This is a genomic window from Brevundimonas sp., from assembly GCF_035627475.1.
GTDB lineage: Bacteria > Pseudomonadota > Alphaproteobacteria > Caulobacterales > Caulobacteraceae > Brevundimonas.
On the sequence record NZ_DASPLR010000032.1, the window covers coordinates 1 to 50,214 of the forward strand.

The following is a 50,214-nucleotide window of genomic DNA, read 5'->3' on the forward strand; positions in this document are numbered from 1 at the left end:
GCGCGCGGCGAGCAAGCGGAGGCCATCCATCGACCTCCTCGAGGACCCCCGGACTCTCCATCGTCCGGGCTTCATCGCTCGACCACAGCCCGCCGTCGTCGAGGAGCGTGGATCCGACGCCCTCCCCATCGACGGGATGGGAACAGTATGCGGGAGGTTTCCACCAGGGCGCGTTCGTGACGCTGGCGCGGGGAGGATGTTGAGGGAAAACAGTGATCTGGCTGCCCGAAGTATGGAGACAGAGGCGGGACTTGCAGCGCAGCAATTGCGTTGTCTCCTCCCCGTTCGCCGCTTGCGAATGGGGAGGCGGACCGCCAAGCGGTGGAGGGGTCCGACCGGGCAGAGGCGCGGTCATCGTCAGATCGTATGCGATCCTCACCCCTCCACCATTCCGGCTGAGCCGCCGGAATGGTCCCCCTCCCCATCGCTTCGCGACAGGGAGGAGACGGTGAGGCCCTTCCCCCCTTGCGGAACGCGGGCCGGGGCGCATCATCATCAGATGAAACCCCTGCCCTGGCTCCGTCTGCACTGGCCGCTGCTGCTGGTGCTGACCGTCGCGGCGTCGAGCCTCGTCTGGCCCATCTCCGGGGGGTGGCCGGCGCGGCTGGCCATGGGCTGGGATGTCGGGGTGGCGCTGTTCCTGATCGAGAGCCTGGTCAAGACGACCCGAACCCGGTCCACCCAGGACATCCGGGCGCGGGCCGCGGCCCTCGACGAGGCCGGGCGGGCCGTGCTGCCCCTGGCCCTGATCGCGGCGCTGGCCAGCGTGGCGGTGGTGATCGGCGAGGCAATCGGGGGAGCCGGCGACCGGACATCCGCCGCGCTGGCGCTGACGACGGTCGGCCTGTCGTGGGTCTTCGTCCACGTCATCTTCGCCTTTCACTACGCCCATGCGTGGTATGGGCCCGCGACCGGAGGAGACGCCGGGGGGCTGGTCTTTCCGGGCGACGCGGCGCCGGACTACTGGGACTTCCTGCATTTCTCGCTGATCATCGGCGTGGCGGCGCAGACCGCCGACGTGCAGATCGCCAGCAAGCCGATGCGGCGCATCTCGACCGTGCACAGCGTCACGGCCTTCCTGTTCAACACGGTGATCGTGGCGCTGTCGGTGAACATGGCGGTGGGCTTGCTGGGGGCGTTAACCTGAAGAGGCGTCGCCGGTCGTATACGACCGGGCTCCACGCCTTGACTTGGCCGCATTGGGAGCCCAGTTAGGTTGCATCGCACAATCGCGATGTCCGGCGCCTCCAGCGCGTGTGGGTCTTCCGAGATGAAGACCTGACTGTAGCAGGGGCCGGCCCCTCAAGATTTCATTCGCTGCCCGGACACGCGGGGCGGCGCCCGATCCACCCCGACGGCCTCATGCTGAGGCTCACCCGGGACTGGCGGTGCGCGGCCTTATCGGCGTTGAGCCATGGCTGTTGCGCGCCGCCGCACGCGAAAGAAGCCGCTCCGTGAGCAACAAGACCTTTGAATCGATGAACCTCAATCCGGCCCTGCTGCAGGCGCTGGCGTCCGAGGGCTACACCACCCCGACCCCGATCCAGCAGCAGGCCATCCCGGATGTGATGGCCGGCAAGGATCTGCTGGGCATCGCCCAGACCGGCACCGGCAAGACCGCTGCCTTCGCCCTGCCGATCCTGCATCGCCTGGCGGCCAACCGCACCCCGCCGGTGCCCCGCACCACGCGGGTGCTGATCCTGTCGCCGACCCGCGAACTGGCCAGCCAGATCGGCGAGAGCTTCAAGACCTATGGCAAACACCTCGGCTTCCGCGTCGCCGTCATCTTCGGCGGCGTCAAATACGGCCCGCAGGAACGCGCCCTGCAGCAGGGTCTCGACGTCCTGGTGGCCGCTCCGGGCCGTCTGCTGGATCACCTGCAGCAGAAGACGCTGGACCTGAGCCGCACCGAGATCTTCGTCCTCGACGAGGCCGACCAGATGCTGGACCTCGGCTTCATCAAGCCGATCCGCCAGATCGTCAGCCGCATCCCGGCCAAGCGCCAGAACCTGTTCTTCTCGGCCACCATGCCGACCGAAATCGGCAAGCTGGCCGGCGAACTGCTCAAGGACCCGGTCAAGGTCCAGGTGACGCCTCAGTCGACCACGGTGCAGCGCATCCAGCAGTCGGTCGTGCACATCGAACAGGGCCGCAAGCGCGCCCTGCTGACCGAGATGTTCTCCGATCCGGGCTATACGCGCTGCCTGGTCTTCACCAAGACCAAGCACGGCGCCGACAAGGTGGCCGCCTATCTGGAGGCCGGCGGCGTCGAGGCCGGGGCCATTCACGGCAACAAGAGCCAGCCGCAGCGCGAGCGCACGCTGGAGGCCTTCAAGAAGGGCAAGCTGCGGGTGCTGGTGGCGACCGACATCGCCGCGCGCGGCATCGACGTCGACGGCGTCTCGCACGTCGTGAACTTCGAGCTGCCGTTCGTGCCGGAAGCCTATGTCCACCGCATCGGCCGGACGGCCCGCGCCGGCGCCGACGGCACGGCGATCAGCTTCGTGGCCGGCGACGAGATGAAGCTGCTGCGCGACATCGAGAAGGTCACGCGCCAGAAGATCCCGGCTATCGACCGCCGCAACGACAAGCAGCTGGCCCAGCTGGACGCCTCGATCATGGCCTCCGGCGTCAAGTCCAAGGCCTCCATGCCGGACGACGGACGCGGCGACCGCCAGCAGCAGCGCGGCCCGCGCAACCCGCGCCGCGACGGGGTCAAGCTGGAAGGCGGCGGCCAGCCGCACCGCGTCCGCAAGGGCGGGGCGCGCGACGCCCGGCCGACGCCGGAACGGGCCTTCGATCCGCTGGCGCGCGAGCGGCCGCGTCACTCGAACAACGACCCGCGTCAGGGCGGGGGCGGCACGGCCGTGGCCGTCAAGCCTGAGGGCGAGATCAGGCGCCGCCCGCGCCGCCGGCGTCCGTCGAACGGCGGACAGGGCTACGTCGCCAAGGGCTGAGACCTCGGCGGTCAAACGCAAGGCGCCCGCCGGAGCGATCCGGCGGGTGTTTTCGTGACATCGCCCGCTCGACTCTCACGTTCGACAAGCGCAAGCTGACAGAACAGTGTTTGCCGGGGAGGGCGAGCCATGAAACGACTGCACAGGCGAGGGCTGATCGGCGGGCTGGGTGTGGGGCTGGTGGGGATCGCGGCCCCTGCGGTCCTTCGCGCGCAGGCGTTGCCGCGCCCCGCGCCCGCTACGGCTTTCCAGATGGAGGGCCCTTTCTATCCGTATGACGACATGCCTTCTGATCAGGACGCCGACCTGGTGCGCGTCACCGGCGTCGATGCGCAGGCTATCGGCGAGGTCACCCATATGACCGGCTCGGTGTGGGATCAGTTCGGCGCGCCGTGCGCCGGCGCCCTCATCGAGATATGGCAGTGCGACCACACCGGGCGGTACATCCACAGGGACGACCCCAATGCGGACAGGCCGCGGGACGCCGGCTTCCAGGGCTATGGCAAGACCATCACCGATGCCCAGGGCGCCTTCCGCTTCCGCACCATCAAACCGGTGGCTTACACGGCGATGATCGGCGGCGAGCAGATCTGGCGCGCACCGCACATTCACGCCGCGGTCTCGACGCGCGGTGTCAGACGCCTGACGACCCAGCTCTATGTCGCGGGCGCGCCGCAGAATGACGCCGACATCCTGCTGCAGCAGGTCACACCGATCGAGCGCGAGGGCCTCGTCCGGGCTTTCACGCCGGGAGCCGGCGCCGAGAGCGGAGCGCTGACGGCGCACTACGATCTGATCCTGGCCATCTGACAGCAGAACGCCCGCCGGAGCGATCCGGCGGGCTTTGTCGTGTCTGGTTCAGGTCGGGTCGCGGACGATCCAGCCGGTCATGCCGGCCAGGTTCTGCTCGCCTACCAGCGTCGCCGACCTGCCGTCCGCGGCGAGCGTCACGATCAGCGACGCGCCCGAGTTGAAGGCGAGAGTGGCGGACCGCCCACGACCGGGCCTGCATTCATTGACCTGCTGCAGGCTGGACGCGCCGTAGGCCGCGGACGGAGCCGCGCCGGGCAAGGGCGTGGCGCCCTCGTTGCCGAAGACCTTGCCGCCCACCACGCCGCGGCGAAAATCCCATGTGCCCGCGCCAGTACGGCCCGGATGGCCGCCCTCGATGAAGGACGCCCAGCGGTAGCCGGCGAGATCTTCGCAGGGTCCGGCGGAGGCGGTTCCCGCCACGCCTGTCATGGCGGCGGCGATCAATATAGCTGTTATCCTGGTCACGGTCTTGCCTCCCTTGCGAGCGTTCTCCGGACCTGCCCGAGATGATGCGGACGTTGTTCGCCCGGTCGCCGGAGCGGCGTGGACAAGAGCACATCTGGAGAGACGTTCGTCAATCATCGATCATCGATCATTGTTCTCCATTGTGGACAGCAAAACGCCCGCCGGAGCGGTCCGGCGGGCGTTTCGGTGTTCGGTTGGGGAGCCGATCAGGCGGCGGCGGTGACCGGGGCGCTGGATTCCGACGGGTCGCGCAGGACGTAGCCGCGGCCCCAGACGGTCTCGATATAGTGTTTGCCGCCGGCGGCCGTGGCCAGCTTCTTGCGCAGCTTGCAGATGAAGACGTCGATGATCTTCAGCTCGGGCTCGTCCATGCCGCCGTAGAGGTGGTTGAGGAACATTTCCTTGGTCAGGGTCGTGCCCTTGCGGAGCGAGAGCAGCTCCAGCATCTGGTATTCCTTGCCCGTCAGATGGACGCGGTGACCGTTCACCTCGACCGTCTTGCCGTCCAGGTTCACGGCGATCTCGCCGGTGTGGATGATGGCCTGGGCGTGGCCCTTGGAGCGGCGGACCACGGCGTGGGTGCGCGCGATCAGCTCGTCCTTGTGGAAGGGCTTGGTCATGTAGTCGTCGGCGCCGCCGCCGAAGGTCTTGACCTTGGTCTCGATCTCCGAGGTGCCGGACAGGATCATGACCGGGGTGTTGACCTTGCCGACGCGCAGCTGGCGCAGGACCTCGAGGCCGTTCATGTCGGGCAGGTTGAGGTCGAGCAGGATCAGATCGTAGTCGTAGATCTTGCCGAGATCGATGCCTTCCTCGCCGAGGTCGGTCGTGTAGACGTTGAAGCCTTCCGACTTCAGCATAAGCTCGATGCTCTGCGCGGTCGCGTGATCATCTTCGATTAGCAGGACGCGCATTGATGCCCCTCCAAGGCAGAGCTTAGCTATAAATGTAACTGCCCCGTTTCGGGGTAACCTTGTTCGAACGTTAACCGCCGAAAAACTTAAGAAGGGTTAACGCCTGTCCCAAAACGAATCGTAGGCTGATTTGCGAATCGGCGTCGAGAGTCCCGAGTCAACGCCCCGGCATTTTTTAACGATTTCCCGCCCGGCGAGACGGATGCGTCCGATTTCGACGGATTGTAGACATATATTCCTATCGACGGACGCCGGCCGGATCGGCGCGCCGCGACGATGGGAGAGATCAGGTGGAAGACGCGTATCAGGTGCCGGTGCGGCAGGAGGACAGGATCAAGGCGGGGCTGGCCCTGCAGCTGGTCGCCGCCTCGACGGGCGTGCCGAAGGAGATGATGGAGCTGCGCAGCCGGCTGGACAACCGGGCCTGCCGGGCGCGGTGGCTGGCCATGTACCTGGCCTATGTGACGTTCGGCTGGCCGATGGACCGGGTCGGCCACGCCTTCGGGCTGAACCGGGCGACGGCGGCGGCGGCGTGCCGCTGGGCCGAGGACGGGCGCGACCGGCCGGTGGTCGACGAACTGCTGGAGCGGCTGGAGCGCTGCGTCAGGGACGTGCTGGAGGCGCCGGCGTGCGAGCTGCGGGCATGAGCGGCGAGGGCGCGCGGGCCCGGCGGCTGCTGATGCGGCCGGGCGGGTGGATCGAGGCGACCGCGGACGGCGGCTACGCCCTGCGCGCGGGGCCGGACCGGCGCTCGCGGGTGCTGATGACCCTCGACGAGGCGGCATTCCGGCGGCTGGTCGACGACCCGGGGCTGCGGGCGCGGCCGGGCGGGGGCTGGGCGAGGCGGCCGGCGCGCGAGGCCCCGGGACCGGGCGGGACGGCGCCGGAGCCGGGCCGGCCGGGCGTCGTCGAGGGCGTGCGGACGGTGATGGACAGCGAGGGCCGGATGCGCGCCCACCGCGCCAATCTGGCCCCCTCGCCTATCGCCTGGCTGTCGGGGCGGCGCGACGCGGCGGGGCGGCCGTGGATCGAGCGGGCCGAGCGCGCCGCCGCGGAGCGGCTCTCCGCGGACGCCGAGATCGCGCTGTCGGGACCGTCGCTGACCATGCGCTGGGACGCCCTGCCCCGCTCGGGCGGCGGCTCGGCGGCGCGGGTCGAGCCGGGCGACCGGGCCCTGGCGGCGGCGCGGCGGGTCGAGGCGGCGCTGGCGGCCTGCGGCCCCGCGCGGCGGATGGTCGAGGCGGTCTGCATCCAGGCCAGCGCCCTGCAGGCGGCCGAGCAGGGGCTGGGCCTGCGCCGGCGGCAGGGCAAGGCGGTGCTGAAAGCGGGCCTGAGAGCGCTGGCGGCGCACTATCGCATCGGCTGAGCGACGGAAGGCGAGCGACCTTACGTTACATCGTCGTAACTTTGTCGCCCGGGGCTTCGGCCCTAGGGTTGGTTCAGGCCGCGTCTCCGCCCGGAGGCGCGGCTCCGTCGTGGGAAGAGCCGTCAACCGGCCGCCCGGGGAATGGGGTTTGGTAGTGGTGAAGTCTGTTGCGTCGGCCATTCTGGCCGTGGTTCTGATGGTCGCGGCGGCGCCGGCTCCGGCGCGCGCGCAGGACCTTTTCCCGGGTTTCGTGGTGTCGCGCGTCTGCCTGCCCTACGCCAGCCGGGCCAAGACCTTCGAGAGCGCGATCCGCGCCGCCCGCGACATGCATTTCCGCCGTCCCTCCGAGAGCGCCCCGCCCGTCGATGAATGGGCGACCGAGATCGAACTGGTTTCCCAGGACGGCCGCTGGCGGCTGCGCATCGAGGAAGGCTCGGTCATGGAGGGCGAGAAGGACGTATACCGGGTGACCTGCGGCCTTTCGGCGAACCACGCCAGCGCCCGCGAACTGGGGCAGATCGTCCAGCTGATGCTGCGCGGCAACGCACAGTGGGCCCCGCCCGCCGCCACGCCCTGGCGCTGGGACCGGATCACGAAGAACCCGACCCAGTACGCCCTGCGTATCGATGTGACCGAGGAGCCGGGGCAGAATCCGGTGCTGGCGGCGCGGGGCTTCTACTACTGAGCCGGGAGCGGGTCAGGCGGCGGCCAGCGCGGCCTCGCGGATGCGGCCGACCATCGAGTTCAGGCCGTTGGCGCGCTGACGCGTGAGGGCCGACGGCAGGCCGAGCCGGTCGAGCGCGGCCCGGGCGTCGAAGGCGAGGATTTCAGCGGGCGTCCGGCCGGAATAGAGTCGCAGCAGCAGGGCGATATTGCCCTTGGACAGGGCGCTGTCGCTGTCGGCGAGGAAGCGCAGGCGATCGCCGTCGCGCCGGACGGCCAGCCAGACCTGGGCGGCGCAGCCCGGCACCTTGTTGGCCTCGGTCCGGTCCGGCTCGGGCAAGGGCTCAAGATCCTTGCCGAGCTCGATCACGTATTCGATCCGGCCTTCCCAGTCGCCCAGCAGGTCGAACTCCTCGACCAGTTCGGCGAGGGCGGCGTCGATGGAGGGCGGGGCGGCGGCGTCGGAACTCATCGGGGCCAGATAGGCCGCCCGGGCGTTAACGACAACCACGGCGACGGTCCCCAGAAATCGGCTCCCCGGCCGCCTGCGCCGCTCTCCTCAGAAGGGTGTGCGCTTTGGACGACTCGCCCGGGCCGGTAGGCTCTACGGCCGGGCGTCCCCTGTCGGGCCGCCCTCCAGCCCCGGTTCACACCCGCCCTTGCCCCCGTCCGACGACATCACCGCCAGGGAAACGCCGGCCGGCCGCGGGCCGGCGAGCGACCGGCCGTCGCTGGCCGCCTGGCACGCGGGCTGGGCCGTGGCGGCGGCGCTGCTGGCGCTGGGGGGGCGCTGGCTGGGCGGGATCGAAGGGCCGGTGTTCTACGGCGTGCTGGCCATGGTGGTCCCCGGCGTCACCGGCCTGGCCCTGCTGCAGCGGGACGGCGGGCGCGAACGGATGACGCTGCTGGGCGTCTGGGGTCTGGCGGCGATGACGGCGGCCAGCCTGTCCGGCGGACTGACAGGGCCGCTGGCCGGGTTCGTCTTCCTGCCCCTGACGGCCGGACTGGCGCTGGGCGGCGTGCGGCTGGTGCAGGCCGGCGCCCTCGGGGTCGGCGCCGCGGCGATGGCCGGGCTGCTGTCGGCCTGGCTGGTGGGGCCGGGACCGCACCTGCCGGCCCTGGCGGCGATCGCGGCCGTGCTGACGGCCGGGGCGGCCGCCCTGGCGGTGCGGCTGTCCTGGCGGCAGAACGAACTGCGCATGACGATGGCCGAAAGCGAAGCCGGCAAGGTCGAGCGCCTGCTGGCGGCGCAGCCGGGGCTGACGCTGGTGCTCGAGCGCTCGGGCCGGGTGCTGGCGGCCTATGGGGCCCCACCGCCCGCCCTGCCCGTGGATCCGCTGTTCGAACAGGGGCTGGTGGCGGCGGTGCACGCCCCCGACCGGCCGCGGCTGCTGGCCGCCATCGACCGGGCGCTTCAGGGCCATGACGCCGCCACCGCCTTCGCGCCGAGGCTGGCGCTGGACCGGCGGGTGCAGCTGATCCTGCGGCGGCTCGACGGGCCGGGGCACGAGGCGCCGCGCCTGATCGCCCAGGCCTTCGACGGCACCAGCCAGTACGCCCGCGAACTGGGGCTGGAGACGGCGCGGATCGAGGCCGAGGCGCGCGAGGCCGGCAAGAGCCGGTTCCTGGCCAATATGAGCCACGAACTGCGCACGCCGCTGAACGCGGTGCTGGGCTTTTCGGACATCATGCGCCAGCGCCTGTTCGGCCCCATGCCGGAACGCTACGCGGCCTATGTCGACAACATCCACGAGGCCGGCGAACACCTGCTGGAGCTGATCAACGACGTGCTGGACGTGTCGAAGATCGAGGCCGAACGGTATGTGCTGACGCTGGAGCGGTTCGACTCCCGCGAACTGATCTCGGCGGCCGTCGCCCTGGTCCGGGTCACGGCCGAGGAGAAGGGCGTGATCCTGAGCAGCGTGCTGCCGGCCGAACCGGTCGACGTGTCGGCGGACAAGCGGGCGCTGAAGCAGATCGCGCTGAACCTGCTGTCGAACGCGGTGAAGTTCACGCCGCCCGGCGGGACGGTCACCATCTCGGTCGAGGCGATCGGCCCCTATCTGGAGCTGGTGGTGGCGGACACCGGGGTGGGCATCGCGCCGGAGGACGTGCGCCGCCTGGGCCGCCCCTTCGAACAGGCCGGGGCGATGGAGCAACGGCGGCAGGGCACGGGCCTGGGCCTTTCGCTGGTGCGGGCCTTCGCCGAACTGCACGGCGGGCGGATGAGCATCGACAGCACCCTCGGCGAAGGCACGGCCGTGACCGTGCGCCTGCCGGTGGCGCAGGTGGCGCGCGCGCCCGCGCCGGAGGGCGGGGCGGAGATCATCCCCATGCCGGTGGCGGGCGGGAAGTAGCGGCGGACACGCACACCATTCGGCCCGGCGCCCGGGATCAGGAAGGCGATCTCCAGCGCCGGGCCGCGACCCCTTTCGAGAGGTGCGGTGCGGCGTCACCGGGGATTGGGCCCCTCCGCCGCACATCTGGAACGGGCATGGCGGCGAAATCCGGCGCGGCCGGATTCAGCCGTCGATGTCGAGCCCGAGCGCCAGCCGGCCTGTGTAGCGGAGCTGGGCCTTCTGCTGCAGGGGATGGAAGCGGGCGCCCTGCACGTCGCGGAAGGCGCGCTCGATGCCCATCGAGCGATGGAAGGCGCCGCCGCCGGCCACCTCGAGCGCCAGTTCCGTGGTCCGGATTGCGGCCTCGCCGACGAGGGTGCGGCCGATCATGACCTCGCTGGTCGTTTCGGCTCCCGGCATGGCGGTTTCGGCCAGACGGATCATGCGGTCGTGGCTCGCCACGGCGGCGGCGAAGGCGTTCTGCATCTCGCCGACCAGCTGGAACAGGCCCTCGTCGGCCGGACGGCGGCGGGCGACCTCGAGCGCCTTGTCCCGCGCCGACTCCGCCACGCCGACATAGGCGGCGTAGATCAGGGGGAAGGCGATCAGGCTGATGATGTGGAACAGCGGGTGCCATTTGCCCTGCGGCCGGCGGCCGGAAACGGCGGCGTCGGGGATGAAGACGGCGTTCAGCTCGACGTCGTGCGAGCCCGTGCCGCGCATTCCCATGACCCGCCAGGTCTCGTGAATGGCGACGCCTTCGGCGGCGAACGGCACGCCGAAGTGGAGCACCGTCGGGCCTGCCTCGGGATCATCGTAGACGGCGCTGGTCATCAGCAGGTCGCCGGCGAGGCAGCCGCTGGAGAAGATCTTGCGCGCCGTGACGCGGAAGCCCCCGTCGACCTTCACGGCGGTCCCGGCGCTCTTCAGCCAGTCCGAACCGCCGCTGGAGATCAGCACCAGATCCTCGGCGGCGACCCGCCTCAGCAATCCGTCTGTCGGGGCGTTCTGATGCTTCCACCGCCAGAGGGCGACGGCGACGAGGTGCGAATGCATGGAGTAGGTCAGGGCCGTCGAGCCGCAGGCGGCGCCCAGCCGGCGGATGACCGCGGCGAGTTCGGCGTAGCCCGCGCCGCCTCCGCCGAGCTCGGCGGGCACGTGGGCGCTGAAGAATCCCCCGGCCTTCAGCCGGGCGTAGTTTTCGGCGACGAAGCTGTCGTCGACGTCGTGGCGGGCGGCATTGTCGGCCAGCTGACCGCACACGGCGTCGGCGCGCGTCAGCCAGTCGATCTGCGCCGGCCCGGGCGCCGCCAGTGTGGAAGCGGACATCGAACACTCTCCTGTGATCCGTTCGTGGTCAGCGGTGTGGCGGGACCGCCCCGCCCCCTCCAGTTCAACAACTGAATCCAGACGCTACAGATACTGAACTGTATGGCGTCCCCGATCAGCGTTATCCTGCGCCTCTTCAAGGGAGGATGCGATGGCGCAGGGAAGCTATCGACAGTTCTGTCCGGTCGCCATGGCGGCCGAGGTGCTGTGCACGCGATGGACCATCGTGCTGCTGCGCGAGCTGCTGGCCGGCTCGACCCGCTTCAACGACCTGAGGCGCGGCGTGCCGAGGATGTCGCCGGCCCTGCTGGCGCAGCGGCTGAGGGATCTGCAGGCGGCGGGAGTGGTGGCGCGGGTGACCACCACCTCTGGCCCGGCCGAGTACCACCTGACCGAGGCGGGCAAGGAGCTTCAGCCCATCGTCGACGCCTTCGGCATCTGGGGCCAGCGGCGGGTCAAGGCGGAGGTGTCGCTGGAATATCTCGATGTCCAGCTGCTGATGTGGGACATGCACCGCAACCTGAACACCACGCCGATGCCGAAGCGGCGGGTGGTGATCCAGTTCATCTATCCTGACCTGCCGGCCAGCCAGAGGCACGCCTGGCTGCTGGTCGATCCGGAAACCGGCGTGGACCTGTGCGCCGCCGATCCGGGCTTCGACGTCGACCTGTACGTCAGCGTCGATCTGCGCACGATGACCGCGATCTGGATGGGCCATGAGTCCGTCCGGGGCGCGCTGGGAGGACAGAGGATGACCCTGACCGGCGACGACGATCTGGCCAGGGACATGCAGGCCTGGCTCGGCCTGAGCCCCTTTGCGCCCTATGCGCCGGGGTTCAGCGCCCCTTCCGCCGCTGCATGACGAAGCCGATGACCTTGGCGGCCGCCTCGAAATGCTCGCGCGGGATGGTCTCGTCGATGTCGACGGCGGCGTAGAGGGCGCGGGCCAGGGGGACGTTCTCGACGATCGGCACCGCATGCTCGCGCGCCACCTCGCGGATGCGCAGGGCGAGGGCGTCGACGCCCTTGGCGACGCAGACGGGGGCGGCGTCGCCCGTCTCGTAGCGCAGGGCCACCGAATAGTGGGTCGGGTTGGTGACGATGACCGTGGCCTTGGGCACGTTCTGCATCATCCGCTGGCGGCTGCGCTGGGCGCGGATCTGCTTCAACTTCGCCTTCACGTGGGGATCGCCCTCGGACTGCTTGTAGTCCTCCTTGAGCTCTTCCTTGGACATCTTCATCCGCTCGGCGAAGCGGAAGCGCTGCCAGATGTAGTCGGCCCCGGCGGTGAAGCCGAGGAACACCAGGGCCGACACCATCAGGGCGATGGCGAGGTCGCGGGCGAAGGGCAGGATCAGGGCCGGCGGCATGGCGGCGAGGTTCTCGAGCTCGCGCACATGCGGCTTGAGCACCAGCCAGCAGATCACGCCGACGGCGACCAGCTTGAGAAAGGTCTTGATGAACTGGACCAGGCCGTCGGGGCCGAAGATGCGCTGGAAGCCCTTCAGGGGGCTGACCTTTGACCAGTCGGGCTTGATCTTCTCGCCGGTGAAGATCAGGCCGGACTGGGCGATGTTGCCGCCAGCTCCGCCGAAGATGGTGGCCAGCATCACGGCGCCGAGGAAGGGGGCGACAGCCCACAGGGCCCGGGTCCCGATCTCGATCCCCGCCCCGGTCTCGAGGCCGCCGATCATGGCGTGGGGCTCGGCGATGAAGGGCAGCAGCTGGCCCGCGATCGAGCTGGCGAACCAGCCGCCGGACATCAGGATCACGGCCGCGGCGCCCATCAGCGACAGGGCCGCGGCGACGTCGGGCGACTTGGCGACGTCGCCCCTTTTTCTGGCGTCCGCGAGTTTTCGCGGGGTGGCCTCTTCTGTCTTCGACTCGGGATCGGCGCCTTCAGCCACCGGCGCCTCCCGCGAAGACATTGGCCAGGGCGCGGTAGCGGTCGATGAAGACCGTTCCCATCACGCCGAGGCTGAGGGCGAAGATCGACAGGCCCAGGATGATGCTGAGCGGAGCGGCGGCGAAATAGACCTGGAAGGCGGGCATGACCCGGCCGACCAGGCCGGACGCCAGGTTGAAGATGATGGCGAAGACCAGAACCGGCGCCGACAGCTGGATGCCCAGCATGAAGGCGTCGCCCAGGGTGCGGATGGCCAGGGTGGCGAAGTCGCCGGTGACCAGGGGCCGTACGGGGGCGATCAGCTCATAGGAGCCGACGAGGCCGGCGATGAAAAGGTGATGGGTGTTGGTGGCGAAGATCAGGGTCGTGCCGAGCAGCATCAGGAAGGCCGAGATGGTGCTGCCCGGCGAGGCCTGCATCGGGTTGGCGGTCTGGGCGAAGGCCAGGGTGGTCTGCAGGGCCACCACCTCCCCCGCCGTGGCGAGCACGGTCAGGAAGCTGCGCAGCAGGGCGCCGATGGCGAGGCCGACGATGACCTCGCGGATGATCCAGCCGGCCATGCCGCCCAGCGTCTCCGGCAAGGCGGGCAGGCTGCCCGAGACCACCGGCCACAGGGCCAGCGACACGACCAGGGCCAGCGACAGTCGGATGCGCGGCGGAACATAGCTCTCGCCCACGCCGGGCAGCATCAGCAGCACCGAGCCGATGCGGGCGAAGATCATGGCCCCCTGCCAGACCTGGTCGGCTGTGGCCCAGGGTTCCACCGGGGCTACATGCCGGCGATGCGCGCGGCGATGGTCCGCATGAAGCCGCCCAGCAGGGCGCCCATCAGCGGCAGGAACAGCAGCAGGGAGATGAAGATGGCGATGATCTTGGGGGCGTAGATCAGGGTCTGTTCCTGGATCTGGGTCAGGGCCTGGAACAGGCCGATGACCACGCCGACGACGAGGCCGACGATCAGGATGGGCGCGCAGAGCTGGATGGTCAGCCACAGGGCGTCGCGGCCCACATCCAGAACTTCCGCGCCGTTCATTCCACGCCCCGAGACCACGCTGGCCCGCGCGGGGCCGTACTGGGCAGAAAATGCCGGGAGTGTGGTTAACGGGGCGTTAGCGATACGGCGCTGGATCAATTCCCCGCCCCCGGCGTAAAGCGGGGGCATGACCGATGAGACCGTCTCCCAGGCCGAAGCCGAGGCCGCCGTCCGCACCCTGATCCGCTGGGCCGGCGACGACCCCGACCGCGAGGGCGTGCTGGACACGCCGGCGCGGGTTGCGCGCAGCTATCGCGAGCTGTTCGCCGGCTATGACACCGACCCGCGGGAATATCTGGAGCGGACCTTCGAGGAGGTCGGCGGCTATGACGAGCTGGTGGTTCTGAAGGACATCCGCTTCGTCAGCTTCTGCGAGCACCACATGCTGCCGGTGGTGGGCCGGGCGCACGTCGGCTACCTGCCGACCGACCGGGTGGTGGGGATCTCCAAGCTGGCGCGGGTGGTGCACGGCTTCGCCCGCCGGCTGCAGATCCAGGAGAAGATGACCTCGGAGATCGCGCGCGCCATCCAGGAGGTGCTGCGGCCGCAGGGCGTCGGGGTCGTGGTCGAGGCCGAGCACAGCTGCATGACCCTGCGCGGCGTGAACACCGCCGGATCGAGCCTGACCACCAGCCATCTGAGCGGGGTGATCCGCGACGACGCCCGGACGCGGGAGGAGTTCCTGCGTCTGGTCCGGGGCTAGGTGCGCCGCCGGCTCTTGCCGATGATGGCGACGATGATGATCAGGAAGGCCAGCAGCCGCAGCAGGTAGAAGGGGCTTTGCTCCTCGCGCGGCACCTCGAGCAGGGCGGTGAGCAGCGGGGTCGCCGCCATCAGCAGGAAGGCGGCCGCGAAGGCGAGGAACAGGCTGTCGGAGGTGCGGCGCCAGAATTTGAGGAAGAAGACGGCCGCCAGGGCATAGCCCATGATGATGGCGCCGCTGGCCACGAGCGAGAGGTTCACCGGTCCACCTCCCAGATGAAGCCGTAGAGCAGCACCCCGACGGCGGCCAGGGAGGTCAGCTGCCGCGCCGCCGACAGGTCGGTCCCATGCAGGACCACCATGTCGAGCACGACCAGCAGATTGTTGATCGCCAGCAGCGAGAAACAGGCGGCGCTCCACAGCAGGAGCGGCTGCCGCGACCGGCTGTAGGACCGGATGAGCAATCCCGCACACACGGCGCTCGTCAGCAGACACAGGCCGTAGACGGCCTCCGGTCCCCATCCGCTCACGACTTCCACCCCCCAAAGCGGAACGAATCCGCGAAGCCCCTCAGCGCATCCGAGCGGCGCCGCGTAATGGTGTTCACAACGGCCACCGGCCGTTCACGGTAGGCGGCTTCGAGGTCGTCGCAAAGGGCCGCCAGCGTCGGAGACGCCGGCGCATAGCGGAAGCCCTCGTCCTCGCCGAGGATCAGGCCGGCCCGCTGGAGACCCGCGAGGCAGTCGTTCACCAGCGGCTCGCTGGCGCGCAATTCGGCGACCAGCCGGTCGGCGGCCCAGGCCGCGCCGGGGCTGCGGCGAAGCACCAGGAGGGTCTCCAGCGCCCACACCGAAGGCACGGCGCTTTCGATAAAGGCCGACAGGTCGGGGCTCAGCGGGTCCGACGAAGGCGCGCTCACGCCGACGGAACGGGTTTTGGCCGGTTCGACATGGCGCCGGACCCTAGCGCCACATCGGCAAATGGCAACGCAAGAGATTTCCCGGGGAAGAGGGAACCAAGCGGAGCCTTTGATGTTTTTCGCAATTGGTTCGGGGGAAGCAGCGCCATGCGATGACGTGAGCCACGGGAGACGGTCGGCGCCTGTCGAACCGTCGCGCTCGCGCGATCGCAGGGGCCTGCACCTCCGGCTGAAGGGCTTCGTCCCGCTCCGGAAGGTGAAGAATGTCGATTGCCGCCCTGGCTCCTGAACCCGCTCTCGATACCCGCCAACTCCTCGCCGCCTTCAGGGCGTTCCGCCGCGGGGATTTCTCGGTCCGGCTGCCCGGCGACCTGACCGGCATCGACGGCGAACTGGCCGAGGCCTTCAACGATGTCGTCGAGCTGAACGACCGGATGAGCCGCGAGTTCAGCCGCCTGGGCGAGGCGGTCGGCCGCCAGGGCAAGATCAACAATCGCGCCCGCGTGCCGGCGGCGACCGGCGCCTGGGCCGCCAGCGTCGACGCCGTCAACACCCTGATCGCCGACATGGTGCACCCGACCGCCGAAATGGCGCGGGTGATCGGAGCCGTGGCCAAGGGCGACCTGAGCCAGACCATGGATCTGGAGAACGAGGAGCGGCCGCTGCGCGGCGAGTTCCTGCGCATCGGCCGGGTGGTGAACACCATGGTGGGCCAGCTGGGCTCGTTCGCCTCGGAGGTGACCCGGGTGGCGCGCGAAGTCGGCACCGAAGGCAAGCTGGGCGGCCAGGCCAATGTGAAGGGCGTCGCCGGCGCCTGGAAGGACCTGACCGACAATGTGAACTTCATGGCCGCGAACCTGACGGGTCAGGTCCGCAACATCGCCGAGGTCACCACCGCCGTGGCCAAGGGCGACCTGTCGAAGAAGATCACCGTCGACGTGAAGGGCGAGATCCTCGAGCTGAAATCGACCATCAACACCATGGTGGACCAGCTCAACGCCTTCGCCTCGGAAGTGACCCGGGTGGCCAAGGAAGTCTGCACCGAAGGCAAGCTGGGCGGTCAGGCGCGCGTGGAAGGCGTCGGCGGCACCTGGAAGGACCTGACCGACAACGTGAACTCCATGGCCGCCAACCTGACCGGCCAGGTGCGTGGCATCGCCGACATCGTGACCGCGGTGGCCAACGGCGATCTGAAGCGCAAGCTGACGCTGGACGCCAAGGGCGAGATCGCCTCGCTGGCCGACACCATCAACGGCATGATCGAGACCCTGGCCACCTTCGCCGACCAGGTCACCAACGTGGCCCGCGAGGTGGGCATCGAGGGCAAGCTGGGCGGACAGGCGCGGGTGCCCGGCGCGGCCGGCCTGTGGCGCGACCTGACCGACAACGTCAACCAGCTGGCCGGCAACCTGACCACCCAGGTGCGCGCCATCGCCGAGGTGTCGACCGCGGTGACCAAGGGCGAGCTGACCCGCTCCATCACCGTCGAGGCCTCGGGCGAGGTCGCGGCGCTGAAGGACAATATCAACGAGATGATCCGCAATCTGAAGGATCAGACGCTGAAGAACACCGAGCAGGACTGGCTGAAGACCAACCTGGCCCGGTTCACCCGCATGCTGCAGGGCGAGCGCGACCTGGCCACCGTGTCGAACATGGTGCTGTCCGAACTGGCTCCGCTGATCAACGCCCAGCACGCCGTCTTCTACGTCGCCGACAAGGACAACGACGACGAGACGGTGCTGGTGCTGGCCGCGGCCTACGCCTCGACCGAGCGCGAGCAGCTGTCGCCGACCTTCCGCCTGGGCCAGAGCCTGATCGGCCAGTGCGCCAAGGAGAAGGAGCGCATCCTCCTGACCAATGTGCCGCGCGACTACGTCCAGATCGGTTCGGGGCTGGGCGGGGCGGCGCCGCTGAACATCATCATCCTGCCGGCGCTGTTCGAGGGCGAGGTCAAGGCGGTGATCGAACTGGCCACGTTCGGCGAGTTCTCGGAGACCCACCAGTCGTTCCTGAGCCAGCTGATGGAGTCGGTCGGCATCGTGCTGAGCACCATCGCCGCCAATATGCGGACCGAGGGGCTGCTGAGCCAGTCGCAGCTGCTGACCGCCGAACTCCAGGCGCAGCAGGAGGAGCTGAAGACGACCAACGACCGGCTGGAGCAGCAGGCCGCCAGCCTGCGCCAGTCGGAGGAATTGCTGCGCGCCAAGCAGGAGGAGCTGCAGCAGTCCAACGCCGAGCTCGAGGAGAAGGCGGTTCTCCTTTCGGCCCAGAACAAGCAGGTGGAGGCCAAGAACATCGAGGTCGAACAGGCCCGCTTCGCGCTCGAGGAAAAGGCCGAGCAGCTGGCCCTGACGTCGAAATACAAGTCGGAATTCCTGGCCAATATGAGCCACGAGCTGCGCACGCCGCTGAACAGCCTGCTGATCCTGTCCAAGATGCTCAGCGAGAACACCCAGGGGAACCTGACCGGCAAGCAGGTGGAGTTCGCCAAGAACATCCACGCCGCCGGCTCGGACCTGCTGGGCCTGATCAACGACATCCTCGACCTGTCCAAGATCGAGTCCGGCACGGTCACCCTCGACATCGGCGAGACCCGGTTCGACTCGCTGCGCGACCAGATGGAGCGGACCTTCGCCCAGATCGCCCAGGACAAGCGGCTGGACTTCAAGATCGATCTGGACCCGGCCCTGCCGCAGGCCATGTACACGGACGACAAGCGGCTGCAGCAGATCATCAAGAACCTGCTGTCCAACGCCTTCAAATTCACCGCCGCCGGCGAGGTGCGCCTGAGCGTGAAGCGGGTCGACGGCGGCTGGAGCCCGGGCAACGAACACCTGAACACGGCCGGACAGGTGCTGGCCTTCTCGGTGTGCGACAGCGGCATCGGCATCCCCGAAGACAAGCAGCGGATCATCTTCGAAGCCTTCCAGCAGGCCGACGGCACCACCAGCCGTAAGTACGGCGGCACCGGCCTGGGCCTGTCGATCAGCCGCGAGATCACCCGCACCCTCGGCGGCGAGCTGAAGGTCGAGAGCGAGCCCGACAAGGGGTCGACCTTCACCCTCTACCTGCCGCTGAACTTCAGCCCGACGGCCGCCGTCGCCGGGCCGGCCGGCCGCGATCCTGGTCAGGCCGTCACCGTGCGCACCCTGCCGGTCGAGGAGGAGACGGAAACGGTCGAGACCGTCAGCGACGACCGCGACAGCCTGTCGGCCGGGGAGCCGGTGATCCTGATCGTCGAGGACGACCCCCGCTTCGCCTCGATCCTGCTGGCGCTGGTCCACGACTGCGGCTTCAAGGGCGTGATCACCCAGCAGGGCGCCGCCGTCGCCTCGCTGGCGCGGCGCTACGCTCCGGAAGCCATCATGCTGGACGTGGGCCTGCCGGACATGGACGGGCTGGCGCTGCTGGACCTGCTGAAGCGGACGCCGGAGACCCGCCACATTCCGGTGCACGTCATCTCGGCCGACGACCAGGCGGCGCTGGGGCTGTCGATCGGAGCCTTCGGCTATACGTCCAAGCCGGTCGACCGCGAGGGCGTGGTGGCCAGCCTGGACGGCGTGCGGCGCTTCATCACCGCGCCGGACCGCCGGCTGATCTTCGTCGGCCCCTCGGGACCGGCGGCGGCGAGCCTGAAGACGGCGTTCAAGTCCGTGACCCGCGTCGATAGCCTGAAGGCGCTCGCGAAGGCGAAGGTGAAGCCGGCGGACAGCCTGATCGTCGACACCTCGGGCACGCCCGTGCCGGCGCTGGTCGACTTCATGAAGAAGGCGGACCGGACCCTGCTGGTCTATGCGGCGGACCGGCTGAACGCGGCCGACGAGCGGCGGCTGCGGCTGGCGGTGTTCGCCGGGCAGGCGCGGATGGCGCGGACGCCCGAGCAGTTGCTGGAGCAGGCGACGCTGCTGCTGCACGAGCCGACCGAGCGGCTGTCCGAGGCGGCGCGCACGACGCTCGCCCTGACCCGCAAGGAGGACGCCATCCTGACCGGGCGGACGGCGCTGGTGATCGACGACGACATCCGCAACATCTTCTCGATGGCCAGTGCGCTGGAGGAGTTCGGGGTCGACCTGCACTATGCCGAGAGCGGCCGCGCCGGACTGGACCTGCTGCGCCAGCACCCCGAGATCGACATCGTCCTTGTCGACATCATGATGCCGGACATGGACGGCTATGAGACGATCCGGGAGATCCGCTCGATCGCCCAGTTCGCCGACCTGCCGATCATCGCCGTCACCGCCAAGGCGATGAAGGGCGACCGGTCGAAATGCATCCAGGCGGGGGCGTCGGACTACGTCTCCAAGCCGGTCGACATCGACTATCTGATCTCGGTGATGCGGGTCTCCATCCAGCGGACGGACGCGCATCGGCTGGCCGACGAACCCGGCCCGCGCGAGTCGGCGGACGCCTGATGGCCAGCTCCCGCCGGACCAGGACTTCCACCGCCGAGCCGCTGACCGCGCGGGTGCTGATCGTCGACGACGACGAGCGCAACGCCTTCGCGGCGTCCGAGGCGCTGGAGGTGCTGGGCCACGAACTGGTGGTGGCGCGCTCGGGCGAGGAGGCGCTGCGGCTGCTGCTGGCGCAGGAGTTCGCCGTCATCCTGCTGGACCTCCACATGCCGGGGATGGACGGCTACGAGACGGCGCGGCTGATCCGCGAGCATCCGCGCACGCGGGACACGCCGATCGTCTTCGTCACCGCCGTGTTCCGCGACGAGGCGCACATCTTCCAGGCCTATTCGGTCGGCGCGGTCGACGTGGTGTTCAAGCCGGTCGATCCGTTCATCCTGCGCTCCAAGGTGGCCATCCTCGCCGACCTGCACCTGAAGACGATCGAGGTCCGGCGCCAGGGCGAGGAGCGCTCCGCCCTGCTGGAGGAGAACGCCCGCATCAGCGAGGAGAAGCTGGCCGCGGAACTGGCCCTGAGGACGGCGCGGGAGCGGCAGGACGCCATACTGAAGTCGCTGCCGGTGGTGTTCACCGCGCGCGCCAGCGCCCACCCGTTCGGGGCGCGGTTCGTCAGCGACAGCATCACGCCCCTGACCGGGTTCGAACCGAACCGCTTCGTCGACGAGCCCGAGATCGGGCTGGGGCGCATCCACCCCGACGACGTCGAGGGCGTGGTCAACTGCCTGATGAAGGCGGCCGAGACCGGGGCTTATGCGTGCGAATACCGCTGGATGTGCGCCGACGGCGACTACCGCACCTTCCTCGACCAGGGCGTCTGGATCGTCGACGAGGACGGCGAGAGCCAGATTCTCGGCACACTGCTGGACGTCACCGAGCGGCGGCACCTGGAGGAGCAGCTGACCCAGGCCCGCAAGATGGAGGCGGTCGGCCAGCTGACCGGCGGCGTGGCCCATGACTTCAACAACCTGCTGACCGTGGTGCTGGGCAACGCCGACATCCTGCTGCGGCGGATCGAGGATCAGCCCAATGTGGTCAAGCACCTGGCGGCGATCCGCGCCGCGGCCGACAAGGGCCAGACCCTGACCCGGCAGCTGCTGGCCTTCTCGCGCCGGCAGCAGCTGAACCCGAGCGTGGTCGACCTGAACACCCTGATCCGCAACTTCCTGCCCCTGATGAAGCAGGCGGTCGGCGAGGGGGTGGCGATCGAGCTGGAGCTGGGCGCCGAGCCGCTGCACGCCTTCGTCGATCCGACCCATCTGGAGACCGCCCTGCTCAACCTGGCGGTCAACGCCCGCGACGCCATGGACAGCGACGGCGTGCTGATGATCAGCGCCCGGCGCGCGGCGGGGGACGACGGCGCCGGCTGCGCCTCGATCCGCGTCTCCGACACCGGCTCGGGCATGAGCGCCGAGGTCGCCGACCGGGTGTTCGAGCCGTTCTACACCACCAAGGACATCGGGCGCGGATCGGGCCTGGGCCTGTCGCAGGTCTACGGCTTCGTGGCCCAGTCGGGCGGCGCCGTCGAGGTGTCCAGCACGCCCGGCGAGGGCGCGGTCTTCACCCTGACCCTGCCCCTGACGGCCGACCTGCCGGCCGAGGTCGCCGCGCCGGGCGAGGCCGTGGAGGCGGAGACCGGTTCGGAGCGGGTGCTGATCGTCGAGGACGATCCGGCGGTGCTGAGCGTCTGCCTCGATATGCTCAACGGCCTCGGCTACCAGTGCGAGGTGGCGGCCGACGCGGCCGGGGCCCTGCACAGGCTGGGCGGCGACCAGGCGTACGACCTGCTGTTCTCGGACGTGGTCATGCCGGGAGGGCTGAACGGCATCGAACTGGCGCGCCGGGCCCAGGCCATGCGCCCCGGGCTGAGGGTGCTGCTGACGTCCGGCTATCTCGGCGACGCGGTGCAGGGGCTGTCGCACGAGTTCGCCCTGATCGAGAAGCCGTACGAGCGGGCCGCCCTGGCGACGCAGATCCGCAGGGTGCTGGCGGAGACCCCGACGGCGGCCCCGCCACGCGCCGCCATGGAGGCGTCGTCCCACTGAGCCCCGGCGCGGCCCGTTCCTTGCGGAATTCGCCTCAGAGGAGGCATTTCCGATGGCCTGGACAGCGATTTCGACCCGGAATGAGACACTTCCCATCGTCAGGGGAGGATGGCTCGACGCGCTGCGTTTCATCGTGGCCGGGCTGATCATCCTGCATCACTTCCAGGGCGCGGGGCCCGTGGCGCTGGCCGAGGGCCTGCATCCGGTGTTCGAGCGGGGCGGCTTCCTGCTGACCAACTTCTTCCTGATCGACAGCGGCTATGTGCTGATGCGGGTCTATGGCGCGTCGGTGGCCGGCGGCCGGATGTCGGCGGGGGAATTCTTCCTCAAGCGCTATCTGCGCGTGCTGCCGGCGCATCTCATGATGGGTCTGGGGCTGGTGGCCCTGGTCCTCGTCAGCGGGGCGCTGGGCTTTTCGCCGCGGTCGCCGGAGTGGTTCCGCTGGGACCAGCTGTGGGCCCAGCTGACGCTGACCCAGGCCTATGGCGTACCCGGGGGCTATGGCTGGAACGCCCCGAGCTGGTCGATCTCGGCTCTGATCGGCTGCTATCTCGCCTTCCCGTGGCTGCTCAGGGGCGTGATGCGGCTGGGGCCGTGGAGCGTGCTGGCGCTGGGCGTCGGCGGTTATTTGCTGGTCAACCAGCTGACCTGGAGCCTGCTGGGCTATCCGGTCTACCAGATGCCGATGGGCTATGGCTTCATCCGGGCCCTGCCCCTGTTCGCGCTCGGCGTGGCCCTGGCCTGGTTCGCGCAGAAGGTCTGGATCAGCCCGAGGCTGGCCGCGCGGGCCGGGATCGGCGCCGCCCTGATGCTGGCCTTCGTCCAGTATTTCGACAAGCACGCCCTGATCTCGCTGGCCTGCATCTCGGTGATCATCCTGGCGGCCGGGGCGACCCCGACCCCCCGCCCGTCGAAGTGGGTCGAGAAGGCCGCGCAGGTGTCGTTCTCGATGTTCATCACCAACGAGGTGGTGCGGATCGCCTGGTTCGGCGTCGCCAACGTCGCCATCGCCCGCTTCGGCCTGCCGGTCGGGGTTCAGTGGCTCCTGTGGATCGGCGGCGTTGCCGCGGCCTTCGCCTTCGCCTTCGCCTTCCATTTCGCGATCGACAATCCGATCCAGAACCGCATCCGCGGCTGGCTCAAGGGACGCTCGCGGCGGCCGTCGGGGGTCAGCCAGCCGGTGGTGTCGCTGGAGGGCTGAGCCTCTCGACACAAAGACAATCCGGCCTAGGTTGGAGAAGCCCTGTGAAACTCCACCGGCAGGGAACCAGGGTTTGCGTAGGAGGCCTCATCAACGGAGTGACTCCAGAGCGGGCCTTCTGACAGAGCGCCTTTGAGGCACGAGGCTGCGACGATCAGGAGCGCTGTCCGGTCCGCATAGATGTCGACCCACTTGGCATTCGTTCCGAGCTCTACGTGCAGATCGACGCCGTCGTCAGACGCTCGCTTCCAAGCCAATTCGTTCAGGCGCAGGGCTACGTCCTCGAGCCAGACCTCATCATCTTGCGAGGGTTGGTCCATCAGATCGGCATCCGCATGATCTCCTGATAGGCGGAGATGACCTGGTCGCGGACGGCCATGACCGTTTCGAGCGAGGCTTCGGCCGAGGAGACGGCGGTGACGACGTCGATCAGGCTGCCCTGACCCTGGACCATGGCGGTCATCTGGGTCTCCGCGGCCCTGGAAGTCTGGGTCATGTCGCCCATGACGTTGCTCAGCAGGTCCGCGAACCCGGGCTGGGCCGGAGCGGCCGCGGGCGAGGCGGGCATGGCCCCGCCCTGGACCGACGCATAGGCCTTGGCCGCCATCAAGGGATTCATCGTTCAGCCTCTATCGCTTGAGCAGGTCGAGGGTGCGGCTGTCCATCGACCGCGCCGTCTCGATGACGTTCAGATTGGCCTCGTAGGCGCGCTGGGCCTCGCGCATGTCCATGGCCTCGACGAGGGTGTCGACGTTGGGGCGCAGGACGTAGCCCTCGGCGTTGGCGGCCGGGTGGGACGGGTCGTACTCCGAGCGGAAATCGCCCATGTCCGGCCGGACCTCGGCCAGGCTGACGCCGGTGGCGCCGTCGATCTCGCGCGCCTGGAAGACCGGGATCTGGCGACGGTAGGGCTCGCCGCCGGCCACCTGGGCCGTGGACTGGGCGTTGGCGATGTTCTCGGCGATGACGCGCATGCGCGACTGCTGGGCCTTGAGCGCGCTGGCGGCGACGGACATGGCGCTGTTGCGGGGCGGTACGGGATCGGTCATCGGCTATTCCTCAGGACGTCAGCGGCCCGGCGCCCTGGCGGCCAGGCGCAGCATCTGCATGGACTTCTGGTAGAGGCCGATGGCGGCGTCATAGGCCATGCGGCTCTCGGCCATCTTCAGCATCTGTTCCTCGACCACGACCGAATTGCCGTCGAGCGTGGTTTCGGAATCCGGGGCCGACCGCGCCTCGAAGCGGGCCGTCGGGCCGGCCGGGGCGATGTGCATCGCGCTGGTGCGGACCATCTGCACGCCGGCGCCGCCGCGCAGGGCCGCGGCGAAATCGGCCGGCTGGTTCAGGTCGCGGCCGACATAGCCGGGCGTGTCGGCGTTGGCGACGTTCTCGGCGATGACGCGCTGGCGCTCGTCCAGCCAGTTCAGGCGGCCCTTGATCTGGCTGAGCAGCGGCAGGTCGGTGATGGCCAAGGGCGTCTCCTCCCCCTCGCGGGCGCGATTCGCCCACGGTTCGATGGGCAGAAACTGCCGCCCGCATGGTTAATGGGAGGTTATCTCAACGCCCCGTTAACCATGATCGCGGAAGGCTGGCCGCGCCGGACATGCTGCGCCGGCGGGGCTGTCGCATGAATTTCCTCGATCTGCTGCGGGCGGTGTTCGCCCTGGCCTTCACCCTCGGCATCATCGGCCTCGCCGCATGGGCCGCGCGCCGCTATGCGCCCCAGTTGCTGGCCAAACTCAGCGCCGAGCGCGGCGAGCGGCGCATGAAGGTGGTCGAGACCCTGGTGCTGGACCCGGCCCGGCGACTGGTGCTGGTCAGGATCGACGACGAGGAGCGGCTGCTGATCCTCGGCGAAGGCCGCGAACTGATCGAGCCGCGCGGCCCCGGAGCGGACGCGGGAGCGGGAACGTGAGCCGCAGGAGCGCCTTCGGAGGCGTCTTCGTCCTGCCGACCCGCGACGAGCTGAAGCGGGCGGCCCTGCTGTCGCTGATGACCACCGCCCTGTGCCTGCTGTGGCCGCTGGCCGCGCTGGCGCAGGACGTCGCCGCGGCGGGCGGGCCCGGCGCGGCGATCAATGTCGACCTGGGCACCGGCGCCGGCCTGACCGAGCGGGTGGTGCAGCTGGTCGGGCTGATGACGGTGCTGTCGCTGGCGCCGTCGATCGTGATCATGACCACCAGCTTCGTCCGCATCGTGGTGGTGCTGTCGCTGCTGCGCACGGCGCTGGGCATGCAGCAGGCTCCGCCCAACGCCGTGCTGGTGTCGCTGGCCCTGTTTCTGAGCGCCATCGTCATGGCTCCGACGTGGCAGGACGCCTATGATTCGGGCATCCGACCCCTGCTGGACCAGCAGATGGAGCTGCCCCAGGCCTTCGATGCGGCGTCGGAACCTGTGAAGACTTTCATGCTGGCGCAGGTGGACCGGGACGACCTCTCGCTGTTCACCCGCCTGTCCCAGGTGGAGGCCGCCACGCCGGTCGCCGACCTGCCCCTGAGGGTGGTCACTCCCGCCTTCATGATCAGCGAGTTGAAGCGCGCCTTTGAAATCGGATTTCTCCTTTTCGTTCCGTTCCTTGTGATCGATCTTGTGGTCGCCAGCGTGCTCATGTCGATGGGTATGATGATGCTGCCTCCGGTAGTGATTTCCCTGCCGTTCAAGCTGATCTTTTTCGTGCTCGTCGACGGGTGGAGACTGGTCGCCGGAAGCCTCGTCGAGAGCTTCCAGCGCGCGTCCGGAACAGGGTAAATCCCCAGCCCGTGGGCGTTTGAACGGCAAAGTCGCTTGCCAAGGGAAGAAAAAGCGGCGTCAATCCGTCCGTCATCGCCCTTGAATCGGGGGGCGAGCTTCAATCGGGAAACGACCCACAATGACCACTCAAGCCGAACTCATCGCCGCCGCCGCCAAGGATGCGGGCGTCTCGCAAGCCGACGCCGGCCGTGTCCTCGACGCGCTGGTGAAGAACATCCACAAATCGCTGACCGCCGGCGGAGACGTTCGCATCTCGAACCTGGGCGTGTTCGACACCGCCGCCCGCGCCGCCCGCGAAGGCCGCAACCCGGCCACCGGCGCGACGATCAAGATCGCCGCCTCCAAGGCCGTGCGCTTCCGCGTGTCGAAGCCGCTCAAGGACGCGGTCAACAAGTAAGCTTCAGGCGGCGGGCCTCGCAGGCGCCGCCGCCGCAGCAGACTGGGGACGGGCGGGGGCCGCGGGTCGGTTCCCGCCCGTTTTCTGTCTGAGCTCGGCCTTCATGGCCGCGACCCAGCCGGCGAAGGTGTCGGCCGAGGCGGTCAGGGCGGCGAAGTCGCCGGCGGAAGGGCCGTCGCCCTCCCCCGCGTCCAGGGCGATCGCCAAGGCCGATTTGGCCCGGGCTCCGGCGACGAAGGGGCGGTAGTTGCGTGACAGCCGCGTGAGGGACGCGGAGTCCCGGCCCAGCGAATAGCCGACGCCGGCGCGGATCAGCCGGGCCTCCTCGTCGGCGGTCAGGGCCGTCGGATCCCTGAAGCGGTCGCCGAGGCGGGCTTCGTAGAGGGCGGCGGCTGCAGCCCATTTCTCCTGCTTCCACAGCACCTCGGCACGGACGTCGCGGCTTTCGGGGCTGGCGTCGGACCCGAGCACTTCCAGCGCATGATCGTAGCGGCCGAGGGCGGCCAGGGCCCGGGCCTCAAGCGCGCGCCGCTCGGCGTTGAGGGCGGAGGGCAACAGGGTGGTGCGCGACCCCCAGATGGCCTGCAGCGCGGCCTCGGGCTGCCGGTCCATCAGATAGACCGTGGCCAGGTCGGTGGCGACCTGGGCCTTGGCGACGCCGTCCAGGCGGTTGTCGACCTGGTATTTCAGCAGTTCGGCGGCCTGGTCGAGCAGATCGACGTCGACGAGCCGTCGAGCCAGGCGGCGGACCATCTCGTCGCCGTCGGCGCCGATCGGGGTCAGTTCGCGGAAGTCGTAGAACAGGCCCAGCGCCTGCACCGGCTGCAGCCCGTCGGCGCCGCCCTCGAGGAACAGCATGCGGAAGGCGGCGCCGAGATCGGCCTGGATGTCCGCCGCCTCGTCGAGGCGTTGCAGGCCGGGGCCGGCGCCCTTGAGGGCGGTCAGGGCCTCGCGGTACAGGCCCTGCGACAGGTAGAGCTGGCCCAGCTGGCGGATCACGGCCAGTTCGGTGGCGTCGCCGCGCCAGCGCCAGCGCAGGCTCTCCAGGGCGGCGGCGGCGGCGTCGGGCTTGAGCGCGCCCCTGGCCAGCGACAACCGCACCACGGCCAGTTTGGCGGGAACGGCGACGGCGTCGAGCGGCGCACGCCCGACCGCAGTGTAGACCGCCAGCGCGCGGTCGGACTGGCCGTCGAGCTCGAACAGCCGGGCCTGGACGAGGCGGGCCGCCAGTTGGTCGGCGGCGGGGGCGTTCTGGCTGAAGCTGTAGGCCAGCAGCGCCCGGGCGGCTTCGAGGTCGCCGGTCTCCAGGGCGGACAGGGCGTGGGCGGCGCCGAAGCGGGCCCGCCAGGCGGCGGGGAAGGCGTCGACCACCTTGGCGCCGGCTGCGAAGGCGTGGCGGGCCGCGACGTGGTCGCCCGCGGCCGAGGCCATGTAGCCGCGCCAGACGGCGGAGGCCGGATCGCCGGCCACGGCGGCGGAGGCGAAATCGCCCTGGGCCTCCTCGAAGCGGCCGATCGAGGCCCTGGCGGCGCCGCGCAGGCCGCGCACCTCGGGCTCGCCGGCCATGTTCGGGGCCTTGGTCACGATGGCGTTGAGCACGCCGATCGCCTCGTAGCCGAGGCTGGAGCCGACGAGGAAGCGGGCGAAGGCGAGCCGGGCCTCGACGGGCGCGCGGGGATCGTCGGCGGCGGCGTTGGCCTCGGCGGCGGCGGCGTCCTGCAGCTGGCGATAGCGGGCGGAGAAGCCGGCGTGGCCCACATCGGCCCATTCGGCGAGGATCAGGCCGGGATAGCGGGCCCGCACCGGCGCGCCGCCCTCGGCGGGCGCGGCGGCCAGCCCGGCGGACGGCGGCGACAGGGTCAGGCCGCCGGGTCGGCTGAGGGTGACCAGGTCGCCGTCGGCGTGGACGGTCAGGTCGGTCGCCGCAGTTTCGACGGCCAGGCCGTGGGCGGTCGGCAGCAGTGCCAGGTCGATCGTCCGGCGGCGGTCGCCGAAGCCCTTGCCGGGCGCCAGGGCGGTGACGGCGGCGAAGCGGTCGCCGACCAGCGGATCGGTCAGCCAGACCGCCCTGGTGGCCCCGGCCATGCGCGCCACGAGGGCCGGCTTGCCGGTGTCGTCCCGGTCGATCTGGACCCCCTCGACCGCCACCGGCGAGCCGCCGATGGTGATCGTCCAGGTCGAGCCGTCGGCGGCCGCCGAGACCGGCGCGTTCGCGGGGGCGGCGACGCGGACGGCGACGTGGTCGGGCCCGGCGGTCCAGTGGGCGTCGGAGGCGGGGCCCAGCTGTCGGGCGCCGGACATGTCGAGCCGGGCCGGGGTGTCGAAGACGATCCACACCGCCTCGCCGCGGCGGAAGACGGCGGCGCCGACCGGCGCGGGCCAGCGGAAGGCGAGGCTGACCTTGCCGGCCGAGGCCTGGGCGACGACCGGCACGGTGCTGGCGGGCGAACCCGCCCGCGCGGGCGGGGCCTCGGCGTAGAGGTTCAGATAGACGGCGCCGTCGGCGCTGCCCGACCGGGCGTCGGCGCCGGCGGCGAGGGTCAGGACCAGTTCGGTGGCGCCCTGGACGGCGCGGGTCTCTACCTTCGCGACGCCCTTGGGCGGGTCGACCTTGAGGCGCGAGACGTCGGGGGCGGCGGTGGAGCCGATGCGGACGATGACCTGGTCGCCCTCGCGGCGCACGCGCGAACGGGATCCGACCACCCCGGCGAACTCGATGCGGGTGAACTCGGCGTTTGCGCCGATGCGGATGGTGACCGGGTCGAGGGCGGCGGAGGCTTCCTGGGCCAGCGGGGCCAAGGGCGCGAACGCGACCGCGCCGGCCGCGGCGGCGGCGACGGTGGTTCGCAGGATACGCCTGGAGGATGCCACGGACATGCGCGCGCACCCTCGCGCGAGCCGCCTTTCAACGCGGTTAACGGTTGGTGACCGCCCGCTCAAGCAGGCGAAGGGCCGCGCGCAGGCACTCCAGCCTGACCGGGCCGCGCCCGCGGTCGCCGAAATGATGCTCCTCGTGCACCGTCGGGACGCCCCCGGCGGCAAGGGCGAAATGGACCAGGCCCGGCTCGTCGTCGGGACCGCCGGCCCCGGCGAAGCCCGTTATGGCGATGGCCGCGCCGGCGCCGGAGGCCCGCAGCGCCCCCTCGGCCATGGCCCGCGCGACCGGTTCGGACACGGCCCCGTTCTGCTCGATCAGGCGCAGCGGAACCGCCAGTTCGTCGGCCTTGGCCTCGTTGGTGTAGACGACGTAGCCGCGCTCGAAGACGTGCGACCGCCCCTCCACGTCGGTCAGGACCGAGGCGACCAGCCCGCCGGTGCAGCTCTCGGCGGTGGCGAGGGTGACGCCACGGTCGTCGGCGGCCTTCAGCACCCGCTCGATCAAGGCCTCGATATCGTCCGGCAAGGCCGGGCTGAGGGTTTCTGTCATGGAGCCGGAACGGTCGCGCTCGCCGCCGTGTTCCCGCGACAATGACGCCGCTTGCGAGGCCGGTCCGAAGGGCCGACATCCGGCTCCTTCCCGCCGAGGACATCCCGTGACCCCGCCCGACCAGCCCCGCCCCAACACCCTTTCGACCGGCCTTCGCTGCCGTTGCCCGCGCTGCGGCAAGGGACCTCTGCTGAAGGGCTATCTGACCATCCGCGAGTCCTGCCCCGAATGCGGCCTCGACTACGGCTTCGCAGAGCCGGCCGATGGCCCGGCCTTCTTCGGCATGAGCCTGGTGGGCGTGATCGGCATGGCCCTGTTCATGTGGTTCGAGTTCGGCGTCCACCCGCCGATCTGGGTGCATATGGTGGTGACCATGCCCCTGCTGGTCATCGGTTGCCTGGCGGTGCTGCGGCCCCTGAAGGGGTGGCTGGTGGCCGAACAGTACGTCCACAAGGCCGCGCCGCCGGAATTCGAAAGCGTCGGCAAGCACGGCGATGGGTCGAAGTGGCGCTGACCGCCCGGGGTCAGTAGGCGGCCGTCCCGCCGTCGCGTTCCATATACCAGCGGGCGGTGCGTTCGATGCCTTCGTCCATGTCGATGCGAGTGCGGCCGTGCACCTGGTTGGCCGAGGCGGTCGCGAGGGTGACCAGCTGTTCGGCGACGTTCTCGATACAGGAGTACGATTTCATCAGCGGACGGCAGGAAATTGCTCAGGCGGCCGGTGTCGCTCCGGCGAGCGGCAGGCCGAGTTCGAACACGGCTCCGCGGCTGGAAGGCCTCAGGTCAAGCGTGGCCTGGTTGGCGGCGAGCAGGGCTCGTGCGATCGACAGGCCCAGACCGGCTCCGCCCTCGCCGCGACGGGTGGTGAAAAACGGCTCGAAAACACGGCGCGCGTCGGCGGACGCGACCCCGGGACCGTCGTCGCCCACGGTCAGAATGACCAGTTCACCCGCTTCGCGAGCTTCGATCCGCACCCTGGAAGCGCCGGCCTGGCGGCTGTTCTCGAGCAGGGTCGAGACCACCATCTCGATCGTCGCGGCGGGGGCGGCGACTGGCGGGAGGCCTTCGGGCAGGATCAATTCAATGTCGAGATCCGGCGCACGGGCGTCGACGGCCTTGCGCAGGGCGGGGCGGAGATCGACCGCCAGTCCGGCCTCGGGACGGGCCATGTCCGCCCGCGCCAGGTCCAGCAGCCGGGTGACGAGGGCCGAGAGGCGGCGGCCGTCGGCGGCGATGTTGTCGAGGAAACGGCGGCGCTGGTCGGGCTTCATGCCGTCGCCGTGGTCCTGAAGCAGTTCGACCGCCCCCTGGATGCCCGCCAGCGGCGTCTTGAATTCGTGGCTGACGGCGGCGGCGAAGTCGCGCAGGTAGCGGGAGCGCCGCTCGACGGCTTCGGCCATGCGTCCGAAATCCTCGTACAGGGTGCGTATCTCGACCGCCGCCGTGGCCGGGGGCGGCGGCAGGGAGCCGGCGCCGGAGGTGACCTCGCGGGCGGCGCGGCTGAGCGCCTCGATAGGCCGGGCGATGCCGCGCGAGACCAGCACCGCCAGCAGGGCGATCAGCCCCAGCGTCCCGACCACGCCGAGCCCGATCTTGATGCGGTCCTGGTAGATGCCCCTGAACAGGGCCCGGGGCGAGCGGGAGGCGAGGATGACGCCCTTCACCTCCCCGCCGACCACCACCGGGCGGGCGTGGTGGATGCGCAGGGCCGAGGCGCGGCTGAGCCACTCCAGCGAATAGCGCGGATGGTAGGAATCGTTGCGCCGCAGCACCGTCTCCGGGCGGCCGGCGAGGGCGGCGCGGATTTCCGGCAGGTCGCGCCAGCTGCCCCCCTCGCCGTAGCCCTCGACCACCACGCCGGAGCGGTCGAGGAAGACGATCGAGGCAAGGGTGGTCTGGCTGGTCCGCTCCATCACCCCCGCCAGCCGCCCGGCCACGGCTACGGCCGCGGGATCGGCGGGCTGGCCCGGGACCTGGGGCGAGGGGCGGGCCGGCAGCACGGGCGTCGATCCGAGATCGATGGTGGCGGGCTCGGGCCGGTAGTAGCCGGGGACGTCCCGCCGCACGGCGTCGGGATCGAACATCGGCGCGCCCGGCCAGACCATTTCGGCGGTGGCGGCGAGGGTCGCGGCCTGGGCGACCAGTTCGGCCTCGGTCTGGCGCACCAGGGTGTTCTCATAGACCCTGAGGAAGATGGCGCTGATCCCCGGCAGAATGGCTGCGAACAGCAGCACCGACAGCAGGATGGTGCGCAGCCTGAGCGCCGGCCAGTGCGCCCTGACCCAGGCCCGCAGCGGGCTGGTCACGTCGGGCCGCCGAGGCAGGGTCCGAGCTGGTAGCCGACGCCGGCCCGGGTCTCGACCACATCCGTCCCGCCCGCCGCGGCGAATTTGATGCGCAGGTTCCTCACATGGCTGTCGATGGTGCGGTCAGTCATGGCGAAGCCGGGGCCGTGCACGCGGTCGATGATGGCGTCGCGGCTGAACACCCGGCGCGGACCGTCGGCCAGGACGCGGACGATGCTGAACTCGGTGACGGTCAGCGGCACCTCCGTTCCGTTCCAGCGCGCCCGCCAGCCGTCGGCGTCGAGCGTCAGGCGGCCGTGCGTCAGCATCCCGGAAGGCTCGGCCGGCGGGGTGCGGGCGGTGCGGCGCAGGATGGCGGCGACGCGGGCGACGACCTCGCGCGGGCTGAACGGCTTGACCACATAGTCGTCTGCGCCGAGCTCGATGCCCAGCACCCGGTCGATCTCGTCGTCGCGTGACGACAGGAACAGCACCGGCAGATCGCCCTGCGCCCGGATGCGGCGGCAGGCCTCGATCCCGTCCATTTTCGGCATGTTGATGTCCAGCACCACCAGGTCGGGCGCGTGGGCGGCGATGTCCGCCAGGGCCGCCTCGCCATCCGCCGCCTCGCGCGTGGCGAGGCCGGCCTTCTGCAGCGCGAAGGTCAAGAGGTCGCGGATGTGCGGGTCGTCGTCGACCACCAGGACGGTGCGCTGCATGGCGGCCATGTTCAGGCTCCCGGCGTCCAGGTCAACGGCCCGGCCGCATAGGCGGGCGGCGGGGTGGAAGCGGGCTCGCCGGGCGACGGCGCGGACAGCACGGGCGGCAGGGGCGCCGGCGGGATGAGGCCGCCGTCGTACTCCCGGAGGCCGGGCCTGGGCCGCGCCAGCGGATGTCCCCCGGTCAGCCCCTCGATCCGATCGAGCCTGCGCGCATCGCGCCATGTCCAGCCGCGCCAGTGGGACTGCTGACGGCGGACCTGCGCGTGCAGTTCGGCCCGCACGGCGGCGGCCCGGTCGCGCAATTCAGGATCGGATGTCGTCTGTTCCAGCTCGACCAGCGACACCAGGGCCGGCGCGCCGAGGAAGCGGAGGTAGCCGAGATCCAGCGTCGCGCCCGTGCCGTCGATCTCGCGGGCGTGGCGGACGTTCCAGGCCGCGGCGACGGCGCCGAGGTCGACGGTGCTGACCAGCGCCAGCACGACCAGGGTCAGGCGCACATTCGCGTCGATCAGCCAGTGCCCGTCCTTGCCACGCAGCATCCGCCACAGGATCAGCAGCAGGCCGGCGGCGACCAGCACCATCCAGATCATCGCCGCGATGCGGAAGCGGGTCAGGGCGTAGGCCTCGATATAGTCGGCCGTGCGCAGCAGGCTTGAGGCGACCAGCAGCATGTTCTGCCCGACCCAGAGCACCACCAGCGCGCGGACCAGCGGCTGCTTCGCCGTCTCCGAACCGGGGCGCAGCGCCACCAGCACGAACAGGCCCGCGAGCAGGGCGGTGGCGATCAGCGGATACGCCCCGCGATGGGCGTAGTCGGCCAGACTCATATCGTCCGGCAGCGGCGCGCCGCTCCACAGGAAGGCGATGTCGAGCCCGTTTTGCAGGGCGAAGAGGGCGTTGAACACCACCAGCGACAGGATGATGGAGGCCCCGGTCACGCCCGGCATCCGCGCGTCGCCCAGAGACGGCAGGGCGATCAGCCTGCGCCGCCAGCGCGGACGCAGACTGGCGCCGACGGTCAGCACGACGAGGCCCCAGAACCAGGCGCGCAGGATCGTCTCGCCGGACAGCGACGGCGCGCGAACCTGGTCGAGGGCGTTGGAGATCAACGGATTGGCGCTGGCGAACAGGGCGAGGAAGATCGCGCCCCCGACCAAGGGCAGGACCAGCATCTTCGCCAGCCTCCACAGCGACAGGCCGCCCCGGCGGCTGCGCCGTCGCGGGCGGGTCAGTCGCACGAGATCGATCACCGGCCCGACGGCCGAGACGACGGCGTGCACGACCAGCCTCTGGATCCAGCGCCAGACGGGATCGCCCGCCCGCACCCGCGCCGACAGCACGGCGACGCTCAGCATCAGGCCGAACAGCCCCCATGCCAGCATGCCTGGCCGATCGATGAGCACGAGCGCCAGCAGCACGGCGGCCGCCAGGGCGAAGACGGCCCGCCGGTCATGCCTCAGCCCCGGCCGGGCGAAGGCGACGCCGACCACCCAGGCCAGGGCGAAGGCGCCCAGGGTGGCGCCGGGCTGATGGACGAAGAACAGGGCGTCGGCCAGGGCGGCCAGCAGGAGCGCGATCCCGGACTTGAGCCAGAAGCCGCCGCGGGTGAATGGATGGTTCCTGAGCATGACCGCCTCCCCTTCGAGGCGGCCGTTGTCGCCCGGCGAGGTTCAGGCCTGCGTGGGGCGGCGAGGAGGTTTCTCGCACACTGGATGCAGAAGCGGTGCAGTGCGATGGCGACCCCGGCAGGAGAGCACTAGCTGAGCGTTTTCCACCACTTGGCGACTGCCCAACCTCCCGGGACACGGCCCCGCCAACACTGGACTGTGCGCTCTGTGTCAACCGGGCAAGCGGTTCCCAGGGACCGGACCTTCCCAAGGTCAACTTTCGACCTATTGCGGACGTCAGGTTCCGCCCCTCTGGCGTTCACACGGCTCGACCCCCAAACTTCCGAGGACAGTTTGGGAGTGGCGGTGATGACGACCAAGGCCCATTGGGAAGACGTCTATCAGACCAAGGCGGTGGACGGGGTAAGCTGGTATCGCCCCCATTTGGAGGTTTCGCTGACGCTCATCGAACGCGCGACACCGGACACCGGCAGCGCGGTGATCGACGTTGGTGGCGGGGAAGCGACCTTAGTCGATGACCTTGTTGGGCGCGGCTACAGCGACCTGACGGTCCTCGATATCTCCAAGGCGGCGATTGAGGTGGCCAAGGGCCGACTGGGCCCTGCTGGCGCCTCGGTGCATTGGATCACCGGCGACATCACGGCCGTGGAGTTAGAAGCTGCTCGCTATGACGTCTGGCACGACCGAGCGGTGTTCCACTTCCTGACGAGCGCAGGTGAAAGAGCCGCATACGTACGTCAGGTCGCCCGCTCAGTCCGGGTTGGGGGTCACGTCATTATCGCCACCTTCGGACTAGATGGGCCCGAGAAGTGCAGCGGATTGGATGTCGTCCGCTATGACGCAGAAAGCCTTCATGGGGAGTTCGGGCCGAAGTACCGTCTGTTGGACAGCGTCGCCGAGTTGCATGAGACGCCTTGGGGCACGCCTCAGCAATTCATGTATTGCTTCTGCCGGATGGAGTGACTGCTGGCAGCCGGATCGTGGGTCTGCAATCCACCCGTTGCAGGCCTTCACGGTGTCCGCTTCCGGGGCCGCGCCTCCCAAGCTCACTCCGTCGTCATCCCCGGAGCTGATCCGTAGATCAGGGACAGGAGGCGGGCTGTGCGGCGGTGACGGCCATGCGAGCGCGACCGTGGGGCGCTCGAACCGGCGCCCGACGGTCTGATCCTTCGGTCGAGCCCGAGGATGACGGGTAAGAAGGGTGGCGCGTAAGGCGGCGCTTTCCGGACCCCGCCTAACGGCCCGCCAGCGCCGGACCCACCTCGCCTGCCCCTGACGGCAGCGGCCCCTCCGGGTCGCGCAGCCAGGCCTCTACGTCGCGGAAGACGGTCTCCGCCTGGAGGTCGCGGTTCAGGATGTGCCAGCCGTCGGGGTAGAAGGCGGTGCGAAGGCCGGGGCGGTCGCCGGCCCGTTGCAGCGCGAGGCGCATCGACGGCCTCGGGACCAGGTTGTCGTGGGCGCCGTACATCAGCAGGGTCGGGGCGCGGACCTCGCCGAGGCCGGCGGACGCCGACTCCATCAGATCGACAAGGCCGTAGAGGACGTCGAAACGGGTGGTCAGCAGGCTGTTGGGATCGCGGCCGGTGCGGAACAGTTCGATCCAGTTGTCAGAGGCGGCGTATTCGCGCACGGCCCAGTCGGGGGGCTCGACGGCGCGGTCGGGAATGGTGCGGGCGGCCAGCCACAGGGCGGCCGAGTTGAGCGGCCCCTGCGCCGACCAGCCCCAGACCGCCGGCGCCAGCAGGATCACCCGGTCGGCCTCGGGCGGCGGGTCCGAGGCGAAGGCGGCGATGGCGACGGAGCCGCCCATGCTTTCGCCGGCCACGGCGATGACGGCGTCGGGGTAACGGGCGCGGGCCAGGGCGACGGCGGTCCGCAGGTCGGCGACCATCCGGTCCTCGCCGGGCCAGACGCCCCGCCCCGGCGCCTGGCCGAAGCCGCGCTGGTCGAAGGCCCAGGTCTCGATGCCGTGCTCGGCCCACCAAGGCCCGGCGAGGTGGAAGGCGGCCCGGCTGTCGTTGATTCCGTGCAGGGCGACGATGACGGCCCAGGGCTGGCCGTCCGGCGTCCAGCGGGCCAGCGGCAGGCGGGCGCCGTCGTCCATGATCAGGGCGTCGGCGGCGAGCTGCGGCCCCTGAAAGTCGGGCGGCGGGGTCAGCGGCGGCTGGACGGCGGGGGTGGCGCAGGCGGCGAGGAGGAGGGTCGCCGCGATCGCGACAAACGTGGTCCCTCTCCCGATGGGAGAGGGCTTGAGCGCCCGGGAGCGCAGCGAGCGGCCTTGCGCGAAAGGGTGAGGGTCGGGCGCCGGCGCTCGGCGAAGCCGTATCCGCGAGCCGAGCAGCGGCTCACGCCGACTGGACCAGACGACCCTCATCCGGCGCTGCGCGCCACCTTCTCCCACCGGGAGAAGGAATGCTGATGCGTGACCTTCATGATCCCAGAATGCCCCGAACCCTCTGGCGAAGATACGGCAGGACCTCGGCCTCGAACCACGGGTTGCGCTTCAGCCAGGCGGTGTTGCGCCACGAAGGGTGCGGCAGGGGCAGGATGGCGGGGGCGTAGTCGCGCCAGGCGCGCACCGTGTCGGTCATGTTGGCCTTGGCGCGGTCGCCCAGCGCCCACGTCTGGGCGTAGCCGCCGACCAGCAGGGTCAGTTCGACCCGCGGCAGTTCGGCCAGCAGCTGCGGCCGCCACAGCTCGGCGCAGCGCCGCGGCGGGGGATGGTCGCCGCCTTTCGGAGCGGTTCCGGGATAGCAGAAGGCCTGGGCGGCGACGCCGAGGCGGCGGTCGGCGTAGAAGGTCTGGTAGTCGACGCCGAGCCATTCGCGCAGGCGGTCGCCGGACGGGTCGGTGAACGGCAGGCCGCTCTCGTGGACGCGGCGGCCGGGGGCCTGGCCGCAGATCAGCAGCCGGGTCTCGGGGAAGACGCGGACCACCGGGCGCGGCGTGTGCGGCAGCTGCCCGAGGCAGGCCCGGCAGGCGCGGATGTCGGCGAGAACCGCGTCCAGTCCGGTGGGATCAGTCCTCATCGCTTTCGGCGGCCGGCGGCCGGGCCGCGAGTGCGGCGGCGGTCTCGGCTTCGGTCGGCAGGCGCAGGCGGATGACGCCCTTGAAGGCGTTCGGGTCGACCGGCTTGCCCTTCTTGGTGATGGTCAGGCGGCCCTGGCGCATCAGGCCGAGGGCGCAGGCGCGGACCTTGGGCAGCATGCGCTGCCACTGTTCCGGCTGGAGTTCCTTGGCCACATCGGCGGGCTCTATGCTCTTGCCACCGACGCCTTTCGGGTCGGCATTGGCCAGTTTTTCGAAGATGGCGGTTTCGATGGGGTCGCTCATCGCGCCTGTATGGTGCATTGCGGGATCAGAAAGAAGGCGGAGTTTTTCGATGGTCGCGAAAGTCACGGTTTCCGAGGGCGAGTTCGCCGGCTGGCAGATGTACGACCTGCACGGCACCTTCGACCAGGTGGTCGGGCCGTTCTACTTCAAGCCGGACCCGGACGGGCGGATGCGCTGCGCCTTCCGGGCCGAGCCCAAGCACATGAACGCCGGGAACCGGATGCACGGCGGCTGCCTGATGACCTTCGCCGACATCGCCCTGTTCCAGACCGCCTACCAGGAGATGGAGGGGGCGTCGGGGGTGACGGTGTCGCTGGATTCCACCTTCATCGACGGAGCCTATGTCGGCGAACTGGTCGAGGCGACCGGCGAGGTGATCCGGGCCGGCAAGAGCCTGATCTTCGTGCGCGGCCAGATCAACGCCGGAGAGCGGGTGCTGATGACCTTCTCCGGCGTGATCCGCAAATTCCAGCCGCGCGGCTGATCAGCCGTCGATGATGTCCTGCAGAATGGCCGCCATCCGGTCGCGCATCGTCTCGCACTGGGCGGGGTCCAGGCCAAAGCCGCCGGTGATCTCGCGGCTGACCGCCATGCCCATGACGAATGCGGCCGCCAGCCGGGCGCGGACCGCGGCGTCGGGCCCGCCGACCCACTCGGCGAAAGGATTGAAGAAGCGCTCGTTCCCCGTGCGCTGGACCAGTTCCATGGCCTTGGTCGAGCCGACAGAGCGCAGCAGGACGAGCAGGCCCTTGAGCTTGCTCTCGCTCTTGCCTTCGTAGATGGCCTCGTGCGCGATGCGCTGGCCGAAGGTGGAGCGGTCGCCTTCCATCAGCTCGGCGCCATTCTCGCAGCTGTCGAGGACGGCGGTGAACAGATCTTCCTTGGAGCCGAAATAGCGGGACACCAGGGCGGCGTCGACGCCGACGTCGCGGGCGATGTCGCGCATGCCGACGTCATCGTAACTCTCGCGCGCGAACCGTTCGCGCGCGGCGTCCAGAATGGCGGCACGGGTCGCCTCGGCATTTCTTGGCCGCGGCGCGACATGACAAAACAACAGGATAGCTCCCGAACAAAGCCCCACCGCGTATATGGCTTTGTCATCGCCCGTTGACAAGCGTCGATGCGATCACCATTAAGTCACCGGGCGTTGACTACCGGCTTCCTCCCCGATCGCCGCAGTCGACTGAGACAGGGATTGCTCCCTCACGGAGACTGGTATTCATGCGCACGGTGAAGATCGTGGCCGCGTCCGCCTTGATGGCGGCCGCGCTCTATGGCTGTTCCTCAAAGAGCGAGGCGCAGGCCCCGCCGGCGCCGTCGGTGACGGTGGCCACGCCGCTGGTGCAGGCGGTGCAGGACTGGGACGAGTTCACGGGCCGTTTCGAGGCGACCCAATCGGTCGAGGTGCGCGCCCGCGTCGGCGGCTACATCTCGGGCGTCCACTTCCGCGACGGCGACTATGTGCGCCGCGGCCAGGTGCTGTTCACCCTTGATCCGCGCCCGGCCCAGGCCGCCCTGGCTGCGGCCCGCGCGCAGCTGGCGCAGGCGCAGGCCCAGCTGGCGCTGGCGCAGAGCGAACTGGCGCGGTCCGAGAGCCTGCTGGAAGCGCAGGCGGTCTCGCAGTCCGAGGTCGACACCCGCCGCGGCGCCCTGCAGACCGCCCAGGCGGCCATCGCGGCCGCCAACGCCAACGTCCGGGCGCGTCAGCTCGACCTCGAATTCACGCGCGTCACCGCCCCGATCTCGGGCCGGGTGTCGGACCGCAGGGTCGATGCGGGCAACCTGGTGGCCGGCGGATCGTCCGCCGCCGACGTCCTGACCACGGTGGTCTCCAGCGCCCCGATCCATTTCGTCTTCGACGGCTCCGAGGCGGTGCTGCTCAAATATCAGCGGCAGGCCCGGCAAGGCGCGGCGCCGATCCAGGTGCGGTTGCAGGATGAGGCGACCTTTACGCGGTCGGGCACGCTCGATTTCACCGACAACGCGGTGGACACGGCCTCGGGCGTGATCCGTCTGCGGGCCCTGATCCCCAACGCCGACGGCTTCCTGAAGCCTGGCATGTTCGGCCAGGCGCGTCTGGCCGGGGCCGGAACCTACAACGCCATGCTGGTGCCTGACGCCGCCATCGCCACCGACCAGGCGCGGCGCATCGTCTATGTGGTGGCCGCCGACGGCTCGGTCGCGCCGAAGCCGGTGCAACTGGGACCGCTGGTCGACGGGCTGCGCGTCATCCGCTCGGGCCTCGCCCCGACCGATCGCGTCATCATCAACGGCGTCGGGCGCATCCAGCAGCCGGGCATGAAGGTCCAGGCCCGCAACGGCCAGATCCGCCCCGTCGCGCGTCCGGCGCAGGCGCCGGTGACCCAGTCCGCCCCAGCCTCGACGGCGACCTTCGCCAACAGCCTCTCCTCGGGCGACTGATCCGGCCATGAACATCTCACGCTTCTTCATCGACCGGCCGATCTTCGCGGCCGTGATATCGGTGTTCATCACCCTGCTGGGCGTGTTCGCCTATCCGCTGCTGCCGCTGTCGCAATATCCGGAGATCGCGCCGCCGACGATCGCGGTGACGGCGGTCTATCCGGGCGCCTCGGCCGAGACCATGGCCGAGACCGTGGCCGCGCCGATCGAACAGGAGGTCAACGGCGTCGAGCGCATGCTCTATCTGTCGTCGTCCTCGACCTCGGACGGGGTGGCGACGATCACCGTCACCTTCGAGCCGGGCACCGATCTCGACGCGGCCCAGGTGCTGGTCCAGAACCGGGTGTCGCTGGCCGAGCCCCGCCTGCCGGAGCCGGTGCGCCAGATCGGCGTGACGGTGAACAAGCAGCAGCAGGACTTCCTGCTGATCGTCGGACTGACCTCGCCCGACCGCAGCCTGGCCAACGACTATATCGGCAACTACGCCAACTCGACCCTGCGCGACCGCTTCCTGCGCCTCGACGGCGTCGGCGCGGTGCAGGTGTTCGGCGGCGGCAACTATTCGATGCGGGTCTGGATCGATCCGAACAAGGCCGCCGCGCGCAATCTGACGGCCCAGGAAATCGTCGGCGCCCTGCGCGGACAGAACACCTCGGCCGCCGCCGGGGCGATCGGCCAGCCGCCCTTCCCGACCAATGCCGCAGCCTTCCAGCTGCCGGTGCAGGTGCAGTCGCGGCTGAGCGACCCGGACGAGTTCGGCGACATCGTCATCAAGACCGATGCGCAAGGGCGGACGACCCGGGTGAGGGATGTCGCCCGCGTCGAGCTGGGCTCGCAGGACTACGGCATCCGCGGCTATTTCGACGGCCAGCCGGGCGTCGCCCTGGCCATCCAGCAGCAGCCCGGCGCCAATGCGCTGGAGACCGCCGATCTGGTCATGGCCGAGATCGAGGCGGCCCGCGCCGACCTGCCCCAGGGCATGGCCATTTCGGTGCCCTACAATCCGACGGAGTTCGTCGCCGAGTCCGTCGAGGCGGTGCAGCACACCGTGTTCGAGGCGATGATCCTGGTGGTGCTGGTGGTCATCGTCTTCCTGCAGACCTGGCGCGCGGCCATCATTCCGATCGTGGCCATTCCCGTATCGCTGGTCGGCACCTTCGCGGTGCTGCTGGCGCTGGGCTATTCGATCAACTCGCTGTCGCTGTTCGGCCTGGTGCTGGCCATCGGCATCGTCGTCGACGACGCCATCGTCGTGGTCGAGAACGTCGAGCGCTACATCCGCATGGGCCTGACGCCCAAGGAGGCGGCCTACCGGTCGATGAGGGAAGTCTCCGGCGCCCTGATCGCCATCGGCCTGGTGCTGGTGGCGGTGTTCGTGCCGACGGCCTTCGTGCCGGGCATTCCCGGCATCTTCTACCAGCAGTTCGCGGTGACCATCGCCTCGGCCTCGGTGATCTCGCTGCTGGTGTCACTGACCCTGTCGCCGGCCATGGCCTCGGTGCTGCTGAAGCCGCACGACCTGAGCCACGGACCGGCGCGCAAGCCGGGCGTGCTGGGCACGGCCGTCTATTACGGCGGCTGGGCCGGGCGCCGGTTCAACGAGGGCTTCGACTGGCTGTCGGACAAGTACGGCCGGCTGACCGCGCGTCTGGTGCGGACGGTGGGCCTGGTGCTGGCCATCTATGTGGCCCTGCTGGCGCTGACCGCCTGGCGGGTCGTGGACACGCCCACCGGCTTCATCCCGGACCAGGACCAGGGCTATCTGATCGGCGTCATCCAATTGCCCGCCGGCGCCTCGCTGGAACGGACCGAGGCGGTGATGACGCAGGCCCGCGACATCATCGAGAAGACCGAGGGCGTGGACGGCACCGTGGCCTTCGCCGGCCTCGACGGCTCGAGCTTCTCGTTCGGATCGAACGCGGCGACGATCTTCGTCCGCCTCGACGAGTTCGACGAGCGCAAGACGAAGGAGCAGGCGGCCGCCGCCCTGGCCGGCGCCATCACCGGGGCCACCTTCGGCATCGAGGACGCCAACATCTTCGTCATCGCCCCGCCGTCGGTGCAGGGCCTCGGCAACGGCAACGGCTTCAAGATGATGGTGCAGGACCGCGGCGGGCAGGGCTATCGCGCCCTCGAAGGCGCCACCTTCGCCATGATGGGCGCGGCCGCGCAGCAGCCCGAACGCGTGCAGCAGGTGTTCTCGCTCTACAACACCGGCTCGCCGCGCGTGTCGGCCGATGTGGACCGTGACCGGGCCCTGATGATGGGCGTCCAGCCCGACGACGTGTTCGACACGCTCGGCATCTATCTGGGCTCGGCCTACATCAACGACTTCAACTTCCTGGGCCGCACCTTCCGGGTCACGGCGCAGGCGGAGCCGGCCTATCGCGACGACGTCGCCGACATCGCCAATCTGAAGACCCGCTCGGCCTCCGGCGCCATGGTGCCGATCGGCTCGGTGGCGACGCTGAGGGACGATTCCGGCCCGGCCCGCGTGGTCCGCTACAACCTGTTCCCGTCCTCGGAGCTGCAGGGACAAGCGGCGCCCGGCGTGTCGTCCGGACAGGCGCTGGACACCATGGAGGAACTGGCCGCGGCCAGCCTGCCGCCCGGCTTCTCCTACGAATGGACCGAACTGGCCCTGCAGGAGAAGATCTCGTCCGGCGGCACCACCCTGGTGTTCCTGATGGCCGTGGTGTTCGTCTTCCTGGTGCTGGCCGCCCAGTACGAGGCCTTCACCCTGCCGCTGGCGATCGTTCTGATCGTGCCGATGTGCGTGCTGGCGGCGATGATCGGCGTCGGCCTGCGGGGACTGGACAACAACATCCTGGTCCAGATCGGGCTGGTGGTGCTGATCGCCCTGGCGGCCAAGAACGCCATCCTGATCGTGGAGTTCGCCAAACAGGCCGAGGAACAGCAGGGGCTGAACCGGTGGGACGCGGCCGTGCAGGCCGCCCGCACCCGGCTGCGTCCGATCCTGATGACCTCCTTCGCCTTCATCTTCGGCGTCGTGCCGCTGATGCTGGCGACCGGACCGGGGGCCGAGATGCGCCAGTCGCTGGGCACCGCCGTCTTCTCCGGCATGCTGGGGGTGACGCTGTTCGGCCTGATCTTCACGCCGGTCTTCTACGTCGCCAGCCGGTGGCTGGCCTCGAAGATGCCGAAGCGGCCCGAAAAGCCGCAGTCCATCCCCACCACCCACGGCCTGCCGCCGCATGACGCCGACCCCGCGCCGGCCACGCCGCGGCTGGGAGACGCCTGATGACGACCCGATCCCCTCTCCGGTTCCTGACCGCAACCGCCGGCGCCAGTCTGTTGCTGGCCTCGTGCGCGGTCGGGCCGAAGGCGCCTGACGCGACCCTTCCCCCCTCCGCGTCGGGCGCCTTCATCGGAGCCGTCACGCCGGCCGTGGCGGCGCAGGCCCCGCGCGACGACTGGTGGCGGCTCTACGAGGATCCGGCGCTCGACGCCCTGGTCCGCCTGGCCCTCGTGGAGAACAACGAGCTGGAGGCGGCAACGGCGAACCTGAGGCGCGTGCGCGCCGCTCTGGGCGAGGCCAGGGTCGGGCGGTTCCCGGCCACGACGACCAGCGCGGCCTTCAACACCGGCCGGCCCTCGGCGGCGACCCTGCCCGCGGGCAGCCTGCCGCCCGGAACCGAAGCGCCCGAGACGGACACTTACGACGCCGGCCTCGACGTCGCCTATGAAATCGACCTGTTCGGCCGGGTGGAATCGACCATCCGCGCCGCCCGGGCCGACGCCGACGCCGCCGCCGCCGCGCTGGACATCATCCGCGTCTCGGTCGCCGCCGAGACCGCCCGCGCCTACGCTGACGCCTGCTCGGCCAATGCGCAGATCGCGGTGGCGGAACGGACCATCGAACTGCAGTCGAACACCGTCGACCTGACCCAGCGCCTTCTCGACGCGGGATCGGGCAACGGGCTGGACACCGCCCGCGCCCGGTCGGCGCTTGAAAGCAGCCGCGCCAGCCTGCCGCCCCTGCGGGCGCAACGGGACGGGGCGCTGTTCCGTCTCGCCACCTTGACCGGCCGCACCCCGGCCGAGGCCAGCGAAGCGGCGCGGGCCTGCCAGCGGCCGCCACAGCTGTCGCAGCCGATCCCGGTCGGCGACGGAGCCGCCCTGCTGGCCCGCCGCCCCGATGTGCGCCGGGCCGAACGCAATCTGGCCGCCGCCGCCGCGCGGGTGAACGTGGCCACGGCGGATCTGTATCCACGCATCAGCCTCGGCGGTTCGCTGGGGGCGACGGCGCTGGAGGCGGACGGTCTGGGCGACAGCGAGAATTTCCGCTTCTCGGTCGGGCCGCTGATCAGCTGGTCCTTCCCCAATGTCTTCGCCGCTCGGGCCCGCATCGAACAGGCCTCGGCCGGGTCGGACGCGGCCCTGGCGACCTTCGACCAGACGGTGCTGGTCGCCCTGCAGGAGACCGAGACGGCGCTGGCGAACTACGCCAACGAATTGGACCGCCGCGCCGCTCTGGAAGCCGCCCGCAACCAGGCCGCCACCGCCGCGCGCCTGTCGCGGCTGCGCTTCGACGCCGGGGCCGACAGCTTCCTGACGGTGCTGGACGCGGAGCGGACCTTGGCCGCCGCCGACGCCCAGCTGGCGGCCTCGGACGCCTTGGTCACGACCTACCAGATCGCCCTGTTCAAGGCGCTGGCGGGCGGCTGGAGCGAGGGCTGATCACCTTCCCTGATCCGCTCATCCCGGCGAAAGCCGGGACCCAGCGCCTTGGGTGATTTCTTCCTCCTGCCGGCCCCGTAGGGCGTCCTGAGGCGCCAGCGTCCAGCTGGACAGAACTGGGTCCCGGCTTTCGCCGGGATGAGCGGGTTTTATCCGAGGGTTGACGCCTGCGCCGCGCTCGGCCACCGTAAGGGCACTCATCAAGACCGGCTGAGGGATAGGCCCTTTGACGCCGGGGCAACCTTCCAGGATCCACCCGATCCTGGAGATGGTGCCAACTCCTGCGGGGCGTCTTCGGAAGCCGCGAGAGATGAGTGGAGCGACGGCCCCACCACGTCCGGGGTCCGGCCGATTCCACGGGTCTGTCACCGCACGAATTGGTTCGCCCCATCGGTCTCGCTGAGCGAGAACGGAGCGGACCGTGGCGTCCCAGCAGTGGCCCATCGACGAAGCGCCCGGACGCGATGTCCGCGCCGTCGTCCCCGAGGATTTCCGGCTCGAGTCCGGCGAGCGGCTGGCCGCCGGCGAGGTGGCCGGACGGCTGCACGGCCCGGATGCGGGTCCGCTGGTGGTCGTCGCCGGCGGCATATCGAGCGGCCGGTTCGCGGCGCGCTGGTGGTCCTGGGCGGTGCGGCCCGGCGGCCCGGTCGACCTGAACCGGTTCCGGGTTCTCGCCTTCGACCTGGTCCCCGGGCAGGGCGAGCCGGGCGTCACCATCACCACGACCGACCAGGCCCGGCTTCTGGCCCTGCTGCTCGACGGGCTGGATGAGCCGCGCGTCGAGGCCTTGGTCGGCGCCTCCTACGGCGGCTGCGTGGGCCTGGCCTTCGCCGCCGCCTTCCCGCAACGCATCGGAGAGCTGGTGGTCGTTTCGGCGGCCCACCGCACCCATCCCGCCGCGACCGCCTGGCGCGGCGTCCAGCGCCGGCTGCTGGCCTTCGCCCGGCACTGCGGCCGCGAGGCCGAGGGCGTGGCGCTGGCCCGGGAGCTGGCGATGGCGACCTATCGCACCCCCGACGAGTTCGCGCTGCGCTTCGCCTCGACTCCGCCCGAAGAGGCCGGCGCCCCCTACCCCGTCTGCGAGTATCTGATCGCGCGGGGCGCCGCCTATGCGCAGGTCACCTCGGCCGCCCGGTGGATCGCCCTGTCCGACTCGCTGGACCGGCACGCGGTGGCGCCGGAGGCGGTGCTCTGCCCGCTGACCGTCGTGGGCTTCACCTCCGACCGGCTGGTGCCGATCGAGGACAGCCGCGAACTGGCCGCCCGCGCGCCGAACCTGCGACGCCTGGTCGAAGCGCCGTCGATCTTCGGTCACGACGCCTTCCTGAAGGAACGCGAGCTGGTCGGGCGCGTGCTGCACGACGCCCTCAGCCCCCTCCACACCCTCCCCCAAGACGCCAGAAGCGAGATCGCCGCATGACCTGTTCCTCCGACGTCCACCCCTGTACGACCGCCGCCCGTCACGGCGTCAACGGCGACCCGGCCCACGGCGCGGTGATGCCCCCGCTCTATCTGTCATCGAACTTCAGCTTCGACGGGCTCGAGGGGAAGCGGCGCTACGACTACACCCGTTCGGGCAACCCGACCCGCGACGTGCTGGCCGAGGCGCTGGCGAAACTCGAGGGCGGCTGCGGGGCGGTGGTGACCGCGACGGGCATGGCGGCGGTCGATCTGGCCCTGTGCTCGCTGGAGCCGGGCGATCTGCTGATCGCGCCGCACGACCTGTACGGCGGCACCCACCGGCTGCTGTGCGCGCGGGCCAGGCGGGGGCATTTCGAGGTCCTCTTCGTCGACCAGAACGACCGCGCCGCCCTGGACGCCGCCTTTGCGCGCGGACCGAAACTGATCCTGATCGAGACGCCCTCGAACCCGCTGATGCGGGTGGTCGACGTCGCCGATATCTGCGCCCGCGCCCGCGCCGTGGGGTGCAAGGCGGCGGTGGACAACACCTTTCTGTCGCCCGCGCTGCAGCAGCCGATCGCGTTGGGCGCCGATCTGGTGATCCATTCGACCACCAAATATATCAACGGCCATTCCGACGTGGTCGGCGGCTGCGTGGTGGCCAGGGCCCCCGCCGACCTGGAGCAGCTGAGCTGGTGGGCCAACTGCCTGGGTGTCACCGGCTCGCCGTTCGACGCCTGGCTGACCCTGCGAGGGGTGCGCACCCTGTTCGCCCGCATCGAGCGGCAGCAGGCGACGGCGGGGCGGATCGCCGAATGGCTGGCGGCTCATCCGGCGGTGAAGGCGGTGCATTATCCGGGGCTGAAGAGCCACCCGGACCATGCCGTGGCGGCGCGTCAGCAGCGGGGCTTCGGGGCCATGCTCAGCTTCGAACTGGCCGACATCGCGGCGGTGCGGACACTGGTCGACGGGCTCAACGTCTTCACCCTGGCGGAGTCTCTGGGCGGGGTGGAGAGCCTGATCGCCCATCCGGCCCTGATGACCCACGCCGCGATGACGCCGGAGGCGCGGGCGACGGCCGGGATCACCGACGGCCTGCTGCGGCTGTCGATCGGGCTGGAGCATCCCGAGGATCTGCTGGCCGACCTGTCGGCGGCGCTGGCGGCCGTGCCCGTCCCGCGCGCCGTCGAAGCCGCCTGAGGGGAAGCCGTCATGACCGCCCTCTCCCTCCCCGTTTCCCATCCGGCCGCCGACGGCGTCTCCTCCCCCGTCGTCGACGAACCGGTGGCCCTGCTGCAGCTCGACATGGCCGACCCCGCCGCGGCCGCCTCCGCCGTCTACCGCGAGGTGCGGCGCGGACGGCGGGTGGTCGCCGTCGCCTGCGGCGGGGCCGAGGCGCCCGACCGACTCGCCCGCGCCCTCGACGCGATCGGGGTGGACGCGACCCTGCCCGCCGTGGGCGAGGGGTTGCTGGGCGGCGGCGTCGCCATCGTCCTCGGGGCCCAGACGGCGCCGGCGCGGCCGAAACAGCATCCCGCCCGCCCGTTGCGCGTGGCCCTCGCCGGCTGTGGCGTGGTCGGCGGCGGAGTCGCCGCGCGGCTGCTGGCCGATCCCAGGTTCGAGCTGGTCGGGGTGCTGGTGCGCGATCCGGGCAGGGCGCGCGACGTCGCTGTGCCGGCTGCTCTGCTGCTGTCCGATCCGGGCGCCCTGCTGGCGCGCGAGCCGGATGTGGTGGTCGAGGCGATCTCTGACGCCTCGACCGGCCTGGCCCTGATCCGGGCGGCGCTGTCGCGCGGCGTCGACGTGGTCAGCGCCAACAAGCAGGCGGTCGGCGCCGATCTCGCGGCCCTGACCGCGCTGGCGGCGGCGTCAGGCGCGCGGCTGCTCTACTCCGCCAGCGTCGGGGGCGGCGCGCCGCTGATCGAGACGGTGCGCCGCGCGCGGGCGCATGGACCGGTGGTTTCGATCGAGGCGGTGCTGAACGGGACGTGCAACTTCATCCTCAACCGGCTGGCGGCCGGGGCGGCCTTCGACGCGGCGCTGGACGCCGCCCGCGCGGCCGGCTTCGCAGAAGAGGACCCGTCGGCCGACCTGACCGGCCTGGACGCGGCGGCCAAACTGGCCATCCTGGCGTACGAGGCGGCGGACCGGCGGCTGCCGGTCGGAGCCATCCCGCGCCAGACCCTGTCGGCCGACACGGTCCTGCCCGCCGGGCGGGTCCGGCAGATCGCCCGGCTGGACGTCGGCCGGGGCGAGGCCGCGGTGGCGTTCGAGGCGGTCGAGGACGACCCGCTGTTCGCCGACCTCGCCGAGGAGGGCAATGCGCTGCGGGCGACCACGGCCGACCGGCGGACGTTCACGGCGCGGGGACGCGGCGCCGGCCGGGCGCCGACCGTCGAGAGCGCCTGGGCCGATCTGAACGACCTTCTGAGGGACTAGGCCCTGCAATGAAAGAAGCCTTGGAGTTGGGGTCGGCGGGCGGGGCGCGAACTCCCGAAAGCGAAGCGCTGCACCGTTCCCATGCTGGCCCCACCTGTCGGCCTCGATCAACCGCTGGCGCCGGAGTGCTTTACACCGACGGGCCAGCGCCACCGCGCGGTGGCGCTGGCCCAGACACTCAAGCTCTTCGAGACGAGTGATTCCTTTGAGCCGGAAAGCCATCTTGCTCCCTGAGGTCACATCCCCTACGCGTTCGCTCAATTCCGATCTCTGGGTGACCTTATGCGATTCCTTGTCACCGGCAGCGCCGGCTTCATCGGCTTCCATCTGTGCCGCAGACTCCTCGACGACGGCCACCAAGTGGTGGGAATCGACAATTTCTCCGACTACTACGATGTTGCACTCAAGCATGCGCGCAATGCTGTTCTTGAGACGCATCACAACGGCTTTAATGTCGAGCGTCTCAATCTGGAGGATCAGGCCGACCTGAACCGGGCGTGGGAGAGGGCGGCGCCGGATGTCGTCATTCACCTGGCCGCCCAAGCAGGTGTCCGGTACAGCATCAACCACCCGGAAGCCTATGTGTCGTCCAACTTGATCGGCACTTTCAATGTCCTGGAAGCCGCCCGGCGGTTCCAGCCCAAGCACCTTCTCGCAGCCTCGACCAGTTCCGCCTATGGAGCAAACAGCGAGATGCCGTTTCGCGAGGCGGACAAGGCCGTCCACCCGCTGACTCTCTACGCTGCCACCAAGAGCGCCACTGAGTTGATGGGGCACAGCTACAGCCACCTGTTCGGCGTGCCGACCACCTTCTTCCGCTTCTTCACAGTTTACGGTCCTTGGGGCCGCCCCGATATGGCGTTGTTCAAGTTCACCAAGGCGATCTTGGCGGATGAGGCTATCGAGGTGTACGGCCAAGGAGAGATGTCGCGAGATTTCACTTTCGTCGACGACTTGATCGAGGGAGTGGTCCGACTTACGGCCTCGGTCCCGGGCTCAGATCCGGTCATCGGGGATACCCTGTCCCCGGTCGCTCCATTCCGGCTGGTCAATGTGGGGGGCGGTGCGCCTAACAATCTGATGGACTATATTGCGGAACTGGAAAAGGCGTTGGGCCGCAAGGCGAAGAAGCATTTCCTCCCAATGCAGGATGGCGACGTTCGTGCAACCTTTGCCTCATCGGACCTGCTCCAGCGACTGACCGGCTACAAGCCTTCGACACCGATTTCTTCCGGGGTTCCTGCCTTTGTGGCGTGGTACAGGGAACATTACGGCGTCTGACGAAGGCCGGGACCTGATGATCAGGCTCCGACCGAAAGGGGGAGATCGGGGTCTCTCCATGCTGGCCAAAGCAACCCTAAGCCGCTAATCCCCCCGCTGAAGTTGACGGAGGGGCGAACCCGCATGCGCGTGGCGATGATCGGAACCGGCTATGTGGGCCTGGTCTCAGGGGCCTGTTTCGCCGACTTCGGCCACCACGTGACCTGCGTCGACAAGGATCCGTCCAAGATCGAGCGGCTGGAGCGGGGCGAAATCCCGATCTTCGAACCCGGTCTCGACGACCTGGTCGCCGCCAATGTGCGCGACGGGCGGCTGTCCTTCGCCCTGGACGGCGCCGAGGCCATCCGCTCGGCCGACGCGGTGTTCA

50 protein-coding genes and 1 riboswitch are annotated in these 50,214 nt (G+C 70.1%); of the genes, 26 read left to right on the forward strand and 24 right to left on the reverse strand.

Translation table 11 applies throughout. From position 1 onward, the window contains the following. Window positions 1-499 precede the first annotated feature (499 nt). The 3 genes from VEA62_RS08775 to VEA62_RS08785 all read left to right on the forward strand — a co-directional run bounded on the left by VEA62_RS08775 (window position 500) and on the right by VEA62_RS08785 (window position 3,767). Window positions 500-1,147 (forward strand): DUF1345 domain-containing protein, encoded by a 648-nt coding sequence (locus tag VEA62_RS08775; protein ID WP_324820640.1) that lies wholly within the window; start codon window positions 500-502, stop codon window positions 1,145-1,147. 307 nt (window positions 1,148-1,454) lie between these two features. After that, a complete protein-coding gene (locus VEA62_RS08780; RefSeq protein WP_414641862.1) occupies window positions 1,455-2,957 on the forward strand; it encodes a DEAD/DEAH box helicase in 1,503 nt (500 codons plus the stop codon). Between the two features lie 129 nt (window positions 2,958-3,086). Further along, window positions 3,087-3,767, forward strand: a complete 681-nt coding sequence (locus VEA62_RS08785) for a protocatechuate 3,4-dioxygenase (protein WP_324820642.1) — start codon at window positions 3,087-3,089, stop codon at window positions 3,765-3,767. Between the two features lie 48 nt (window positions 3,768-3,815). On the opposite strand, the gene VEA62_RS08790 is transcribed toward VEA62_RS08785, so the two are convergent. Together VEA62_RS08790 and ctrA are read right to left on the reverse strand one after the other, a co-directional pair. Beyond that, the gene (locus VEA62_RS08790) at window positions 3,816-4,235 is read right to left on the reverse strand and encodes a hypothetical protein (protein ID WP_324820644.1); all 420 of its coding nucleotides are present in this window, start codon (window positions 4,233-4,235) and stop codon (window positions 3,816-3,818) included. A 206-nt stretch (window positions 4,236-4,441) separates the two neighbouring features. Beyond that, window positions 4,442-5,149, reverse strand: coding sequence for a response regulator transcription factor CtrA (ctrA, locus tag VEA62_RS08795; protein ID WP_183254582.1), 708 nt, complete (start codon window positions 5,147-5,149; stop codon window positions 4,442-4,444). 290 nt (window positions 5,150-5,439) lie between these two features. Between ctrA and VEA62_RS08800 the strand changes: the two genes are divergently transcribed. The 3 genes from VEA62_RS08800 to VEA62_RS08810 all read left to right on the forward strand — a co-directional run bounded on the left by VEA62_RS08800 (window position 5,440) and on the right by VEA62_RS08810 (window position 7,200). Next, window positions 5,440-5,796, forward strand: a complete 357-nt coding sequence (locus VEA62_RS08800; protein ID WP_324820646.1) for a chromosomal replication initiator DnaA — start codon at window positions 5,440-5,442, stop codon at window positions 5,794-5,796. Continuing rightward, a complete protein-coding gene (locus tag VEA62_RS08805) occupies window positions 5,778-6,515 on the forward strand; it encodes a DUF6456 domain-containing protein (RefSeq protein ID WP_324820648.1) in 738 nt (245 codons plus the stop codon). The genes VEA62_RS08800 and VEA62_RS08805 overlap by 19 nt, the downstream gene beginning before the upstream one ends. A gap of 154 nt (window positions 6,516-6,669) precedes the next feature. Continuing rightward, window positions 6,670-7,200 carry a hypothetical protein gene (locus VEA62_RS08810; RefSeq protein ID WP_324820650.1) on the forward strand — a complete coding sequence of 177 codons (531 nt, stop codon included), beginning with the start codon at window positions 6,670-6,672 and terminating at the stop codon, window positions 7,198-7,200. 12 nt (window positions 7,201-7,212) lie between these two features. On the opposite strand, the gene VEA62_RS08815 is transcribed toward VEA62_RS08810, so the two are convergent. After that, window positions 7,213-7,650, reverse strand: coding sequence for a SufE family protein (locus tag VEA62_RS08815; protein WP_324820732.1), 438 nt, complete (start codon window positions 7,648-7,650; stop codon window positions 7,213-7,215). A 187-nt stretch (window positions 7,651-7,837) separates the two neighbouring features. Here VEA62_RS08815 and VEA62_RS08820 point away from each other — a divergent pair, with 187 nt between their 5' ends. Then, entirely contained in the window at window positions 7,838-9,535 is a 1,698-nt protein-coding gene (locus tag VEA62_RS08820) for a HAMP domain-containing sensor histidine kinase (protein ID WP_324820652.1), read from the forward strand. A gap of 165 nt (window positions 9,536-9,700) precedes the next feature. Here the strand turns inward: VEA62_RS08820 and VEA62_RS08825 are convergent, their stop codons facing one another. Next, the gene (locus VEA62_RS08825; RefSeq protein WP_324820654.1) at window positions 9,701-10,846 is read right to left on the reverse strand and encodes an acyl-CoA dehydrogenase family protein; all 1,146 of its coding nucleotides are present in this window, start codon (window positions 10,844-10,846) and stop codon (window positions 9,701-9,703) included. A 151-nt stretch (window positions 10,847-10,997) separates the two neighbouring features. On the opposite strand from VEA62_RS08825, the gene VEA62_RS08830 reads away from it, so the two are divergent. Beyond that, on the forward strand, window positions 10,998-11,708 hold the full coding sequence (locus VEA62_RS08830; protein ID WP_324820656.1) for a helix-turn-helix domain-containing protein: 711 nt from the start codon (window positions 10,998-11,000) through the stop codon (window positions 11,706-11,708). Here the strand turns inward: VEA62_RS08830 and flhB are convergent. The 3 genes from flhB to fliQ are packed head-to-tail and all read right to left on the reverse strand — an operon-like array spanning window position 11,683 to window position 13,785. Next, window positions 11,683-12,753, reverse strand: coding sequence for a flagellar biosynthesis protein FlhB (gene flhB / locus VEA62_RS08835; RefSeq protein ID WP_324820658.1), 1,071 nt, complete (start codon window positions 12,751-12,753; stop codon window positions 11,683-11,685). The two genes, VEA62_RS08830 and flhB, sit on opposite strands and share 26 nt — an antisense overlap. Next, window positions 12,746-13,474: a flagellar biosynthetic protein FliR gene (gene fliR, locus VEA62_RS08840; protein WP_414641865.1), complete on the reverse strand. Its 729-nt coding sequence runs from the start codon at window positions 13,472-13,474 to the stop codon at window positions 12,746-12,748. The genes flhB and fliR overlap by 8 nt, the downstream gene beginning before the upstream one ends. Window positions 13,475-13,521: 47 nt before the next feature. Next, window positions 13,522-13,785, reverse strand: a complete 264-nt coding sequence (gene fliQ / locus VEA62_RS08845) for a flagellar biosynthesis protein FliQ (RefSeq protein WP_324820662.1) — start codon at window positions 13,783-13,785, stop codon at window positions 13,522-13,524. A 127-nt stretch (window positions 13,786-13,912) separates the two neighbouring features. On the opposite strand from fliQ, the gene folE reads away from it, so the two are divergent. Beyond that, window positions 13,913-14,488 (forward strand): GTP cyclohydrolase I FolE, encoded by a 576-nt coding sequence (gene folE / locus VEA62_RS08850; RefSeq protein WP_324820665.1) that lies wholly within the window; start codon window positions 13,913-13,915, stop codon window positions 14,486-14,488. On the opposite strand, the gene VEA62_RS08855 is transcribed toward folE, so the two are convergent. From VEA62_RS08855 to VEA62_RS08865, 3 genes are read right to left on the reverse strand one after another with little or no spacing between them, the layout of a single operon-like run. After that, on the reverse strand, window positions 14,485-14,748 hold the full coding sequence (locus tag VEA62_RS08855) for a DUF5985 family protein (protein WP_324820667.1): 264 nt from the start codon (window positions 14,746-14,748) through the stop codon (window positions 14,485-14,487). The two genes, folE and VEA62_RS08855, sit on opposite strands and share 4 nt — an antisense overlap. After that, the gene (locus tag VEA62_RS08860) at window positions 14,745-15,017 is read right to left on the reverse strand and encodes a DUF5985 family protein (protein WP_324820669.1); all 273 of its coding nucleotides are present in this window, start codon (window positions 15,015-15,017) and stop codon (window positions 14,745-14,747) included. The genes VEA62_RS08855 and VEA62_RS08860 overlap by 4 nt, the downstream gene beginning before the upstream one ends. Beyond that, the gene (locus VEA62_RS08865) at window positions 15,014-15,406 is read right to left on the reverse strand and encodes a hypothetical protein (protein WP_324820671.1); all 393 of its coding nucleotides are present in this window, start codon (window positions 15,404-15,406) and stop codon (window positions 15,014-15,016) included. The genes VEA62_RS08860 and VEA62_RS08865 overlap by 4 nt, the downstream gene beginning before the upstream one ends. 263 nt (window positions 15,407-15,669) lie before the next feature. Here VEA62_RS08865 and VEA62_RS08870 point away from each other — a divergent pair, with 263 nt between their 5' ends. Genes VEA62_RS08870 through VEA62_RS08880 form a run of 3 tightly spaced genes read left to right on the forward strand, consistent with a single transcriptional unit; the run spans window position 15,670 to window position 23,061 of the window. Continuing rightward, window positions 15,670-19,818, forward strand: coding sequence for a response regulator (locus tag VEA62_RS08870; RefSeq protein WP_324820673.1), 4,149 nt, complete (start codon window positions 15,670-15,672; stop codon window positions 19,816-19,818). Then, window positions 19,818-21,860, forward strand: a complete 2,043-nt coding sequence (locus VEA62_RS08875; protein WP_324820675.1) for a response regulator — start codon at window positions 19,818-19,820, stop codon at window positions 21,858-21,860. The genes VEA62_RS08870 and VEA62_RS08875 overlap by 1 nt, the downstream gene beginning before the upstream one ends. Before the next feature lie 52 nt (window positions 21,861-21,912). After that, window positions 21,913-23,061, forward strand: coding sequence for an acyltransferase (locus tag VEA62_RS08880; RefSeq protein ID WP_324820677.1), 1,149 nt, complete (start codon window positions 21,913-21,915; stop codon window positions 23,059-23,061). A gap of 26 nt (window positions 23,062-23,087) precedes the next feature. Here VEA62_RS08880 and VEA62_RS08885 read toward each other — a convergent pair whose 3' ends face one another. From VEA62_RS08885 to flgB, 4 genes are read right to left on the reverse strand one after another with little or no spacing between them, the layout of a single operon-like run. Further along, on the reverse strand, window positions 23,088-23,381 hold the full coding sequence (locus tag VEA62_RS08885; protein ID WP_324820679.1) for a hypothetical protein: 294 nt from the start codon (window positions 23,379-23,381) through the stop codon (window positions 23,088-23,090). Continuing rightward, window positions 23,381-23,680 carry a flagellar hook-basal body complex protein FliE gene (gene fliE, locus VEA62_RS08890; RefSeq protein ID WP_324820681.1) on the reverse strand — a complete coding sequence of 100 codons (300 nt, stop codon included), beginning with the start codon at window positions 23,678-23,680 and terminating at the stop codon, window positions 23,381-23,383. Before fliE ends, VEA62_RS08885 begins: the two co-directional genes overlap by 1 nt. A 10-nt stretch (window positions 23,681-23,690) precedes the next feature. Continuing rightward, the gene (gene flgC, locus VEA62_RS08895; RefSeq protein ID WP_324820735.1) at window positions 23,691-24,077 is read right to left on the reverse strand and encodes a flagellar basal body rod protein FlgC; all 387 of its coding nucleotides are present in this window, start codon (window positions 24,075-24,077) and stop codon (window positions 23,691-23,693) included. A 51-nt stretch (window positions 24,078-24,128) separates the two neighbouring features. Further along, the gene (flgB, locus tag VEA62_RS08900) at window positions 24,129-24,533 is read right to left on the reverse strand and encodes a flagellar basal body rod protein FlgB (protein ID WP_324820683.1); all 405 of its coding nucleotides are present in this window, start codon (window positions 24,531-24,533) and stop codon (window positions 24,129-24,131) included. A gap of 155 nt (window positions 24,534-24,688) precedes the next feature. On the opposite strand from flgB, the gene VEA62_RS08905 reads away from it, so the two are divergent. The 3 genes from VEA62_RS08905 to VEA62_RS08915 all read left to right on the forward strand — a co-directional run bounded on the left by VEA62_RS08905 (window position 24,689) and on the right by VEA62_RS08915 (window position 26,209). Continuing rightward, window positions 24,689-24,976, forward strand: a complete 288-nt coding sequence (locus VEA62_RS08905) for a flagellar biosynthetic protein FliO (protein ID WP_324820685.1) — start codon at window positions 24,689-24,691, stop codon at window positions 24,974-24,976. A gap of 77 nt (window positions 24,977-25,053) precedes the next feature. Further along, window positions 25,054-25,809 (forward strand): flagellar type III secretion system pore protein FliP, encoded by a 756-nt coding sequence (gene fliP, locus VEA62_RS08910; RefSeq protein WP_324820737.1) that lies wholly within the window; start codon window positions 25,054-25,056, stop codon window positions 25,807-25,809. Between the two features lie 121 nt (window positions 25,810-25,930). After that, window positions 25,931-26,209, forward strand: a complete 279-nt coding sequence (locus VEA62_RS08915; RefSeq protein WP_324820687.1) for an HU family DNA-binding protein — start codon at window positions 25,931-25,933, stop codon at window positions 26,207-26,209. 3 nt (window positions 26,210-26,212) lie between these two features. On the opposite strand, the gene VEA62_RS08920 is transcribed toward VEA62_RS08915, so the two are convergent. Beyond that, window positions 26,213-29,086 (reverse strand): hypothetical protein, encoded by a 2,874-nt coding sequence (locus VEA62_RS08920; RefSeq protein ID WP_324820688.1) that lies wholly within the window; start codon window positions 29,084-29,086, stop codon window positions 26,213-26,215. 37 nt (window positions 29,087-29,123) lie between these two features. Then, on the reverse strand, window positions 29,124-29,636 hold the full coding sequence (locus VEA62_RS08925) for a CinA family protein (protein ID WP_324820690.1): 513 nt from the start codon (window positions 29,634-29,636) through the stop codon (window positions 29,124-29,126). A 106-nt stretch (window positions 29,637-29,742) separates the two neighbouring features. Between VEA62_RS08925 and VEA62_RS08930 the strand changes: the two genes are divergently transcribed. After that, on the forward strand, window positions 29,743-30,150 hold the full coding sequence (locus VEA62_RS08930; protein WP_324820692.1) for a DUF983 domain-containing protein: 408 nt from the start codon (window positions 29,743-29,745) through the stop codon (window positions 30,148-30,150). Between the two features lie 10 nt (window positions 30,151-30,160). On the opposite strand, the gene VEA62_RS08935 is transcribed toward VEA62_RS08930, so the two are convergent. Genes VEA62_RS08935 through VEA62_RS08950 form a run of 4 tightly spaced genes read right to left on the reverse strand, consistent with a single transcriptional unit; the run spans window position 30,161 to window position 34,271 of the window. Further along, the gene (locus VEA62_RS08935) at window positions 30,161-30,325 is read right to left on the reverse strand and encodes a hypothetical protein (protein ID WP_324820694.1); all 165 of its coding nucleotides are present in this window, start codon (window positions 30,323-30,325) and stop codon (window positions 30,161-30,163) included. Window positions 30,326-30,346: 21 nt separating this feature from the next. After that, a complete protein-coding gene (locus VEA62_RS08940) occupies window positions 30,347-31,942 on the reverse strand; it encodes a HAMP domain-containing sensor histidine kinase (RefSeq protein WP_324820696.1) in 1,596 nt (531 codons plus the stop codon). Then, entirely contained in the window at window positions 31,939-32,649 is a 711-nt protein-coding gene (locus VEA62_RS08945; protein ID WP_324820698.1) for a response regulator transcription factor, read from the reverse strand. The genes VEA62_RS08940 and VEA62_RS08945 overlap by 4 nt, the downstream gene beginning before the upstream one ends. A gap of 2 nt (window positions 32,650-32,651) precedes the next feature. Next, window positions 32,652-34,271 carry a DUF4173 domain-containing protein gene (locus VEA62_RS08950; protein ID WP_324820700.1) on the reverse strand — a complete coding sequence of 540 codons (1,620 nt, stop codon included), beginning with the start codon at window positions 34,269-34,271 and terminating at the stop codon, window positions 32,652-32,654. Window positions 34,272-34,619: 348 nt separating this feature from the next. Here VEA62_RS08950 and VEA62_RS08955 point away from each other — a divergent pair, with 348 nt between their 5' ends. Continuing rightward, window positions 34,620-35,234 (forward strand): class I SAM-dependent methyltransferase, encoded by a 615-nt coding sequence (locus tag VEA62_RS08955; RefSeq protein WP_324820702.1) that lies wholly within the window; start codon window positions 34,620-34,622, stop codon window positions 35,232-35,234. 271 nt (window positions 35,235-35,505) lie between these two features. Here the strand turns inward: VEA62_RS08955 and VEA62_RS08960 are convergent, their stop codons facing one another. The 3 genes from VEA62_RS08960 to VEA62_RS08970 all read right to left on the reverse strand — a co-directional run bounded on the left by VEA62_RS08960 (window position 35,506) and on the right by VEA62_RS08970 (window position 37,604). After that, a complete protein-coding gene (locus tag VEA62_RS08960) occupies window positions 35,506-36,375 on the reverse strand; it encodes an alpha/beta fold hydrolase (protein WP_324820704.1) in 870 nt (289 codons plus the stop codon). Between the two features lie 325 nt (window positions 36,376-36,700). After that, window positions 36,701-37,300: a uracil-DNA glycosylase family protein gene (locus VEA62_RS08965; RefSeq protein ID WP_324820706.1), complete on the reverse strand. Its 600-nt coding sequence runs from the start codon at window positions 37,298-37,300 to the stop codon at window positions 36,701-36,703. Next, the gene (locus VEA62_RS08970; RefSeq protein WP_324820708.1) at window positions 37,290-37,604 is read right to left on the reverse strand and encodes a DUF3253 domain-containing protein; all 315 of its coding nucleotides are present in this window, start codon (window positions 37,602-37,604) and stop codon (window positions 37,290-37,292) included. Before VEA62_RS08970 ends, VEA62_RS08965 begins: the two co-directional genes overlap by 11 nt. A gap of 49 nt (window positions 37,605-37,653) precedes the next feature. On the opposite strand from VEA62_RS08970, the gene VEA62_RS08975 reads away from it, so the two are divergent. Next, entirely contained in the window at window positions 37,654-38,088 is a 435-nt protein-coding gene (locus tag VEA62_RS08975) for a PaaI family thioesterase (protein ID WP_324820710.1), read from the forward strand. Here the strand turns inward: VEA62_RS08975 and VEA62_RS08980 are convergent, their stop codons facing one another. Next, window positions 38,089-38,685, reverse strand: coding sequence for a helix-turn-helix domain-containing protein (locus VEA62_RS08980; RefSeq protein WP_324820712.1), 597 nt, complete (start codon window positions 38,683-38,685; stop codon window positions 38,089-38,091). It abuts the gene before it with no gap. A gap of 140 nt (window positions 38,686-38,825) precedes the next feature. Between VEA62_RS08980 and VEA62_RS08985 the strand changes: the two genes are divergently transcribed. From VEA62_RS08985 to VEA62_RS09020, 8 genes are all read left to right on the forward strand, one after another. Next, window positions 38,826-40,025, forward strand: a complete 1,200-nt coding sequence (locus tag VEA62_RS08985) for an efflux RND transporter periplasmic adaptor subunit (RefSeq protein ID WP_324820714.1) — start codon at window positions 38,826-38,828, stop codon at window positions 40,023-40,025. Between the two features lie 7 nt (window positions 40,026-40,032). Continuing rightward, a complete protein-coding gene (locus tag VEA62_RS08990) occupies window positions 40,033-43,287 on the forward strand; it encodes a multidrug efflux RND transporter permease subunit (RefSeq protein ID WP_324820716.1) in 3,255 nt (1,084 codons plus the stop codon). Then, entirely contained in the window at window positions 43,287-44,726 is a 1,440-nt protein-coding gene (locus VEA62_RS08995; protein ID WP_324820718.1) for a TolC family protein, read from the forward strand. The genes VEA62_RS08990 and VEA62_RS08995 overlap by 1 nt, the downstream gene beginning before the upstream one ends. Window positions 44,727-44,920: 194 nt before the next feature. Further along, window positions 44,921-45,043: riboswitch (SAM riboswitch) on the forward strand. A gap of 104 nt (window positions 45,044-45,147) precedes the next feature. Next, entirely contained in the window at window positions 45,148-46,146 is a 999-nt protein-coding gene (gene metX, locus VEA62_RS09000) for a homoserine O-succinyltransferase MetX (protein WP_324820720.1), read from the forward strand. Further along, window positions 46,143-47,327: a cystathionine gamma-synthase gene (metB, locus tag VEA62_RS09005; RefSeq protein ID WP_324820722.1), complete on the forward strand. Its 1,185-nt coding sequence runs from the start codon at window positions 46,143-46,145 to the stop codon at window positions 47,325-47,327. Before metX ends, metB begins: the two co-directional genes overlap by 4 nt. 12 nt (window positions 47,328-47,339) lie before the next feature. Beyond that, window positions 47,340-48,566 (forward strand): hypothetical protein, encoded by a 1,227-nt coding sequence (locus VEA62_RS09010; protein ID WP_324820724.1) that lies wholly within the window; start codon window positions 47,340-47,342, stop codon window positions 48,564-48,566. Between the two features lie 282 nt (window positions 48,567-48,848). Beyond that, the gene (locus tag VEA62_RS09015; protein WP_324820726.1) at window positions 48,849-49,847 is read left to right on the forward strand and encodes an NAD-dependent epimerase/dehydratase family protein; all 999 of its coding nucleotides are present in this window, start codon (window positions 48,849-48,851) and stop codon (window positions 49,845-49,847) included. A 123-nt stretch (window positions 49,848-49,970) separates the two neighbouring features. Continuing rightward, a partial coding sequence (locus tag VEA62_RS09020) for an NAD-binding protein (protein ID WP_324820728.1) occupies window positions 49,971-50,214 on the forward strand: 244 nt, incomplete at its 3' end.

Excerpts from the sequence above, each read along its gene's own strand:
- VEA62_RS08775 (WP_324820640.1), top strand. The coding sequence starts at position 500 with ATGAAACCCCTGCCCTGGCTCCGTCTGCACTGGCCGCTGCTGCTGGTG.
- VEA62_RS08785 (WP_324820642.1), top strand. The coding sequence starts at position 3,087 with ATGAAACGACTGCACAGGCGAGGGCTGATCGGCGGGCTGGGTGTGGGG.
- ctrA (WP_183254582.1), bottom strand. The coding sequence starts at position 5,149 with ATGCGCGTCCTGCTAATCGAAGATGATCACGCGACCGCGCAGAGCATC.
- VEA62_RS08815 (WP_324820732.1), bottom strand. The coding sequence starts at position 7,650 with ATGAGTTCCGACGCCGCCGCCCCGCCCTCCATCGACGCCGCCCTCGCC.
- VEA62_RS08825 (WP_324820654.1), bottom strand. The coding sequence starts at position 10,846 with ATGTCCGCTTCCACACTGGCGGCGCCCGGGCCGGCGCAGATCGACTGG.
- VEA62_RS08830 (WP_324820656.1), top strand. The coding sequence starts at position 10,998 with ATGGCGCAGGGAAGCTATCGACAGTTCTGTCCGGTCGCCATGGCGGCC.
- fliR (WP_414641865.1), bottom strand. The coding sequence starts at position 13,474 with ATGATCTTCGCCCGCATCGGCTCGGTGCTGCTGATGCTGCCCGGCGTG.
- fliQ (WP_324820662.1), bottom strand. The coding sequence starts at position 13,785 with ATGAACGGCGCGGAAGTTCTGGATGTGGGCCGCGACGCCCTGTGGCTG.
- folE (WP_324820665.1), top strand. The coding sequence starts at position 13,913 with ATGACCGATGAGACCGTCTCCCAGGCCGAAGCCGAGGCCGCCGTCCGC.
- VEA62_RS08870 (WP_324820673.1), top strand. The coding sequence starts at position 15,670 with ATGTCGATTGCCGCCCTGGCTCCTGAACCCGCTCTCGATACCCGCCAA.
- VEA62_RS08875 (WP_324820675.1), top strand. The coding sequence starts at position 19,818 with ATGGCCAGCTCCCGCCGGACCAGGACTTCCACCGCCGAGCCGCTGACC.
- VEA62_RS08880 (WP_324820677.1), top strand. The coding sequence starts at position 21,913 with ATGGCCTGGACAGCGATTTCGACCCGGAATGAGACACTTCCCATCGTC.
- VEA62_RS08885 (WP_324820679.1), bottom strand. The coding sequence starts at position 23,381 with ATGGACCAACCCTCGCAAGATGATGAGGTCTGGCTCGAGGACGTAGCC.
- fliE (WP_324820681.1), bottom strand. The coding sequence starts at position 23,680 with ATGAATCCCTTGATGGCGGCCAAGGCCTATGCGTCGGTCCAGGGCGGG.
- flgC (WP_324820735.1), bottom strand. The coding sequence starts at position 24,077 with ATGTCCGTCGCCGCCAGCGCGCTCAAGGCCCAGCAGTCGCGCATGCGC.
- VEA62_RS08905 (WP_324820685.1), top strand. The coding sequence starts at position 24,689 with ATGAATTTCCTCGATCTGCTGCGGGCGGTGTTCGCCCTGGCCTTCACC.
- fliP (WP_324820737.1), top strand. The coding sequence starts at position 25,054 with ATGACCACCGCCCTGTGCCTGCTGTGGCCGCTGGCCGCGCTGGCGCAG.
- VEA62_RS08915 (WP_324820687.1), top strand. The coding sequence starts at position 25,931 with ATGACCACTCAAGCCGAACTCATCGCCGCCGCCGCCAAGGATGCGGGC.
- VEA62_RS08920 (WP_324820688.1), bottom strand. The coding sequence starts at position 29,086 with ATGTCCGTGGCATCCTCCAGGCGTATCCTGCGAACCACCGTCGCCGCC.
- VEA62_RS08925 (WP_324820690.1), bottom strand. The coding sequence starts at position 29,636 with ATGACAGAAACCCTCAGCCCGGCCTTGCCGGACGATATCGAGGCCTTG.
- VEA62_RS08935 (WP_324820694.1), bottom strand. The coding sequence starts at position 30,325 with ATGAAATCGTACTCCTGTATCGAGAACGTCGCCGAACAGCTGGTCACC.
- VEA62_RS08945 (WP_324820698.1), bottom strand. The coding sequence starts at position 32,649 with ATGGCCGCCATGCAGCGCACCGTCCTGGTGGTCGACGACGACCCGCAC.
- VEA62_RS08950 (WP_324820700.1), bottom strand. The coding sequence starts at position 34,271 with ATGCTCAGGAACCATCCATTCACCCGCGGCGGCTTCTGGCTCAAGTCC.
- VEA62_RS08955 (WP_324820702.1), top strand. The coding sequence starts at position 34,620 with ATGACGACCAAGGCCCATTGGGAAGACGTCTATCAGACCAAGGCGGTG.
- VEA62_RS08960 (WP_324820704.1), bottom strand. The coding sequence starts at position 36,375 with ATGGACGACGGCGCCCGCCTGCCGCTGGCCCGCTGGACGCCGGACGGC.
- VEA62_RS08965 (WP_324820706.1), bottom strand. The coding sequence starts at position 37,300 with ATGAGGACTGATCCCACCGGACTGGACGCGGTTCTCGCCGACATCCGC.
- VEA62_RS08970 (WP_324820708.1), bottom strand. The coding sequence starts at position 37,604 with ATGAGCGACCCCATCGAAACCGCCATCTTCGAAAAACTGGCCAATGCC.
- VEA62_RS08975 (WP_324820710.1), top strand. The coding sequence starts at position 37,654 with ATGGTCGCGAAAGTCACGGTTTCCGAGGGCGAGTTCGCCGGCTGGCAG.
- VEA62_RS08985 (WP_324820714.1), top strand. The coding sequence starts at position 38,826 with ATGCGCACGGTGAAGATCGTGGCCGCGTCCGCCTTGATGGCGGCCGCG.
- VEA62_RS08990 (WP_324820716.1), top strand. The coding sequence starts at position 40,033 with ATGAACATCTCACGCTTCTTCATCGACCGGCCGATCTTCGCGGCCGTG.
- VEA62_RS08995 (WP_324820718.1), top strand. The coding sequence starts at position 43,287 with ATGACGACCCGATCCCCTCTCCGGTTCCTGACCGCAACCGCCGGCGCC.
- metB (WP_324820722.1), top strand. The coding sequence starts at position 46,143 with ATGACCTGTTCCTCCGACGTCCACCCCTGTACGACCGCCGCCCGTCAC.
- VEA62_RS09010 (WP_324820724.1), top strand. The coding sequence starts at position 47,340 with ATGACCGCCCTCTCCCTCCCCGTTTCCCATCCGGCCGCCGACGGCGTC.
- VEA62_RS09015 (WP_324820726.1), top strand. The coding sequence starts at position 48,849 with ATGCGATTCCTTGTCACCGGCAGCGCCGGCTTCATCGGCTTCCATCTG.